This is a genomic window from Sporosarcina sp. E16_3 (assembly GCF_017347125.1).
Taxonomy (GTDB): Bacteria; Bacillota; Bacilli; order Bacillales_A; family Planococcaceae; genus Sporosarcina.
Genome location: NZ_JADPRX010000002.1, coordinates 173,015 through 230,685, shown reverse-complemented (window position 1 = coordinate 230,685; position 57,671 = coordinate 173,015). Strand labels below are relative to the sequence as shown.

The window sequence follows — 57,671 nt, the reverse complement described above, 5'->3', positions numbered from 1 at the left end:
GTTTGTATTGTTCTTTATCTTATTAGCATTTACTATTCTATCTTGGATTGTAAGAAAGAGGTGGGTTTTCTATGAGGAATAAAGGAAGCAATCTATTTAAGTATATTACGCTTTTGATAATAACATCTTTAATGATTGGTCCTTTATTATGGATGATTTCAACCTCATTAAAGGAACCCTCCAAAACGTTCACACAATTCCTACCAAATCCGATAAGGTGGGCAAATTATGCCGAAGTATTAGGTAATTCAACTTTTTTGAAACAATATTGGAATAGTATTTATATCTCTATATTAGTAACGCTATTGGTTTTGTTGTTCTCTTCAATGGCTGGGTATGCTTTTGCTAGAATAAAATTTATGGGCAGGGATGTTATTTTTCTATTGTTATTAAGTGTGTTGATGATCCCTGCAGAAGTAACTATTATTCCATTATTTCTATTCATGCGAGAACTTGGACTTATTAACACTCATCTTCCATTAATATTACTGCCTACATTTGGAGCTTCAGGTGCATTTGGTATCTTTTTAATGCGACAGTTTTTTATTATGATACCAAAAGAATTAGAAGAGGCAGCGATAATGGATGGTTGTTCAAAGTTTAAGGTTTATTGGCGAATAATGTTGCCACTATCTGTTCCAGCTCTATCAACATTGATTATATTTACATTTTTGGCAAATTGGGATGAGTTTTTATATCCGCTGATATTCATTAATTCACGGGAACTCATGACTCTACCAATTGGGTTATCACTATTTACTGATGAGACAGGTACAGCATGGCATCACTTAATGAGTGCAACAACACTAGCTACAATTCCATTATTGATAATATTTTTCTTTGCCCAAAAGAAATTTATAGAAGGAATGACAGCGGGAAGTATTAAGTGATTCAATATGTTAATGAGGACACTAGTTTTCATCAATTATGATAGCAAGCCGTAGTGTCCTTTTGTAGTTTAATGGAAAAAGAATAATCCATCTATATATGTTGAACAAATGAATACCTTTATCAATTGAGCGAGAGGCATCCCCTAGCGCCGAAGCGTATTCAATGGGATTCTTTATTTTCGCATATATATTTAGGAAAGGTGCTGTTCATCATAGACAAAATTATTTACTGGAATAATCACGAAACGACTTTGTTCGCCGTAGAAGAATTAAGAAGGTTAATGAGAGAAGCAGGATATGAAACCATAATCGGTACCCAAGCAGCATTCACTGTGCTTAATGATAATACGAATAGGGTTATCCTACTAACAACTAACGAATATCATTCTATTTGGGATATGAAAAAAACAATCACAATAAGTAATGATGGTTTTGCATTGGTGAGATCAGGAAATGATATGTGGATTATCGGGAATGAGCCCCGTTCGATTCTCTATGGCGTTTATATGTATTGTAAAAAGCAGTTTGGCTACCAGTGGATTGATTTGGAAAAAGAAACAATCGTTAACGATCATTTAGTAACGAATGAAGAACTATACATCCATGTGCCAATGTTTGTTAGACGCGGAAATATTATTGAAACCATTAACGATCCTAGCTATATTAACACTCTTATAGATTGGGGAGTTAAAAATGGCCAAAATGAATATTTTTTCACATTTTTCTTATGGGATGAAATTAAATTGTACGTAACTCCTGCATTGCGAAAAAGAGATGTTCAAGTAACGTTAGGCGGTCATAGTTTAAGTTATTTGCTTAGAGAAATACAAAAGGATACGAATGAGAATATGCTTAAGCAAGACGAGAAACTAAAGTTCTTTGCAGAAAATACATATCTTCAGGATAAAGTCATTCAAAAAATAGTCTCTATCTGTTTGGAAAACAAAGTGATTACTAGAATCTCATTGTGGCCTGAAGATATAGGGATTGATGAGAAAAATGCGAGTGGATTTTTACCGACATATATTCGATTTACTGAAAAATTGAAAGAAGTGCTTGATAAGGAAGAGGTATACGTAGAAGTAGAATATATTGTGTACAATGCTGGGTTGTCTTGGAACATGTTGGAAAGGAAAAAACAAACCGAGGCGTCTACGCAAGTCGATGCTTTATATGCCTATTGGGGAAGGGATTATTCATCAGCCATTGATTCAAGTGAACCTAGGCAAGTTAGGGCGTATCAAACATTACGGGACTGGAACGAGCAAACGAAAAAAGGTGGAAAACTTTTAACAGTTCTTGAATACTACAGCGATCATTTTATGTTAACAGAGTTATTCCCTCCTCTTCTTACGAGAATACAGCAGGATTTACATGATTATAAACAATTGAATATAAACGGTGTTTTAAATTTAATTGTACCGACACATCAAAAACAGCATTATCCAGAGTTAGAGGTCAACTATCCTTGGAAATGGATCCACCATATTAATAATTACGTATACTCAAGGATCGCATGGGGTGAAAAATATGAAGTGATAGTTGAAGAATATTTCACTGTTTTTAATGAGGATAAAGCAGCGTTTCATGAAATGTTGATTGAATTAGAAACACTTGTTTCACAGCATACGAAATGGAATGTGCCTCTATTTCCTGCTCGAGTAGTTGATCCGGAAAAAGTGCATGTGTCGATGAAACAGTTGAAAATTCCATCATATTTACGTGAAGTTTATGATCAGTTATCAGCGTGGGATTTTACGGAGATAGAACCTTTATTAGTGATCCAATCAGAGGATAACTTTAAATCATTTACAACAAAAGAAATGATGTTGATCTATTTTTATTATCTAAAAATAGGAACCGAAATTTATTCAGATGCCTGGGCATTAAAAGATGAACAATAACCCTAACAGGATATACGGAGGTTTTATTAATGGATTTTAGCAATTTGCATTATTATGTTCCAACAAAAAAAGTCGACCAATCAACGTTAATTGAAAAAAATCTACTTATATACGGAGGGACACCAGCCGGTATAACAGCGGCTATTCAAGCGACAAGAATGGGTCTCACTGTTGCAATCATCGAATTTAGCAAAAATGTTGGTGGGATGACTGCGAGCGGACTAGGAGCAACAGATCTTGGCGCAGAAGCTGCGGTTGGTGGTCTTTCAAGAGAGTTTTACCAAGAAATTGCGAAGTACTATGGAAGAGAGAAACAATGGAAATTCGAACCGAAAGCGGCACGCTATGTGTTTGATAAATGGATGAAAGACTATGATATTCCGGTTTATTTGAACCAACACCTAGCGGAAGTTAGTAAAGAGAATGGAGCAATCATTGAAATTGTAATGGAAGATGGAACTCGTTATAAAGGGAACGTCTTTATGGATTGTAGTTATGAAGGTGATTTATTAGCTAAATCAGGTGTTAGTTATTTTGTTGGACGAGAATCGAATGCAACATATCAAGAAATTTATAATGGGATCCAGTTTGGTGCACCGCATCATAAATTTGAAAAGTGGATTGACCCTTATATTGTAGAGGGGGAGCCAGCGAGTGGTTTGTTGCCGGGGATTACAGAAGATGACTTAAAGCAATTAGGTTATCAAGGGCAAGGAGATCATCGGATTCAAGCGTATAATTTCCGGGTTTGCTTGACGAAGGAACAAGAGAATCGTGTTCCATTTCCAAAGCCACCACGTTATGAAGCGGATCGATACCGACTTCTACTTCGTTATATTCAATCGGGCGTTTGGGATGCGATGAACCTTCATACGATGTTGCCGAACGGGAAATCGGATTTGAATAATTACGGGGCAATATCAACGGACAATCTTGGAATGAATTACGACTGGCCAGAAGGTAGTTATCAAAGACGTGAGGAGATTTTTCAAGATCATTTGAATTATGATTTGGGAATGTTGTATTTTTTAGCGAATGATGTACGTGTTCCAGTAGCAATACGTGAAGAAGTAGCTGCCTGGGGGTTACCGAAAGATGAATTTGAACAAACGGGGAACTGGCCACATCAGTTGTATATCCGTGAAGGGAGAAGAATGATTTCTGATTATGTCATGACTGATCATAATTGTCTAAAGCAGACATTTGTTGATGATCCAATCGGTTTGGCATCATTCCATATGGATTCTCATAATTGTCGACGTGTCGTAATTGATGGCAGATGTGTGAATGAGGGAGATGTACAGGTACCAATTGCTCCTTATGAGATTTCGTATCGTTCCATTCGGCCAAAGCCTGACGAATGTACAAATTTACTTGTTCCCGTTTGTTTATCAAGTTCACATATTGCATATGGTTCAATTCGAATGGAGCCGATATTTATGATTCTAGGGCAGACAGCAGGAACGGCGGCAGCACTTGCCTTTAAACATGAAATAGCTGTCCAAGATGTAGATTATAAAGAATTAAAACAGGAACTTCTAAAGGCGGATCAAGTTGTCGAATGGGGTGACGATATGGTGGATGATCCGATTAAACGAATGGAAGAAACGTTCGGAAAGTAATAACCATTATAGTAGTGGAGGGGTTTAGATGAAAATCATTGCTTGGAAGCGCGATAGATTAAAGGAACTAGTAGAGTTATGGAATAAAGAATTAGCCGTTGATTTTCCGATGCGTGAAGACTTGTTTGTACAGAATAGTTTCGATGACGTGAACATAAGCTATGGCAGTTCTTATATTGCAGTAGATGATCAGGACCATGTGATTGGATTTGTAGTCGCTAAACGATGGCAAGAAGAAATAGATGTGAAAATGGATCCTAAAAGGGGCTGGATCCAAGTGTTATTAGTAGACAGTGCCCACCGTGGAAAAGGTATTGGTACAACGCTACTAGAACGTGCAGAAGCAGATTTAAAGGGAAATGGTGTTGAGGAGATGCAATTGGGTGGCGACCCTTATCACTATTTCTCAGGTATACCAGATCATTATACGGATGCACAAAAGTGGGCAGAAAAACATGGCTACATTAAAAGAGTAGACACATATGACTTGATTAACCGTCTGGATAAAAAATATGACTTACCTGCTGATAATTCAGTTGCCTTTTCAATTCTTAAAAAGGAGGAAGAGGCAGACCTAATTTCATTTCTAGAAAGATGTTTTCCAGGAAGATGGGTCTATGAAACGATGAAATACTTTGAAATGAATGGGAATGGGCGAGAATTTGTTATCGTCAAAAAGAAGGGCCAAATCATAGGGTTTTGCAGAATAAATGATAGCCACTCGCCATTCATTGCACAAAATGTTTATTGGAGCCCCCTTTTTGAACAAGAAGTCGGTGGTATTGGTCCACTAGGAATTGATGCAAATGAACAAAAGCAAGGGTACGGATTAGCGATTGTACAAGCAGCAATGGTTTATTTACAACAACGAAGTATTGAAACAATCATTATTGATTGGACAATTTTAGTGGACTTTTATAAAAAACTAGACTTTAATCCATGGAAAACATATGGTGTTTATTTAAAGGATTTAAAGTGAGGATTTCGAAGCTGGTACAGGGAGTAATGAAGGACCGCCAATCATACTGAGAGCGATCAAAGCCTTATCGGTGCACCTTTTACAGTGACGAAGGTAAAAACATCCCACTCAATAAAGTGAGGTGTTGTTAAATTTTCCCTTTTCTAGTTGCGATGACATTGTTGCAGTCTCTATATGAATAATAAAAGCGTTATACAAATGATTTATATAGTTTGAGTTTAAAATGAATGGTGAGATAAGTATTGTTTATAGTTAGATATATAATAGAAGACGTTATAATGGCAGCAACTGCAACTGAAAAAAGCCCAGTTGTCAAAAAAACGGATTTATATCATCTATCGTAACCGGTTTTTTTAGAAGTTTTTCTCTTTATGTTGATCGGCATTGCGGATACATTCATGTTGAGTACATAGTCAGATGATGCGGTGTCAGGTGTAGAGGCGGCAAATCAGTATGTTCATATCACCATTCTCCTCCTTGCGTGCAACGGGAGATGCAACATATCCGGTCATCATTGGTTCTTTTTCAATGGTAGCCTTGAGTTTGCCATTAGGCTATTTTTTAGTATTCGAATTAAATCTCGGTCTCGTCGGCGTATGGCTAGCGATAACTGTAGATGAATGGACACGTGCTATTATTATGTATTTCCGATGGAAGAGTAGGAAATGGGAAAGATACGCTCTGGTAACGCCGAAAAAGAGTCCTCAGTGATATTTACATTATCAAATAACCCACTTGAAAAAATTGAATAGCATATAAAACATGCCACTAATATTGATTAAGTGGCATTTTTTGTATTGGAAAAGGATAGTAATTTAGATGTCTATTTTTATGTGGCAAAAGATCTTCATATTTATAAAATGATTCCACTTACCGAAGTTCCAGATGATGTGTTTGTATAAGAGAATATAGGACCTGGATTCGGAATCATTGCAACAGGAGACACCGTTTATTCATTGTTCTAGGGTGAAATTGTGTACTATCATTGAATAAAAATCGTATATACCTCTTAACAGTTGATGTCACAATTGTTTTCAATCAGGATGCATACCAGTTGGTTCGATAAGAAAGACATTGAACGGTTTACTTGTAAAACTCAGAACTTATTTTGCTTACACTACTAAAATAACTCCACAAAAGCCAGCGACCCGGGCGGGTTTAACTCACTGAAAGTGGAAAGTGTTGGAATAACTAGCGTGAAGCCAAAATGTATTTTGATGTTCGATCTTTGATTCATATATCTACAAATCTTGAATTAACGGGCAGTATGACCCCCACTTCAAGTCTTTAGGGACACAAGAAGAATAAGCGTGGGATGAAGAACCCCCTCTGATTGAAGATTAAAGTTATCTTAATAATCTAAAATGAGGCCAATCAAGCCATATATGCAAATGCACTTCCGGTATATAGCGGAATAATACATGAGATATTGCGGTGGCCATGTAAACTAATCCCGATGAAGCACCTATAGTGATGACCTCAATACAAGATGAAATAGCAATTGAAAAGGTTTGTTTGATGTATATCCGAGATAAATAGTACTTTATTTCATATCGTATAAATAGACAGAAGTAGTGGATATTTCTTCCGGAAATAACTATTTTGGTGAAAACTATTTACAATTATCAGAATCTATTATATAGTCTAATTGTTAAAGCATTTACATATTAGGCTTAATTGGGGAGGGATAGAAATGGTATTAGATAAATATAAGGGGATCATTCCTGCATTCTATGCTTGCTATGATGAATCAGGAGAAATTTCGAAGGAGGGAATTAAGGAATTATCGAACCATCTTTATGCAAAAGGGGTAAAGGGTGTCTATGTAGGCGGGAGTTCTGGTGAGTGCATTTATCAAAACCTTGAGGAAAGAAAGGCAACATTGAAACATGTTGCCGAAAACTTAAAAGGGAAGCTTACTTTAATTGCTCATGTTGGTGCACCATCAACAAAAGAAAGCATTGCATTAGCGAAATACGCAGAGGAATTAGGCTATGACGCGTTATCTGCAATACCGCCAATTTACTTTCAACTTCCAGAAAGCGCAATTGAAAAGTATTGGTCAGAAATCATGGACTCGACAGAGCTACCATTTATTATTTACAATATACCTCAAACAACTGGATATAATCTTTCAACTAACTTACTTAAGAAATTATTGGAAAACGACAAGTTAATTGGAGTTAAAAATTCTTCCATGCCAGTATTGGACATTGAGAGGTTTAAAGCGACAGCTAATAAAGATTTTATCGTATTTAATGGACCAGATGAGCAATATGTATCGGGTAGATTAATTGGTGCTGATAGTGGGATAGGCGGAACATACGGAGTAATGCCAGAGCTATTCTTAAAAGCAGAAGAATTTGTTTCATCAGGTGATTTTTCAGAAGCAAGAAGAATTCAAAGAGACATAAATGACATTATTATTTCGTTATGTTCACTTAATGGTTCGATGTACGATGTGATTAAAGAAATATTTAAACTACGAGGAGTAAATATTGGAAATGTAAGGGGTCCATTAGAGCCAGTTACAGGAAATGATTTGGAGAAAGTAGAGGATATTAAAAATGTAATTGATGAAACGATTGCAAAATTTAGCTAATTTGAAATTAGTCAAACGGAATGGGCTATATGGACAAAACATGGCACTGGGGTAGCTTAAGGGAATAGGGGAAAAGAAAATACTACTATTAGTAGCTCTATAATGGCAGGGAACTTAATCTTTTCTGGGGGAGGGCATATCGTGGAAGTTTTAGAAAAAAATAACGTTAATCTAAAGCGAAAAAAAAGTAATAGATGGCTAGAAGTCAAAAAAATGAAAGCGTTCTATCTTATGTTATTGGCCCCTATGGCTATGTTGTTTTTATTTAGCTATGTACCAATGTACGGAATATTAATTGCATTCAAAGACTTTTCACCAGGTTTGGGTATATGGCACAGTCCATGGAATAACTTTGAGCATTTTAAAAGATTATTTGATGATTATTTGTTTATAAGAGCACTAAAAAATACGGTTATTATTAGTGTACTAAAGATAATCATTTCATTTCCTGCCCCAATTATTTTTGCTTTGTTGTTAAATGAGGTTACTCACAATAAGTTTAAAAAAATAACACAGTCAATCTCCTATTTACCGCACTTTATGTCGTGGGTAATTCTTTCAACAATGATTGTTGAGGTACTTTCCCCTGAAAGAGGAATTATTAACTTTTTTATTGGCTTATTTGGTGGAGACAGCGTTCATTTCCTAGCTAGTAAAACCGCTTTTATTCCTATGTTAATCATTTCGGATATATGGAAGGAAATAGGGTATGCATCTATTATTTACTTAGCGTCAATGGCATCAATTGATCCTGCTTTATATGAGGCAGCGGAAATAGATGGAGCAAATCGATTTCATAAAATGATTTATGTCACTATCCCGTCAATTATGCCGATGATTATTATTTTATTTATCTTAAGACTAGGTAGCATCTTGAATGCTGGTTTTGATCAAATCTTAAACTTATACAACCCATTAGTTTATGAGGTAGCAGACATTATAGATACCTACGTTTATCGAGCTGGATTAGAGCAATTCCAATTTGATTATGCAACTGCGGTAGGATTGTTTAAAAATGTAGTTGGAATCGCGCTTATATTAAGTGCAAATGCAATTATTAGAAGAAGAAGTGAACATGGAATTTGGTAGAAAGGGGATCTGAATCATGAAACTAAGAGATCGGAAAAAAATATCGTGGTTTAACGTAGTGAATATGACATTTATTGTTTTATTCTCTATAGCTGTCCTTTATCCTTTCTGGCAAACGATAGTGTTATCTTTTACTGATGCTAATCAAGCATCAAGTCTTGGGTTAAACATTTGGCCAGAAAGATGGATCACTGATGCTTATGTGTATATATTTTCATATGAGCAAATAGGTGTAGCTTATCTTAATACGATTTTCCGAACTGTGACAGGTACTATATTAATTGTTATATTTACTGTTTTGGCTGCATATCCACTGTCAAAAAGGAACCTCCCTTATCGAAATACAATTACGATCCTATTTTTGATAGCAATGTTTTTTTCGGGAGGAATGATTCCAGACTATTTACTAATCAAAAACCTTGGTTTACTTGATAATCGTTTGGCATTGATTTTGCCATCAGCTCTTAACGTGTTTTATGTAATAATTATGCGTAATTATTTCATGACAATTGACAAAGGTATTGAGGAATCTGCAGTAATGGACGGGGCTAATCATCTTACGATATTAATGAAAATTATTATGCCTTTATCCAAGCCAGTTATTGTCACAATCGCACTTTGGGCAGCGATAGGGCATTGGAATGAGTGGTTTCATGCTTTGATCTATATTCAAGATGATACAAAGACGGTACTGCAAATGGTAGTAAGGGATATGCTGGTCAATATGAATCTATCACAAGAAACACAGGTATCTGGTGCAGGAGCAACAAATTCAAATCTACTTTTAAGTAATGTTCGAGCGGCAACTGTAATGGTATCAATTGGACCGATAATTCTAGTATATCCGTTCGCACAAAAGTACTTTATCCGTGGAATTATGATTGGATCTCTAAAAGGCTGAAATATTAATAGATATAAGAGGAGGATGTTGCTAAATGAATAGATACATGAAATTGTTAAGTATACAACTAGTAATGGGCTTGTTTATTATTATGGGTATTGCTGGTTGCAACACTAATACTGATAAAGATGATGTTGTAATGGAAGATTTACCTGAGTTAGGTGATTTTTCGAAAGAACTTACATTAAAACTTTCAGGTTCCTTTACTCAAGGGAAAATTGAGGAAGATAATTGGGTCCAAAAAAAGCTTGAGAAAATGTTTAACGTAAAAATTGTAAACACTAAAAACAATACATGGAGTAAAGATGAAGTTTCATTAATGGTTGCATCAGGTGATGTTCCAGATACATTCTCCTTTACGGCCGGCACTCAAACTTCGAGGCAGTTATATGAAGGCGGTGTAACAAGAACAATACCGAGAGCAATGATTGAAAAATATGCACCACTGTACTCGAAAATGATAGATGAAAATGCTCCGGGTTGGGAAATGAATTTAGCACCTGAGAAAGAGAATGAGTATCTCAACTTAACGGGATATCAAGGTCATGCAGCCGGTATATTATGGGCACCTACATTCCGACTAGATTGGTTGGAGAATCTTGGGATTGCACCTCCAGGAGAAATTAATCCTGTTGGAACAGAGGGAGGATTAGAGCGAATCTTCTTTACCGATAAAGCCTACACATTAGAAGAGGTCGAAAAAATACTTCATGCATTTACTTACGATGATCCAGATGGAAATGGGATAAATGATACTTATGGTATGTTACCCTACAATAATCAGCTTCACTGGATGAATACGTTGATGGGGGCACACGGTGTTGCGTCTGGTTACAACTTGATGGAAGATGGCGAATTAATAAGTGCAGAGATATCCAACAAATATAAAGAAGGATTAAAATTGTTGGCGAAGTGGCAAGAAATGGGTGTTATTGATCCGGAATGGACTACAATTGATGTAGAAACGAGCTGGGAAAAGTATAAACAAGGGAGGACTGGTTATTTTACTGCTCAACGTTCATATGTAGCTATGGAAGAGTGGACAAAAACTAGGGCCCCTCAGAATCTTGTTGCAGCAGATCCAAATGTGAAAGTACTTGTTACGGCGCCAGAGATAGGCCCAGATGGTCAACAAGGTCAGGGTGCTTGGATGCCAGTTACTCTTCTGGGAGATGCATTTCAAATCTCTAAGGATGTTACAGATGAAGAGTTGGCTAGAATATTGCAGATATTCGATTACATCAATCACGATGATGATTCAAGATGGACTATATACGGTGAAGTTGGCGAACATTCAGAGTGGGGAGGAACTCCTGAAGAGTCATCATTACTAGTAAAGGAGGAATACCCGTCTACAGAAGGTAATATGGGCTTTAACGCCTATAACTTTAGAACCTATTCAGGGAAAAGGTTGCAATGGTTAACTTCAGAGAAAACATTGAAGTTAATGGAGCAATTCTTCGCAAAACCTGAGGTAGTGGAAAAAATGGCCATACGCCCATATAGATATGACTTGTTTAATGAAACGAAAGGGCAAGAGCTTACAAAAAGATATAGTGGACAATTAAATACGATTGTCGAAGAATTTAGAATGAAGGCTATTGTTGGCGAACTAGACGTGGATAAAGAGTGGGATTCATATGTTGAAAATTGGTTGAAAAATGGAGGAAAACAAGTACTAGAAGAATTAGAGAAAGCGCCAAAAGTATCAGACCTATTAGAAAAGTAGGATGTAATTGAGTAATGTGACAGTGTGTAGCTACTAGCTAAAGCTAGAGTGTTTGATAAAAAACATGCTGTTCACTTTTTTAGAATTAAAAATTAGGAGGAGTTTTTTGTGGGTATAGCAAATATTAGTAATAACATTACAAAGCCTTTGCCATTATTTTATACGGGATTGGGGGGATCTGAAGCCTATCGTATACCTTCTATGATTACGACTTTAAAGGGAACAATTATTGCTGGTATTGACGCAAGAATTGTAAACTCACGAGACAATCCTAATAAAATTGATACTACTATTCGGAGAAGTACAGATAATGGTGAAACGTGGGGACCGGTTCAAAAGTTAGTGGCCTATCCAGGCGAAGGCTTGGACGGGTCTGCGGCCATCGACACTTCACTACTTCAGGATGAAATCACTGGTACCATCTGGATGTTGTTTTCACATACTCCAGGAGGTATCGGACTTTGGTCAAGTGAGGAAGGAACTGGTTTTGATCATCGCGGCAGAAGATTTCTATATGATAATTATGATGGTCAGTTTACTTTACAAGAAAACGGAGAGGTTTATGATCAATTCGAAAATAAAACTTTATTTACGGTAGATGAAGAAGGTAATGTATGGATAGGTGGAGTCCGAAGTGGAAACATTTTCAAGAAAAAGGGTGTAGATTCAAATGAGAAGTTATTAGAGGCCAGAACATCGTTTCTTCAAATAATCAAGAGTGAAGATGACGGCCTTACATGGTCAAAACCAATAGAATTAAACCATGAAGTAAAAGATTCTTGGATGTGCTTTATCGGCACTGGACCTGGAAGAGGATTACAATTAAAACAAGATGAAAATAAAGGAAGGCTTATTTTCCCAATATATTTTTCAAATAAACACGGAAAAATGTCATCCGCTGTTATATATAGTGATGACCAGGGGAGTACATGGCATAGATCTAGTTCGCCGAACGATGGCAGGGTATTTAATGACAAGGTATTAAGTGCGGAAACTCTATCTGAAGAAAGTTCAGATTTAACGGAGTCTCAAGTAATTGAACTGCCAAATGGATACCTTCACCTATATATGAGAAATCACTCTGGGAAGCAGAGAACGGCTATTGCTGTTAGTAAGGATGGAGGAATAAACTGGAATGATTTGAAGTATGACCAGGATCTCCTAGACCCAACATGCCAATCATCAATTATTAAATATCCTGATTTAGGAGATGGAAAAACAAGATTGTTGTTTACTAATCCAGCTGATAGTAAGCATCGCCAAAATGGTACGGTTAGATTGAGTGAAGACGGGGGTGAATCATGGGCTTATTCCAAGCAAATTGAATCTGGTTCATTTATATATTCTTGTCTTACTGTGTTGCATAACGGGGAAATTGCTCTTCTATATGAGACTGAGCCAACCAACGAAGAAATTACTGTTAACTTTGTCAAATTCACGCTAGATTGGCTTAAGTCATAATTGGTGGTTTAAATCTGGTAGTAATTATATGTTCTACTATTCCTTCTATCATTCCAGCTACCGTAATTATAAATGATATAGTGACTATACTTTCTACGTAGCTGGATTGATAGGATTTTTCAGGAAAAATCACATCATATCAAAACTTAAATAGAGTGCCCATCTTGTATATAGAAATTTATTAATTTATCAAAGATGACACAGTTTATGAAGCCTTTCCTACATTTTATTTAACAAAGAAAAATCATACGGATCAAAGCTGTACAATGATTTTTATAAGATGGTAGAAGATGAAAAGAAACATGGATTGAGAGGATTGAACCTGCTGAAGAAGCTAAAGGGTTAGACTAATTTTTTATTGTGGACAGTGGGTACTCATGTAGATTTTCAATTTAATGATGCTATGTTTTGTGCTGCAAAATATATTACAGAAGACATACAAAAATGGCGAATTCGCAGATAGAGTCTTACGAAGGATGCTTTAATCTTAAGTTGAAAAGGCAGTTAGTGTATAAAATTTAAATGGGGTGTAGAAATTGTTTAAACCTAGTAGTAAGTTAATGAGGTTCGCAGAATGGCTCACTAAACTTTTGCATATTCAATTAATTTGGATTTTGTTTTGTTTAATTGGGCTAGTTATTGGCGGTATTTTCCCGGCAACCTTTTCGATGTTTGCAATCATTAGAAAATGGATTATTAAACAAGATGATTTCCCCGTTCTTAAAACCTTTATGAGAACATATAAAAAAGTATTTATCAAATCAAATATATTAGGATATGGAATGATTCTATTAGGTTTTAGTATTTATTATTACATACAACTTTTCAGCTCTATTTCTATTGTTTTAGTAGCAGTTACATCCATGTTTGGTCTTGTTTATTTAATGACAAGCTTATTTATTATTCCAGTTTATGTTCACTTTAATATCAGTCTTCCTGAAGTGATAAAACATGCTGGGATTATTGCAGTATCACACCCACTACACATATTACTAATGGTACTGTCTCTTATAGCGTTTTGGTATATAATGTTACTACTACCTGCGATGCTACCATTTATTGGTTTTAGTTTTCTTTCCTACGTCCTAATGTTTATAGCGAATACAGCTTTCACAAGTATTGAACGGAAAGTGGCTCAGTAAATGTATAGTTTTTCTAACATTTAAGATCAGGGCTAGTTTAGGAGGAAAAGTAAAGAGTTGAAGTAAGAAATTAGTATAATAGGAAGTATTCAATTTCCGTTTGCTCAATCTAACTATATCGAGTCTGCAAGTCCCGTGGTAGATTGTTGCAGTTTTCCCGGGCTTACTTCTAGTCTTTTTGTGGTTAGTGGTCTTGTTGCTTATGCATTTTCGAAGCTCAAGTTTAAAGGTAGAAACATAATTTCTTATCTTTACTTCTAGCCTTATTGTCCTAAATCATTCAAATTCTTGGTATAGTAGAAATAATTTATAGTAATATTTGACATATCGTAGTTATTCTTCTAGAAAGTACTTTAATGAAAGGTGTTTTTTGGTGGTAATTTGTTGTTGATCAAGATAATAATAGTCAAGCACTGATGGTAAGAATTGCAACATTAATGCATGAATTTAGTCTGAGTTTTGCTTAAAAGATGGTAGGAGGAGCTACGGTAGCCTCTATAAAAAATAATATAAAATACGGAGTTGTATTCATATGAAAAATACAGAGGAAGTTTTTCAATCAATTAAGGGGGAACTTATTGTTTCTTGTCAGGCACTCCCTGAAGAACCAATGCATAGTCCGTTTATTATGAGCAGAATGGCATATTCAGCGATGAAAGGTGGAGCTAAAGGAATCAGAGCTAATAGCATTGAAGATATTAGAGAGATAAAAAAAACTGTAGAATTGCCAATAATCGGTATTATTAAAAGTGTCTATGAGGGATCTGAAGTATTCATCACACCGACATTAAAAGAAATAGATCAATTATATCATGAAGGCGTCGATATTATTGCAATAGATGCAACCAATAGGGTTAGACCTGATGGTAAAATCATAAGCGAAGTATTCCCGACTATTCGTGAGAAATATAGTGATCAGTTATTCATGGCCGATTGCTCAACTTATGAAGAAGCGAAAGAAGCATATGAATTAGGATTTGATTGCTTAGGTACGACACTAAGTGGTTATACCGACTATACTCAAGGTACAAGCTTACCAGATATTACGTTGATTGAAAGGCTTGTGAAGGATTTTCCTATCCCAATTATCGCTGAAGGTGGGATTTGGACACCAGAAGAACTTAAGCATGTGTTCAAACTAGGAGTCTGCTCTGCAGTTGTTGGGACTGCAATAACAAGACCCATGGATATTACAAAAAGGTTTGTTGAAGCCATAAAACAAGTTGTATAAGGATGGAGCCAATGATCGTTAACAGTAGATAGATAATAGTGAAACATCTCATAATCTTTGCATCTCTGATTAAAAACTTGAGATGGTGCTCAATGACCGAGTACTTGAAGTAGATTATGACCTAGTTTCACTAACTTATAACTTTAATCATCTTGCCATTATTTTAGGTGCTGGCGTGGTGGATCAAGAAAGATTAGTGTCATTGGTAAAAAGTAAAGTAAAAGAAAAAATAGTGAGGAGTTTTTCGAAAATAGCAACATGAGGGCCTCACTTTTAAACTACGCAGGATTACAAGATGCATTACCTTTGCATTTTTTTAGGAAAGACTGGAGGTAGTATACAATGCCAAAAATAGATATCCTTGCATTAATTCATTCAAGATACCACAGCTTTACTAATACAGAGAAAAAAGTAGCTGACTATATCCTTGAAAACACAAAAAGCGTAATTTACATGTCTATTACTGACTTGGCTGATATTTGTGATGTAGGTGAATCTAGTATATTTAGATTTTGCAAAACACTGAAACTTAGAGGGTATCAGGAATTTAAAATTGCTTTAGCTAATAATAATACCTTAGAATATGAAATGCCTCAACTCTCTAGTAAAATTACAATGCAAGATACGATTGATGAACTATCTTCCAAGATTTTAGCGACGACGGTAAATGCACTCACCGAAACACATAACCTAATTAATATAAATGATGTATCCGAAGCAGTTGATATGATCATTAAAGGAGATAGAATTCACTTTTTTGGTGTAGGTGCTTCGTTGATGACTGCGTTGGATGCGAAAAATAAGTTTATGAGGATAACTAATAAAACGGAATGCTCGATAGACTCTCATCTACAAATAATGTCTGCCTCTTTAATGACAAAGAATGAAGTCGCTGTCCTCATTTCTTATTCAGGTTCGACTAAAGATACAATTGAAGTCGCAAAGGTTGCTAAGGAAAGAGGAGCAAATATTATTTCGATAACAAGATTTGCAAAATCACCTCTAACGAGTTACTCAGATATTACCTTACTTTGTGGAGCGAATGAAGGACCATTGCAAGGGGGCAGTTTATCAGCGAAAATATCACAATTGTACTTATTGGACCTTCTTTATACTGAGTACTTTAAAAGAACTAATAAAGAATCAAGTAATAATAAAGCGAGTACGGCAAATGCTGTTATAGAAAAGATGTTGTAAAAAAGTCCCTCTCCAGTATATTATTTCATGATTCGATTCTTCACTCTTATTTTCAAAACTTCAAAAGTTAGTTTTTCTATAAATATCACCTAAACCCTTAGGAACTCTATTTAGCTTTCTGATTTTTATAAGTACTAATTTAACTAGTGGGCTGTTACATTAGTGGAAGTAATGTCTGACCATGATTTTGGAACAATTATGAAAGGAGACACAGTTTAATCCCTGTATGACAGTAAGGTTGTTAGCAACTATTAAGTGAAAATCGTATCAAACTGGATTTTTTTGCATAAATAAACACAAATAACCTAAAGGAATCCAACAACTCAAGCGGATTTATTCGACCGAGTTGTTGGTTTTTTATATTAAACTAATCACAAAATCTTTTCTAAAAAGTCCTGTGCACGTTTACTTTTTGGTGAAGAAAAGAACTCGGCAGGGGGCGCGTCTTCAACTAATTGCCCATCGTCCAAAAACAACACGCGATCTGCGACTTCTCTGGCAAATCCCATTTCATGGGTTACGATCGCCATCGTCATACCTGTAAGCGCTAACGATTTAATAACTTCTAGTACTTCCTTAACCATTTCAGGGTCAAGGGCAGAAGTTGGTTCATCGAAAAGCATCATTTCAGGCGACATTGCCAACGCTCTTGCAATGGCTACACGCTGTTTTTGTCCGCCCGATAAACGAACTGGATGCTCACCTTCTTTTTCGGAAAGTCCCACTTTTTTTAGCAACTCACGTCCATGTAATTCAGCGTCTTTCTTGGAAGTCCCTTTTACCATTATCGGCGCATAGGTAATATTCTCAAGAACCGTCATATGAGGAAAGAGATTAAATTGTTGAAATACCATCCCAACTTGCTCTCTCACCTTCATAATATTGACTTTTGGGTTTGTTACTTCAGCTTCATTGACCCATATATGTCCACTTGTTGGTGTTTCAAGTAGATTGATGCAACGCAGAAATGTTGATTTCCCAGAACCAGAAGGTCCGATAATCGCAATGATTTCACCTTTTTGAATAGTGGTTGAAATCCCTTTTAACACTTCAACTTTGCCGTAACTTTTACGAAGATCTTGGATTTTAATCACTTCGCCTCATCCTCCTTTCAACCGCTTTACCAATCAGTGTTAATACAATGACCATCAGATAATAGATAACACCCGCGAAGATTAGGGATTCAAAATAGCGATATGTATTACCGCCCACGATATATGCTCTCCTCATAATATCCGTTACGCCAATGACAGTTACAATCGCCGATTCCTTTGTTAAGGTAATAAATTCATTCATTAACGCAGGCAAAATATTTTTCAAAGCCTGGGGCAAAACTATGTCCTTCATCATTTTCTTATAGGGGATACCAAGAGCCATTGAAGCTTCTAGCTGCCCTTTATCTACAGCTAGAATACCAGCTCTAATAATTTCTGAGATATATGCACCCGAATTAAAACCAAATGCTAAGACAGCTGCAGTATACGCTGTGACTTTAATATCGAATAATTGAGGGGTACCGTAGTAAATTAACAGCAATTGGAGAATTAATGGAGTTCCACGGAAAATGGACGTATAGATATCGGCAAACCATTTCAATCCTTTAAATCGTCCGATTTTACATAGTGCTAACAAAATTCCGATAGTAAAACCAATAAGTGCTGCAACGCCAACAATTTTAAGTGTGACCCCGATTCCTTGTAAAATATAAGGAATCGAGGTGACAATTTGGGTAAAGTCTAAATTCATGGTTCTACATCCTCTCTCTCGAATGAATTAGTTGCTGAACCATTTCAAAACTAATTTCTCTACTTCACCATTATCTTGTAATTCTTTGAGAACACGGTCAAATTCAGCTGTCAATGCACTGCCTTTTTGAAAAGCCATTGATAAACCTAATTTATGCTCTTCAGGAAGTTCAAAACTTGCTAAATCTTTATTCGACTCGATATAGCCATTTGCCACTACATCTGCAATGACGATTGCATCAAGATGCCCCGATTTAATTTCTTGGAAAAGATCCGGAACGCGGTCTCGGCTTTCAACAGAGTAACCATATTGTTCTTCAAGTGATTTCGCACCTTTTTCTTGAACAGATGCTGTTTGAGCACCAACTTTTTTGCCTTTAAGATCTTCTGCGCTATTAATATTACTATCTTTCATTGTAATAACTAGATTTGTAGCTGTAAAATAAGCAGCCGAAAAATCAATTACTTTTTTACGTTCTTCATTGTTGCCATCCATTCCTGCAACGACCAAATCAATGCTTTTTGCCTGTAGTGCGGGAATTAAACCGTTGAAATCCATGTCTTCAATTTCTAAAGTGTAACCTAGTTCTTTGGCAACCATTTTTGCCAAATCAATATCAAAACCGATGATTTCATCACTTACTGCTGTATCAACATATTCGAATGGGGGGTAATCCGCAGACGTTCCCATTTTAAGTATCTTCGTATCCGCTGTATCTGCTGTACCTGTTTTCTCACCAGTTGCTTCGTCCTTCGTTCCACATGCAACTAGTACACTCATCACTAGAACGAGTAGAAGTGCAATCCCTGACCACTTTTTCATAATAAATCACTCCATTTCTAATTTGTTTTATTTTCAAATTCTGTTAAAGCTTCATCCAATACAGTCAAACCATCATCAATCTGCTCTTTTGTAATCGTTAACGGAGGAATCATCCGGATAACTTCTCCAGAGTTGCCGCATAAGTAGAACAGCACACCTTTGTGAAGGCAACTATCAAGGATGGCCATTACTGCTTCGCCATCAGGTTCACCCGTTTCGGGATTGCCAAGCTCGATACCAATCATCAAACCAACACCTCTAACGTCTTTAATGACTGGATGGTGTAGTTTCATTTCAAGTAAGCGCTCCATTGCATAGGCGCCCATTTCAGTTGCGTTTTCCAATAGCTTTTCTTCTTTCATCACTTCGAGGGAAGCGAGGGCAGCAGAGCAAGCAATAGGGTTACCACCAAATGTGGTGCCGTGTGTACCTAGAGGCCATTGGTCCATTAGTTCTTTCGAAGCGACTGTAGCGCTAAGCGGAAGACCTGCAGCAATCCCTTTTGCGACCGCCATGATATCCGGTTTGACATCGAATGTCTGTGCAGCGAACCAATTGCCCGTGCGACCGAATCCTGTTTGGACTTCATCGAAAATAAGTAGAATGCCATGGCGGTCGCAAATTTCACGCACCTTTTTCAGCCAAGCTTTTGGTGGGATGATGTATCCACCTTCACCTAGAACTGGTTCGATAATCATACAAGCTACTTCTTCCGGATCTACTTGGTGGTTGAATAGTTTTTTTACGTCTTGCTCAAGTTTTTCAGGGAAGAAGACGTCTGGATCTGCTCCTTCAGGAAGGTACTCAGGCAGTGCGTATGGCAACTGATAGGAAAGCCAAGTGGGCTGCAAATGTTTCCGATATTTACTCTTCGATGTTGTCACACTTAGTGCGCCCATTGAACGACCGTGGAAACAGCCAGTGAAAGAAACGATATAAGGTCTTCGTGACGTATATTTAGCAAGTTTTAATGCACCTTCAATTGCTTCAGTGCCGCTATTCGCAAAAAAGAAGTTATCCAGTTTTGGCGGTAAAATCGTTTGTAATTCAGCAGCCAATCTTAAAATAGATTCGTAGATGATAACGCCTGATGGGCCATGAATCAGGTGGTCTGCACTGTCTTTGATTGCCTGGACGACTTTAGGGTGCCGATGTCCTACGTTCTCGACAGCAATGCCAGAAGTGAAATCCAGGTACCTCTTGCCATCAGCGCCGTAATAATAACATCCTTCTGCTTTTACCACTGGTAAGTTCGGATGATCTTTTGCCATACTCGGTGCGAGAAAATTTCCAATGTTGTCGACCATATGAAGCCAGTCTTGTTGTTCTTCTACTTTTTGCTGCACAATAAATCCTCCTACTCGATATCAGTATATTTTTTTAACTTGCGAACCACTGATGGTTGACTTATTCCAAGGAACTTAGCAATTTCAGTTGTTGTACGATAACGCTCCTGCGCATCCCTTAACACTTTCATTTCCACATCATCCAAAATGCTTGGTAGTGTTCGGCCTTCAAGATGGATGATAGATAGGTCATCATCTGTATTTTTACGGTATTCTGGTGGTAAGTCTTTTGCTGTAATAACAGGGGAAGTACTTTGTACAACCAACCGTTCCATAACATTTTTGAGTTCGCTATGGTTCCCGTTCCACTCAAGGAGCAACAGCTGATTAAACACATCATCTGAAAGCTTCTTAGTAGTCGTATGGGTAGTTGAAAACTGATTTAAATAAATTGAAATCAAAGCAATCAAATCTTCTTTTCGATCACGAAGTGGTTTTAAATGAATTGGAACGATATGGAGCATATAATACAAATCTTGATGGAATGTTTTATCAGCAACTGCTTCCGTCAATGCATTCTCGGAGGAGCTAATCAGCCTCACATCAAGTGGTAATACTGTAGTTGCGTGAATAGGTGTATATCTACGTTCTTTCAATACATTTGCAATTTTTCCTTGAAGATGAACCGATAGGTTATCAATCCCCTTTAAATAGAGGGTACCTTCATGGGCTAACGTTAATAGGCCCGTTTCCTTTTGCTCGAACGCTCCACCGAATAATTCCCGTTCAAACATCGCTTCCGGCATTGTTTCGCAGTCAACTTCAATGAAAGGTCCATTGTTTCGCTTACTTTCGTTATGAATGAACTTTGCCATTGTCGTTTTCCCGGTTCCTTGTTCTCCGTAAAGGATGACAGAAACGTCGAGTGCCGCCGCATTCCTAGCGGTTTCATAAGCAATTCGTGTCGTCCTGTTTTCAATCGCCAATCCATCGATTGTAAGATTTTCTTTTCGCAGTAGCGTAAGCTCCTCTTTTGCGAGGGACATCTCGTTTTCAAGTTCTTTCATATATTCCTGGATGACGAGAAGTTCGGCTACTTCATAGGAATAGCTAAGGACAAATTCAACTTCACCTGACTCATTAAAGAATGGCATACCTGTAATGAGTGCTTTTCGTCCGGAAGGGGTCGCTTGTATAACTACAACCTTCTTTTTTTGTAGAAGGACGAGCGGAGTAATAGCAGGAGAGAAAATACCCCTTTTTTCTAGATCATATACAGATTTTCCAAGGAGGTCCTCGGCACGTATCCCGTAGTAGCGTCCACTAATTTGTGAAGCTTTTACGATAATACCTGCGTGATTGGTGACGATGATATCTTCATCATACGAATCAATAATTTCTTCTTTTGAATTTGGATGTAAGAAAAAACCTGTCATACGACCACCTTTCCTAAAAGTAACGGTATTCATTAGTGAATAATTATTTGTTTGTAAATAAAATATACTTTACTATCGGAAAATTAGCAATAGAAACTTAATTTACTAACAATTATAGCGTTGCTTGTATTCGCGATGTCGAAAATTATAACATGCATTCAAATGCGATTACAAGTATAATTATACAAAAGGAGGTATAGATACTTCCAATTTCCTTTTTCCACTGCTATATGATTAAATACAGGTCAAGTAACTCGTTTATTATTCAGAAATGAATCGAAGGAAAGGGGATTAGTCGATGTTGAAAGAAATGCTATTCAATAAAATAGAGGAATTTATGGAAGAAATGATTTACGTGCGTCGTCATTTGCATATGCATCCTGAATTGTCACACAAGGAAATTGCAACACCAGCCTTTATCGCCAACTACTTGGTTGACTTAGGAATCGAAGTGCGGAGCGGAGTTGGTGGGAGGGGTGTGGTAGGAATAATACGCGGAGGAAAGCCGGGGAAAACAATCGCTTTTCGAGCCGATTTCGATGCATTACCTATTCATGATGCAAAGAATGCTTCATACCAGTCAACTGTTCCAGGAGTTATGCATGCCTGTGGACACGATGGCCATACTGCTGCATTACTAGGTTTTGCAAAAGCGATAAATGCCGTGAAAGATCAAGTTCAAGGAAACATCGTCCTCATCCATCAGTTCGGAGAAGAATTGCCGCCGGGTGGGTCGAGAGCGATGATTGCTGATGGTTGTTTAGATGGTGTCGATGCGATTTACGGTGCACATCTTCAATCCACTATGGATTCAGGCCATGTTTATGTGCGTGACGGTTATTTACAAGCTGGCGAAGATACAATCAACATTACTGTAAATGGCTCAGGGGCACATGGAGCGGAGCCTCACAAGGGAGCAGATCCGATTTTAGCAGCAAGCCACATCATGGTTGCACTTCAATCCATTGTGAGTCGCAATACAGATCCATTGAAAGAGCTCGTCATTTCTATTGGGAAGTTTCATGCTGGGGATGCGGATAATGTCATTCCAGAAAAAGCGGTAATGGAAGGAACGATTCGTGTCTTTGATGAAGAGTTACGTACTCTCGCGAGTGTTCGTCTGGCGGACCTTGCCCGTTCTATAGGTCGCGGACTCGGTTGTGAGGTGGATGTACAGATTGAAAGAGGATACGATGCACTTTGGAATCATGGCGCGCAAATGGACGTCGTCCGAAAAGCAGCGGCGGATGTATTTGGTAGTGACGCTGTTGTGGAAACGCAACCAATAATGCCAGTCGAGGATTTTTCTTATTACCTGCAACATGTTCCTGGTGCTTACTTCTTCGTGGGTGCAAAAATGGAGGATCCTAAAAAAGTGTTCCCGCATCACCATGAAAAATTTGATTTTCATGAACCGGCAATGGAAATGATTGCGAAAACATTTGCAGGGATTGTGCTAGATTATCAAAAATAGTGAATTTTGACCATGTCAATTACAAATAAGAGCCTTCCGGAAAATATCCTAGAAGGCTCTATTATTAATTCAAATAGTTTAGATGAGATTAATTCCACAATCCTGCTTTTTGAAGTTTCTTTTTACCTTTAAACGCCAAGATGATAAAGAGAATATTGATAACAAGCATTGCGAGAATTGTATAAAGGACTAATGTATAAGATCCCGTTAAATCAAATACAAATCCATATCCATATCCAGGTAATGCTACAATACCCGCAACAGCTAGTCCTATTGCAGCTGTTGAATAAATTTGACTAAATTCTTTATTGCCGAAAAGGGCAGTTGTAAGAATTGGTCCAAGTGTACCTACCGATGCAGACACAATTCCGAAAAACCCGATTGCAATCATGAAAATTGTCGAGTTATCTGCGACTGTAAGCAGAAGCCCGATTGAAATCAAACCCGTAATCATTGAGAAAATAGCCGTATTTCTCGCGCCAATCTTGTCGCTTAAGAAACCGAAAAGGATAGCTCCAACTAGCAAACCAAACATCCAAATCCCCAAAGCATTACCCGCGAATTGAACCGTGTAGCCAAGGCCCATTGCAAATGGTGGAATATGTTGGCCAAAGCTGGCAATCGAGGTGATGAAGAAGAAAAAGATGACTAATGCATAAAATGTAGAAGACTTTCTTGCTACAGCAGCTAACACACCTTTATTTGGCTCAACCGGTGCTTCGTTTGCACCTTCTTTAACTTCATCCATACCAATTGGAAGCAGCCCTTTTTGTTGAGGAGCCATTCTAATTAATAAGATTATAATTGGAATAACGATGGCGATTACGACAAGCCCAAGCGTAATGTAAGACGATCTCCAACCATTATTGGCAATCAGGTTACCAACGATTGGTGAGATAACAGCACCGCCTATTCCGACAAATGCCATCATGACACCCATTGCTAATCCGTTATGTTTTTTAAACCAGTTATTGATCAATACAGGGCCAGCCATTGTAGCAACGAAAACTGAACCCATTGCCATTGGAATAGCGAATAAATACCATCCCCACACTGAAGTCATGAGGCCAAACATGGCGAAAGAGCCAGCTTGTAAAATTACACCGGCTATCAGTAGTAACCTAATATCATATTTCGCCATCATCTTACCGGCAATCGGTAAAAATAGCATTGTTACAATTGAAGAAACACTAAAGTATAATGTCAAACTACCCATACCAATATCTAAGTCCTCAGAAACTGGAGTTAAAAATAATGCACCTGAACTATTAATACCACCTCGTGTAAATGCCAGCATGAGCGAAATGCCGATGAGTACCCACCAGCCGAAGTGAATTTTCTTCTTGTTAGTCATTTAAATAAACCATCCTTTTAATTTCTACTTTAATCGTTTCGTATATTGAAATGTCATTACCTTTTTCCACGATAATTCTTACAACTATATTAATTTAACATCAAACTATATTATGTGTCAATAAGGTGAATTTTATTATCGCGTTTATTTCCAAACGCTAATAATTCTAACTGTTTACGGGGGGGGGACAGTCGCCACTATAAATTTGCCACAATTCAGGGCAAAGTTCAAAAAGAAATAGCCCGCTCTATGTCAGTTTGACACGGAGAGGGCTATTTTGGGAAACTAAATGGATTCGTGGGCTGTTTCTTTTAGTGTTGATTTCCGGGAGATGCATATCCTTATTTAACCGCGGTTATCTTCTTCAAAATCCCGTAGCCATTTTTCACTTTCAAATGAGCAACTAATTGTCCTTTCGCAGATAAATCTTCAAGTTCTTTTCCAGTGTTTTCCGGTACAAAGTAGCGTTCCAAGCCGAAATCCACGGAATAGACGTAAACACCATCAACATCTTGAAAATCATAACTGCTTAGTTTTCCGGTTAAATAGACACTACCTCTAGGTTTTTTATCAGATAAACTGTCTAACACATAGATATCGCCTTGCTGAACAAGTTTTCCATAAACAGTTAGCCAATTGGAATTCGCCAACTTGTCGATTTTTTTCAAAATAGCGGAAGAAACTTCATTTTTCGGTACCTCCTCAATCTCATAGCGGAGCGTGACATAATCCCCATACAGTAAGTCTCTTGGATCCACTGGCACTGTCAGCAATACTACATCATCTCCGTAGGTCAATGTCCAAATTGGTTTGATAGTCAGGCCGATTAATAGGAGAAGGGGGAGCGTTAATGCAATGATGAATCCGATACGCTTATTTTTCATCATGTTCATCTGAAATCACCGTTCCTCTCCGAGTTTTCTCGAACCAAAAACCAAAGCCGATTAGAATCAAACCACCAATGATAAAGAATAACGATTTTGGCATGAAATTATATGAAAAATCGGCGTAGAAACGGAAAATCAACGTGCACACAATGAGAACCGCTGGCAAACTGCCAATCTTCAAGAAGAACAACAGTTTAACTGCGAAAATGAGTGTGAAAATAATCGCTGCTATTCCTGTATTATCTTCCGAAACGAAATCTATCCATGTACTTGGAAAAGTCAGGTATAGACCCGTGATTCCATAAACTGCAGAGCCAAGCCATTCAGATGGCAACTGGTATCGACCAAATGAAAAGAAGGCAAGGAACAAGCCAAGTGCAAAGAAAGTGCATAAAATTAGTACTTCATGGACGTCAAAATAAATAAATAAATTAAATAAAAATAGCAAGGTTAAAACGGAATTGGCGATAAATAAACCCCTGGAATGACCCATCCGTTTTTCATTCATCCAAAACAGTAGCGGTATAATTAGCAACAGCAGATAGGGTACTTCAACAGTTCCATTCAACACGTTGAAACCGTAAATGATGAAAAATAAGCTGGCAGACGCAAAAATGAGTTTGTCTTTCAAGTAATAGGCAAGTGGTAAAATGCCGAGACCCCACATGAAGAAATCTGCATAAACCACTTCACCCAAATTAAACATTTGACCAATCAGGAAAATCCCAGCGCCAAATGCAAATACACCAATATAATAAAGACTTCGCGAAGTCTTTGGGTAATGATCCTCCAACTTAAAACCACCTGCATAAAAACCAGCTGTTCCGAAGAATAATAGTAAGAACTTCGCAAGTTTCGGGATTTGGTGCCAATTTCCTGCGATGAAGCTCAAAATGCCAACCCCAATCAAAACCGCCCCTATAATTAGCAAGACCCGTACAAAACTAAGTCGCTCAGAAGGCACGTACTCCGCCAGCAGTTTGCGCGCCTGATTGGTTTCCAATTGTCCTGATTGTTCCAAAAAGAGCAATTCCTTCTCAAGGACACGGTATTCTGGGTTACTGATTTTCCTTTTCATCTCATTGACCTCCGTTTCATTTAGACTCCTTTAGGCTAAGTATACCCGCAATTATTGAGATGGAACATCGTAAATTGTAGTTATAGAATTAGACGGGTGAACTAGTCTATTCCTTTCTATTTCAACAAATCTGATCGAATTTCACAAAAAAAAAACACTCATATTGAGCGTTTTTCATGTTATGTTACAAATTCAATTCAATTTCATCTTAATTTTTGTTTTCTCATCCATTGCGTTGCGACCCACTTTTCTCCGGCTATAACGGGTGCTCCACCATGTAAAGTTAACTGATTTAAATCTTCGTCATTATAGAAATATTCGAAGTAAACTGCCATACCTTTTTGTGGCGTTACTGAAAGATTTAGCTTAGGGAAAAAAGTTTCCCCACCCTGTTCTACATCATTTAAGTACATAATTAGCGTACTAATTCTATTATTGTTTGCTACTTTACTAGTTGATGAAAAAAAATCATAATGAGCTTTATACTCTTGACCTGGGGTATATTTAAGGATTTGAAGGCCTTCTCCGTGTTCAATGGGGATATTCATAATAGAAGAGACTCTTTTTTCAACACTAGCAACAATATCGTTTTCATTTTCTTGAAAAAACATACTACTACTTGTTCTTAGTTCATCTACCTCGCGTGTCGTCCCAATTTTTGAACGTTGCATTTTGTCCTTTGACAATCTGATTAGTTCATCGCATTCTTCGTTACTTAAAACATTATCTAAAATTACTATCAATGGTTCTTCATATTTACTGATTATATTAATCTCTCTATCGGTTTTGATTTTATTGCCAACGTGACCAAATATAGTTTGTTCTTTATTCTCCGTTATCATCTTTAAACGACCCCTTAAACTATATGATTTTCAGAACGAGTACGTTTTTTGTAATGAATATATTTGTTAACGGTCTTCTCTGATTAGTTCAATTCTATTTTACCATATAATTTTAATATATCGCAAATTTGTAAAGCATTTTAATATAAGCCATTTTCAAAATGTTGTTGCTATATAGTCGGGATTTTACAAATAGCGTGTATTTCCAACACCGCTTAGTCGCTTGGTGATGGCCTTACGCAATAAGCCCGTCAGAAGATCACGAGGGAGGGATTGAACTGCATCCCTCCTAGGTCTTATTGCTTCGGCGCCCGCAGGATGCGGGTGTGCAGCCTTTGCCGCAGGACGCGGCGATATTAGGCTGCCTTTCATTAGTGTCGCTCCTTCGCTAAATTTGTTCGTTATACAGGTGAGGTATACCACCTAGTTAATTCTAAATAAGTAGTGCCGAATATATAGTTAATCCTAATTAAGTGGTTCAGAATATATATAGTGATTGAGTTAATGATTACACTCCATACCGCCTCGGCAATTTTGGGAACAAAAAAGGTTCCAGTCACCACTATAAATTGGGAAGAATTCAGATGGAAATAGCCCACTCTATGTCAACTTGACACGGAGTGGGCTATATTGATGGATCTTATCTGCTACTATAAGGTAGTTATTTTATACGCCCCGTTTATTCCCCCATATAAGTGTATGCAACTGCGGCAACACTTTAACATCATTCATGATAGGGGAGTTGACAGTCAAATCGATTAGCCATTCATATCGTTTTAGTAATGTTGAAACGAGTTGTGCATCATCAGTTGTCGTCGTATCAGCATTTCCTGTTTGTAGGAAGAAAGGAAACGCCGGGTAACGAAGATGAACCTCTTCTGCAAACTTGAAATCTTCTTCATCGAAAATGACGATTTTCAAACTAGCAGTCGTATCAATCAGTTTCTCCATGAACGTATCCAGTTTGTTGAAATCAGTTGTCATTCCAGAACTCGGTGGTTTTGGAGAAAGGGTAATGTCATCGATTCTCAACAACCAATCCTGCCAAAAGGAAGCTTGCGTTTCAACGGCGACCTTCCATCCTTGTTCATGGCATAGGTCAACAAGTTCCCCGATTCCTTTGTGAAGGGCAGGGTTCCCTCCTGAAATTGTGACATGTGAAAATGATTGTCCACCTATTGCTTTAAGTTCATCTATGATTTCTAGCGGCTGTTTCGGAGTGCTTTTTCCAGAACCATCCCACGTAAAACTGGAATCGCACCAAGAACAAGAATAATCACATCCAGCTGTTCGGACAAACATCGTTTTAAGTCCCATAATGGCGCCTTCCCCTTGAATAGTTGGGCCGAATACTTCCATAATCGGTATTTTTATTTTACTCAAATAATCATGCCTCTCTGCACAGCCAATGTCGTCCGTATTTTATTTCTTTGATTGTGTCATAGGATACTTTGTATCTTTCAGATAAGTTTTTCATTTTCTCCCCTGCAGCGATTTCATTTAAAATGGAATCCCTATCCTCTATAGTTAAGTGTGTTAATCTAGTGTGTATATTTGGTCTTCCTTTAAGGGTTTTACTTATCTTTTTTCGAGTAAGGTCACTTACCTTGGCCCCTTTACGCATAAGCCCGCCTTTTCGAGATTGCTCTATCCGTCCTGGATTTTCTTTGAAATATCTTTTTTGACTTTCAGATTGTTTCTTCTTCGTTTCATCTGAATATTTCTTGCCAAGATTTATTTCTCTTAATTTTTTCTTAGTTTTAGAAGAAACTTTAAGACCAGTACGTCCTTTAGATATATTTTCGGCGTGTTCTTTAGTTTTGGGCTTCCCCTTCAAAGCTTTAGATATTTTTTCTCTGGCTTCATCAGCAAGACCTTCACCACCAAAAGATAGGTTATAGCCATTAGGAGTCGCGGTACAAAGATTTTCAATGTAGTAGGTCTCTCTTTCTCGGAGTTCCTTTAGCGATGAACATTCTTCTAATTCCTCAATCGTGAATTTTTCCCTACCGTATTTCTGGATGGCTTTATTAATAACCATTCCCGAGTACCTGCAATGTTGATTAAACCTATCCTGTAATTTTTGAACTGTAATTCCTACATATTGTTTACCGTTCACTTCATTAGTTAGTACATAGACCTTCATGAAGCAACCCCCCATTAATCTATCCTTTACCTTTATTATAAAGTGATTTCTAGGATAAGAGAATAACTAAGGGCGATATATCACGTATGAGGTCGGCGTTTCTCGGACAATAACTTGGAGACATACTGGCTTATTGCTTCTCGTCAGAAGAACTTCCTGGATTGATTTGCAAATCTGTTCCGCCAATTTCTCCGTCGTCGGGAAATTGCTGTTAAATTCAGGATGATCATTTAGCAGAGAGTGATCGTATTTATCATGAATGAGGTTTTTGAGCTCTTTGAAATCAATCAGAAAACCGATTGGATCAAGTTCATTTCCTCCAATTGTTATATTTAAGTAATAGGTATGTCCATGCATCACTTGGCATTTTCCAGCATCTTCGCTTGGAATGAAATGTGCCGCAGAAAAATGCATGTCTTTGTTTAATTCAAAACGATAAGAATGCTGAACTTGCGGATAAAACTGCTGCATCATTTAGAAACACCAACAGACTTTTTGGATAAATAAGTAGCGAGTCCATCATTCCGTAGCACACAGGCAGGGCATTCCCCACAACCCGTACTCGGGATTCCGTTGTAGCAAGTAAGTGTCTTGTCCTGCACAAATTCAAACGCACCAAGTTCGTCAGACAATGCCCACACATCGGCTTTATCGAGCCACATCAATGGCGTATGGATGACAAACCGTCCGTCCATCGCTAAATTCAAAGTTACATTCAACGACTTTATAAAATTGTCACGACAATCAGGATAACCACTGAAATCCGTTTCACTCACACCTGTGATTAAGTGACGAGAACCAATCGCATCTGCATAAACTGCAGCAAATGAAAGAAACAAATGATTCCTACCAGGAACGAAAGTCGACGGCAATTCGCCTACTACTTCCTTCACTTCAATATCAGCCCGTGTCAAAGCATTCGCTGACAGCTGGTTGATCAAATTCATATCCAGTACTTTGAACGATACGCCTAGCTCGTCTGCAATTTGCCGAGCACACTCGATTTCCTCTGAATGTCGTTGGCCATAGTCAAACGTCACCGTTGCCACTTCACCAAAATTTTTCAATGCCCAAAATAGGCATGTCGTACTGTCTTGGCCACCGCTAAAGACGACAACCGCTTTTTCATTTTTCAATATAAACATCTCCTTAGTTTTTTAGAGAGGGAGTTTTCGAACCTCTTTTTTGAACCCTGTTAATGATAGCATAACTGGGGAATGGATGGGACGGTAAGAGGGGAATTGCAAGTTAACCTCTTAGATGAATAGGGATATGGACACTCACACAATCCGTTTTAAGATTGGAAATAGTTAGTTCTATTAAATCGAGGAGAAGACCGGTAAAATGAGTTACATCTGTATTTAAATTATGTGGTAGAGCCTGAAAAAAGAAAATCACAACTATAAAACCATAAGGAGTCGAATCATGAATATTTTACGAGGTCAAAAAGTTGATATTACAAAAAATACGGCAATTACGGATATTGTTACTGTCTTAGAATGGACGACGATAAACAAAGAAATGGAGATTGACGGAGCGGCATTTTTATTGGATGAAGGTGGACTCTGTAAAAACGATGAGAGCTTTATTTTTTATGGACAACCATATAGTATAGATAAATCTGTAAAGCATTTTAGCTCTACAAACGGGCAAAATGAAATCCACTTATCCTTGGATAAGGTTCCGAATACTATCCAAAAAATCGCACTTACCTTGACTATTCATGAGGGAGAGAGCAAAGGACAAAGTTTCAGTACAGTTTCTTCCGCCCGCTTAATTGTGAAGGATCGATTGAGTGGGCGAATCTTGTTTTCATTTACTTTCGGGGAAGAACTACAGCAAGAGACTGCCATCGTTGTTGGTGAAATCTATAGGCATAACGGTGAGTGGAAGCTGAATCCAGTGGGGAGTGGGTTCAATGGCGGACTTCCCTCTTTATGTGAAAACTTTGGATTGGATGTAATTAACGAACCGATAGCCCCCGTGCCCGCGCCTGTTGAGAAAAAAGAAGTAGTGAAACCTTTAATCGTTACCCTGAGGAAAAAAGAAACGATATCAATCAAGAAAACGACTAAAGTAGTCGCGACGCTGGAATGGAAAAGCAATAAGGATTTGGATTTATATTGTTTTTACGTTACGAAAGACGGAACTGAAGGCAAAGTCTATTATAAAAATCTTGGAAGCTCTACTAGCCTACCGTTCATCACGTTGGATGGAGACGCGAAAAACTCTGGGAAAGAGACGATTACTGTTCATAATCCATCACAGCTTAATTATGTTTTATTTGCAGCGTACAGCGCGGTCTCCAACGGGGTTGGCAGTTTCAAAGCGATGAAAGCGAAAGCAGTTGTCGATAATCAAATGGGACAAAAAATCACATCCCCTTTGTTCGAGGAGAATAAGTATGCTTATTGGGTAGCAATCGCCAAAATTGATTTCACAGATACGCATGAAATGAAAGTAAGTCATGTAGAAACTTACTCGGAATCCGGTACTGAAAGATCTCCCCTTATGTATAAAAATGGGGCTTTTGAAATGAATGTCGGACCTGAGGAATTTAAGTAAGACATGTGCGTGCACGAAGATACAAATTAATTATGTGATGTCTTATAGAAAGTGACACTTCTTTACTATTAATAAAAGAAAAAAACATAGAAAAAGTAAAAGCCTCCAAAATTGCATCTTTGGAGGCTTTTATCCAGTTGAGAAGCATCCCTACACGCAGCGTCTAGGGTTTGATCAAGTTTACTTGGTTATTTTTAGTTAAACAACAGACGTGTTATTAATTATACATATACTAGTGAATGGTATCTTGCACTAAGGTGACAAGGCACCTTAAATTAGTTTTTAGAACTGCCACAGCCCTTAAAGTTGTGGTGTTTTTATTTGTATACAGGTATTCGTTTGCCAGTCGAGTAGCCCCTCTTAAATTACCAAAAAAGAATCCCTTCATCAATTAACTAGATGAAGGGATTCTGCTTACAATCGTTTAAAACTATGTAATTTTGATTTCCAATAGCTGTTGTTTAGACTTGTTACTTGTGATTGCTTGCCTCCAGCATGGACGAACTTATTATTGCCAATGTAAATGCCAACGTGCGAAATGCCTTTACGATATGTATTTTGGAAAAAGACCAAATCACCTGGCTTAGGGGAGGTTACTTTCTTCGATTGTGCAAATTGACCAAGCGTGGTGCGTGAGACGTCTTTTCCTGATTGTTTAAAAGCGTATTGAACAAAACCGCTACAGTCAAAGCCGTTTTTTGTCGTTCCACCAAATATGTAGGGTATAAACCTTAGCTTCATTGCCTGATCAACAACGTTTTTAGAAGCAGTAGATGGCTTAGAAGTTGAGTTGTTTGTACTTGTCAAAAGAGAACTTAGTATCCAACCCGATGTTTTGTTGACTTTTACATGAAACCAGACATCGTTCCCCAGCTTTTTTTGCTGTGAAACTGTTAACGTAGCCCCTTTTTTTACCTTAGCAACGATCTTATTAGTTGTACCAGCAGCGGAACGCACATTGACATTGGTTTTCGCCTTAAAAGTACCGATCTTTTTTGTAGCGTTGCTAGACGCTAAATTGCTATTCTTAGCTGACGTTTGTAAGACTTGATTTGGATAGAGTAAGTCTGATTTTAAGTTATTCCATTTTTTAAGATTGGTAATGGACACCTGGTTTAATTTTGAAATGTCCCATAGCGATTCTCCAGTTTGGACTTTATGTGTGCTTGCTTCTACATCACTAATTGCCATACCAAATGCTAAAGAACCTGCTAAAAGTAGTGAACACGCAATTTTTCTCATTATATATTTCAGCCACCTTTTCTATGAATCATTGAAGTGTCAATGACTATATATATAATAGTAGAGAACTAAGTATGTAAGTACAACAGCAGTTTGATTACAAATTCATTACGTGTTCGTAAATATAACGGGATATCTTGGAGTCATATACAGTTTCCAGGGGGAGGTGGGCGATTAGTATTTATAACTTACTAAAGAACAGCATAAAGTTTCTTTATATTTCAACGAGAATGAAAGTATCAAAATTCGCTGCGCTACACCATGGAGATGTATAGAAGGACGACTCTAGTTATAGGAGCACTTATTCTCGTTTTTGAGTGTGTTTATTTTCACAGTGGGATTAAGTATGGAGAAACTATATTTCAAATTTCGTATTTTTTTAACAAGTGAAATGGACCTTTATTTCATATATGTATTCCTTTCATATACCAATGTAGTTGACTCTATTGGGAATGAGCAATTCTTATAGGTTAAGTTGACCAGGTCATAATAATAAAATGAAGAAAGTAGGTATGATAGAATGGAACTATAAAAGGGTTTGGGTTGGTAATTCGAATAGGTATTGTCAAAAATGAATGTGAAAACTCCACTTTTCGAAACAGAGTGAACGTTCACTGAACCTCGCTTCACTTGATTCTGATAATTATCCTATTCAGTAATCAAAGTTTCGATTGGATAAACAACTACGAACGAATCGTAGTCTAGGAACCACGTTAAAGTACCAAAATTTTCTACATTGATCTGCATGGTTATAAAATAACTGTACAAAGCAGGACGGGGAAATGGAACAATTTTGACGGTTACCAATTCACTCTATCTTTGTTCGGTAAATAATGTAATAAAGTGAGGGAAACAACAGATGCCATTCACAACTACGTTACTAATATTGCTCGCCTTAGTGATCTATTTACTGTTATGTTTTTATATCGGATACAATGGTTGGGTATGGCTAAAAACGACGCAATTTGCTGCCTACAAGAAAACCTATATCATACTAATGGTCCTACTTAGTTTATCCTTTTTCATCGGACGGTTTTGGTCATGGTTACCTATCCAATTCATCGGCGGATTTTGGCTCGTGCTATTTGGATATAGTTTATTAGTATTGCCCTTGATTAATCTCGCTGTCTATCTATTGAAAAAGAAATGGATTTTTCAAATCGGATTAGGGACAATCTTATTCTTTGTTATTCTCCTTATCTATGGTTCGTACAATGCTTGGAGTCCCGTTGTCACAACGTATGAGGTGACTATTGATAAACCAGCAACAGAAAAAGAGTTGAAAGTTGTCGTTTTTTCCGATCTTCATCTCGGGGGAATTGTGGGTGAAAAGCATCTTGAACGTTTAGTTGCAGAGGTAGAGGCATTACGCCCCGATCTAATCTTAATTCCTGGTGATATTATCGATGACTACATCGCTCCATACCTGGATAAAGGGATGGGGAAAACATTGGGGGAACTTCATGCACCACTTGGCGTTTACGCGGTACCGGGGAATCATGATTATTATGGCAACGATGTTGATCAATTAGTCGTTGAAATGGATAAAATCGGCATCCAAGTACTAGCAGACGAAGCAGCACTCGTAGCCAATGATTTTTACATAGTTGGTCGAAAAGACCTGGCGGCAAAGAGTAGGAGGACAACAACCGCGTTAGTTGCCGGTTTAGACCAGAACAAACCACTGATTATGATGGACCATCAGCCCGTTGAATTTGACGAGGCAAGTGACAGTGGCATTGATTTGCTGTTATCGGGGCATACGCATAGAGGGCAACTATTCCCTGCTAATCTAATTACTCGATTGATCTTTGAAAATCATTATGGCTATTTAAAAAAAGAGCAGCTTCATTCAATCGTAACTTCCGGTTTTGGTACATGGGGACCCCCACTTAGAATCGGTAGCCGTGCTGAAATCGTAGAAATCAATCTTAAATTCCATAAATGAAACGCAGAATAACAGGAAACCTTGAGACGAAGGGGAACTAAAAGTCGGGGTTCTTATCCAGAAGGAAATAAAGCAAATGATTGACCCAAATAGATGTGGTAGTTAGAAGAATTTAAATTATTTGTCTATGAAGAAAACCTCGTTAAAACTAACCGAATGTCGCACAAGTGCCAGATTATAAAAGCAAAAAACAGCTGAAAGAAAAGGGATTCCTTTTCTTCCAGCTGTTTTCTTATGGTTATTTATTTTCGAAATCACAGACTTACATACGAATTAATCTGAAATAAACATTCAAGTGTGAATTACTCACTTGTTTGCTAGATTGGAACGAAATTCCCAGAAAATAAAAATGAATAATCTGTCCTAATTCTTGTTTCTGATTAATATATATATACAGAGGCTTGTACTTCAGTTAGGGAAAAGGGGGGACAACATGAAGTTTAAAAAATCTTTAGCTTTATTGTTAGCAGGAGGTTTGGTGGCAGGCATGTTAGCGGGCTGCGGTGGTAAGGCCAAAACGGGTGGAGAAAAAGGTTTACCGATTATTAAAATCGCTACTCAGACGCCATTATCAGGAGGTAGTGCTGCAATTGGAGAAGTAATTAAGCTAGGTGCACAGCTTGCATTAGACGACCAAAAGGACAAGTTTAAAGAATTAGGATTTGAGTTACAGCTTGTACCTTATGATGACCAAGCCGATCCCAAAAAAGGAGTGGCCAATGCTCAATTAATAGGTGCAGATAAATCTATATTCGCAGTTGTCGGTCACTTCAACTCAGGCGTAGCTATCCCGTCTTCAGAAGTATATGAAAAATACAGTATTGCAATGGTTTCACCAGCCAACTCAGCAACAGAAGTTACGGATAGAGGATTAAAAACAGTAAATCGTATCGTTGCTCGAGATGATTCTCAAGGTCCAGCAGGAGCTAATTATGCGGTTAACACATTAAAAGCAAAGAAAATCTTTATCGTTCAAGATAAAACAGCATACGGTACTGGGCTTGCGAAAGCCTTTGAAAAAGGTGCTGAAGAAGCAGGAGCTGAAATTCTTGGGTTTGAAGGGATCACGCTTGGAGAGAAAGATTTTAATGGAGTTCTAAACCAAATCCTTTCCAAGAAACCAGATCTAGTATACTTCGGGGGAATCTACGCAGAAGGCGGGCTTTTAATAAAACAAGCACGCGAAAAAGGTATTAATATCCCGATAATGGGTGGAGATGGATTAGATTCTTCTACACTCGTTGAAATTGCTGGAGATGCAATTAAAAATACGTACATTACTACTCTAGCAGGAGATCCCGCTGAATCAGAAGCTGGAAAAGAGTTTATGGAAAGGTATAAATCAATAAACAATCGAGATGCAGAAGCATACTCAGTTTACGGCTATGACACAATGGGTGTGGTATTGAAAGGTATCGAGAACGCAATTACAGCAAATAATAATAAATTGCCGACACGCGAACAAGTAAGAGATGCTGTTCGTGGAATAAAAGATTATCAAGGTGTATTGACAACAGTAAGCTTTGATGACATTGGCGACAATGAGTATGCAAAAGTGTTTATTTTCAACTACAAAGAAGCTAGTTATCCACCGCAATTAGAAGGTGAAGTTGAAAAATAAGTAGGCTGATGGGTATGATTCATTTTGACTGTCTAGCTCCAGGCGCCAGCCGCTCGGGTCATAAGCAATCCAGCTATGTGGCAAAGAGCGCCACGTCGCCGGATCGACTTATGCCTGTCGCGTCTAGCGGGCGCCTTGCGCTTTTCTTAGTGAGAGTACCCTTTTCTTCTATACACCTTAGACAAGGAGGTAACTTATGCTGAACGAAGTAATACAAACAATACCGCAAGTCTTGATTGATGGTCTTGCCTTAGGAACTGTGTATGCTGTAATTGCTTTAGGGTACACAATGGTTTATGGAATACTGGAATTAATTAACTTTGCACACGGTGAGATCTTTATGACAGGTGCTTTTATTGGGACAGCTTTACTAATCTTTATGACAGGAACTGGATGGGGTTCTGCGCTTCCTGCCATTGTTATGCTAATTATTGTACTCATAGTAACTGCTTTCCTAACAGGTTTTTTGGGGATGGGTATTGAAAGATTGGCATATAGACCATTACGTAATGCACCTAGATTGATCCCGCTTATTACAGCTATCGGCATTTCATTTTTATTGCAAGATATTGTTAGATTTATCGCAGAATTAACGAAAGGAAACTACATTGTAACGGGACCTAGTCTTTTTACAGAACAAGTTTTGATTAAAACATCATCCATAAGTTCCATTTTTAACGATGCATCAATAAAAACATCATTTATTATTGTGCTGGTTACGGCGGTTGTTATGATGGTTGCTCTAGATATATTTGTGAATAGGACAAGATGGGGAATGGCGATGCGGGCTGTAGCACAAGATCGAGAAACCGCTTCTTTAATGACTGTAAATGTGAATAAAGTTATTTCAATTACCTTTTTTGTAGGATCTGCACTTGGTGGCGCTACGGGGGTATTGTTTGCTGTACAATACGGAACCATTGACCCTTATATTGGGTTTATTCTCGGGTTGAAGGCATTTACCGCGGCAGTATTAGGCGGCATAGGAAATATCCGTGGCGCAATGATTGGCGGTTTACTACTTGGGGTGCTAGAAATGTTTGCCTCCGCAAATTTAACACTTTTAACTGGTGGCGTATTTGGTGCCGAATACAAAGATGTGTTTGCATTTGCGATATTGATCATCGTGTTACTTTTTAAACCGGAGGGCTTATTAGGCAAACCGGTCACTGAGAAAGTGTAGGTGAGAAGATTGAAAACTCTATGGAAAAAATATGAACAAAACAAACTTGCGCATGGAATCTTTCTTCTAATTTACATCGGGGTTACTTCACTAAGTTTATATACGGCACAGAAGTCAGTTACCGCGTTTCTACTTCTATTGACTTCATTATTACTACTATATTTTACAAAGTTTACTAATCTGACAAAGTGGTTGATAGCGGGATTTGTGCTAGTGTTTTTACTTCCGTTCACTGCTAGTAATGGAGATGCTTATCAATCTTATATGGAAGTCTCCACACTTGTGGGCATCTATATTGCTATGGCTTTAGGGTTGAATATTGTAGTTGGAATGGCTGGCCTTCTCGATTTGGGCTTTGTCGCATTTTTCGCAGTTGGAGCATACACATATGGTATTTTTGCTACAGCGCAAGCATCTAATTTTATGCCATTTGGAACTTTCCCTTTATCAGGAGAAAGCTTTTGGCTATTTATAATCATTGGAGGCTTGGTAGCTGCATTGTTTGGAATACTACTTGGAATACCTGTTCTTCGGGTTAAGGGAGATTATCTAGCTATTGTAACGTTAGGTTTTGGAGAGATTATTAGAATAATATTTAATAATCTAGATCGCCCCATAAATATTACAAACGGTGCAATGGGAATTTCTTCTGTCACGCCACCTAGATTGTTTGGAATCGATTTCCTTTATCCTAGCCAATTTTATTACATTGTACTTGTGCTTTTATTTTTCACGATTTTTACAGTTCGCCGTTTTGAACACTCCAAAATAGGCCGTTCGTGGAAAGCTGTTAGGGAAAATGAAATAGCTGCTCAAGCTATGGGTGTCCCTTTAGTTCGCACAAAACTAATGGCGTTTGCAATTGGTGCTACCTTCTCGGGGATGATGGGGGTCGTCTTTGCTGCTAAACAAGCTTTTGTAGATCCTACAAGCTTTACACTACTTGAGTCAATTACGATATTAGTAATGGTAGTTCTCGGGGGGATGGGAAGTGTCCCTGGCGTTATTCTTGGGGCGGCTGTTATGACGATTCTGAATCTCCAGGTATTGACGGAAATGACAAATTGGTTGAACCAACTAAGCTTGTCAGGAATAATCTCAATTCCATACGCATTATCACCAGCTAAAATGCAACGGTTTATATTTGGGGCGCTATTGATCCTGTTTGCTTTATATAGACCAAAAGGACTATTGCCGGCAAAAAACCGTATATTTGTTGAAAAGGACTTACAAGGAGCAAACAGGAAAGCTAAGTTAGTAACCCCGCAGGAACAATCGGAAAATGAGTAGCTGTAGCAGAAGGAGGTACAGTAATTGTCTATTTTAGAAGTTCGAAATTTAACTAAAAAGTTTGGTGGTTTAACAGCAAACCAAGATGTATCAATGACAGTGGAGAAAAATTCAATTACAGCAGTTATTGGACCGAATGGTGCTGGTAAAACAACATTTTTTAATATGATTACGGGTGTGTATCAGCCAACGTCAGGCATAATACTTCTTGAAAATGAAAAGATAAACGGATTACAGCCGCATGACGTATCGAAAAAAGGCATTTCTCGAACATTTCAAAATATCCGCTTGTTTAGTGAAATGTCAGTACTTGAAAATGTTCTTGTTGGAATGCATAACAATTTAAAGGCAGGTCTACTGGGAATCTTGTTAAATCTTCCTGCCATTCGTAAGGAAGAGAAGGCTTCAGAGATGAATGCATACAACTTATTGGAATATGTAGGACTAGCTGATTCTTTAAATGAAAAAGCATGCAATCTAAGCTATGGAGCACAAAGAAGACTGGAAATCGCAAGGGCTCTTGCTGCAAATCCTAAGGTTTTATTATTAGACGAACCTGCGGCAGGCATGAATCCAAAAGAAACAAAAAACCTAACACAGCTCATACAGAGCATGAAACATGAATTCAATCTAACTGTTATCTTAATTGAGCACGATATGAAGCTCGTCATGGAAATCTCTGAACATATCGTTGTATTGGATCACGGCGAAAAAATTGCGGAAGGTAAGCCTGAAAACATCAGAAATAATCCAAAGGTTATAGAAGCATACCTAGGATCGGGAGCTATTCAAACGGGATAGGGGGACAATATATGCTTCAATTAGTAAATGTTGAATCCTATTATGGTGGAATACACGCCTTAAAGGGTATAGACGTATCAGTGGAAAAGGGAGAAATTGTAACACTTATAGGTAGCAATGGTGCTGGGAAATCAACGACACTAAAGTCCATAAGCGGATTGGTGAAAGTAAAGACTGGCAACATTTTATATAATGGGACTGAAATTTCAAACAAGCCTGCCCATGAAACGACTTTACTAGGAATTGCTCATGTTCCCGAAGGTCGAAGGATCTTTTCGAAATTGTCGGTAAAAGAAAATTTACTAATGGGCGCATTCTCAGTAAAGAATAAAAATGTGATTGATGAAAGAATGGAAAAAGTCTTTCACTTTTTTCCTAAATTGAAAGACCGTATCGAGCAAAAGGGTGGGACGATGAGCGGTGGAGAACAACAGATGCTTGCCATCGGGCGAGCACTCATGATGAAACCGGATTTATTAATGCTAGATGAACCTTCAATGGGACTGGCTCCAATCATTGTGGAACAAATTTTTGAAATCATAAAAGAATTAAATCAAGAAGGCATAACCATTTTACTTGTGGAACAAAATGCTTATCAAGCTCTACAAATTGCGCATAGAGGTTATGTTATTCAAACTGGGAAAATAAAACTTCAAGGAAACGGCCATGACTTAATTACGAATGAAGAAGTCCGGGAAGCGTATTTAGCATAGTAGTAACTGTGTCAAATATTAAATATAGGAGTTTTTGGCCAATCTATATATGTTGTAATAAAAAAACATTGAATTAGCTACGGCTCTTCGTGGACGCCTACCGCGAAAATCCCGGCAGAAAATCACTACCAGTCTTATCGCGCCGCTATTGGTGTTCAGTTACTGACACTAAATAGCGCCTTCGCTTTATTTATATATGTGTTCATTTGTTCAACTTATATATTCAACAACGCTTAGGTAGTAACTATCCAAGCGTTTTTTTGTGAGTTGAAACAAACGACTTGTAGCAAGATTAGAAAATGATCAAGTTTAGGGAAGACAGCTTTTTTGATTGAAGCACTAAGATGCTTTGAATTATGAAATTGATGTTTTTTGTCTAATGAAGGAACTATGACCGTAAATAGAGAACAAGTAATTATAAGATGAGAATATTATCAAGAATACATTGGGGGTTATCACATGAAATTATTAGTTATTGGCGGAACATCGTTTGTCGGTCGTCATATCGTAGAACAGTCACTACTAAACGGACATGAGGTAGTACTATTCAATCGTGGAAAAACAAATCCGGATTTATTTCCTGAGTGTCGTCATATTATTGGGGATCGTCGGGCACATATGGATCAGGCGGCTCTAGAACATTGGGACGCTGTCATTGATACGAGCGGCTATACGCCGAATGATGTAAAACCGGTTATTGAAGCACTGAAAGAAAAGATCGACCATTATACATTTATTTCAACGATTTCAGTGTATGATGATCACTCAAAAGGCGATGTAAATGAGAATAGCTCGACATTTACACATACTATCACTACAGATGAAGTGACAGGCGAAACGTACGGTCCTTTAAAGGTAATGTGTGAAAAAGAAGTGAATGACGGATTTGGCAGTAAAGCTCTCATTGTTAGACCTTGCATTATCGTAGGTCCGGATGATCCAACAGATAGATTCACATATTGGGCAATGCGTACTGTTGAGGAAGGACCTATTGCCATACCGGGAGGCGACCGGAAAGTACAGTGGATTGATGTTCGTGATTTAGCTAAATGGATTGTAGAAATGATTGAGGAGAAGAAATCAGGGACGTTTAATGCGGCTTCTCAACCAGTTTCATTCGAAACGTTCATCGATGAATTAACTTCTGAACAAGGAACTGAGATAATCGCCATTCCCGACGCTATCGTGGCAAAAGTAGTGATGGATCCAAAGTATCGTTTTCCATTCTGGATTCCGATTTCTGAACAATATCCACAAGGATTTTTCATTGTAGATACATCTAATGCTACAAAGGCCGGGCTTTCAATTCGTCCCCTGCGAGTTACTGCAGATGACACAAGAGAATGGGCAAAGCATCTTGATGCTGAAAAATGCAAAGTTGGTCCAACGAACGAAATTGAGAAATTATTGATTAACAAGGTGATGGAGTAATTAAAAAGCATCAGGTTCCGATTGAATTCCGAATCGATTAGAACCTTATGCCTTTTTTACTCTACTCCCATATTAATTATTTTCCGTAACTACTTAGGTATCTATGTTGACGTGAAAAATTCTATCAACAACACTTGTCGCTTGGAGATGCCTTCGCTGGAGAGTAGATAGAATCACTTGTTAAACCTACATAGATCCTATTGCAATGAGAATTCTCCACGGACAACAGAGACGAGCGAGGAAAGAATATCACGATTTTGTTTACGAAGCGTGGGAATAGATCTGCGGATTTGGTCAAATTGTTTAGCCCCTTCATTTTTACGGAAGTGGCCTGATACTATGTGTTTCACTTTTATCATTTGGATGTCCCGATCTGCCTAACTGCTATCGAAAGGGGCGCTTGTGTCCCAAATAAACCGCAATAGAGCGGTTTTATGGAGCTGTAAGCGTGCAGCTAGATTAGGGGCTTTTTTTTATTTTTCCTCGTTTTCGGGGCATCGGGTGCAGGATCCGTCGCCCATTCTTTTCACCGCTCTCAAGAATTCGGTCGTAGCGCTCTTCCCATTCAAGGGCAACCGCTTCCTTTATCGGTATATCCTCTAGTCTCCGCTTTTATTTGTGGCGACAGTCTTCCTGTAAAAGTCCTTTCATATATCTTCCTTATGTATTAACTTGCCTTTTTTACTTAAAGGTAAAATTTCACAGCGGACATAAAAACTTCTGCGTCATTTTTAGATCAAATAATATTAAGGTATTTATAAATGATACACCCTCAAAAGCTTTACTACTCCACACCTATTTATTGACTAATACAAATTTAATACGTATAATACCAAGTAAACAGGTAAGGATAGTCTGTGTCGAGAGTATCCTTGAAAGGATGTTTACTATGACAAGTAAAGCGATTTCAATTTATGCAAATCAATTATACCTTTCGGGATCTCTTCATCTCCCAGAAGGAGCGCATCATAGAAAGGTTCCGCTTATTGTTTTATTGCATGGATTTGTTGGTAGTAAAGTGGGTGAACATCGGTTATTTGTGAAAGCAGCACGGTATTTCACGAAGAAGGGATATGCAGTTTTTCGTTTTGATTTTAGTGGTTGCGGGGAAAGTGACGGGGATTATGCAGATGTTACGGTAACAAAGCAGCTGAGTGAGGTTCAGGAGGTGCTAAATTATGTATCGGTGTTACCTGAAGTAGATGCAAATAATATTATTTTAATTGGACATAGTCTTGGTGGTGCTGTCGCTTCATTAACAGCTGCAAAAGATCGCCGAATACGTAAACTTATTTTATGGTCGCCAGTGGGTAAGCCATATGAAGATATTGCTGAAATTCTAGGCACTAGTGCTATGATAACTGCAGAAACAAATGGGGTAGTTGATTATTGTGGTTTTTATGTCAGTCAAATATTTTTAACAGATTTGAAAAATCACCATCCCCTTGGAGCGATTCGTTCGTATCAAGAGGCGGCGTTGATCATTCATGCAGAACAGGATGAAGATATACCAAAAGAACATGCCGCCCGTTATTTCGCATCATTGCAACAAAGGCCAATTCTTGAACGAGTCAATACGCATTATATTGAGGGGGCAGACCATACGTTTTCAAGCTACGCATTTGAGCATGAATTATTTACGAAATCTGCTGAATGGCTTGGAAAGTGTTATGTGTTTCCCAGGAAAATAGCATTGTAGGGCAAAAATGATTCAAAGAGGTTTATGGGCTAATAATAGAGCCTATAAACTTTTTTTACTTTCTTTTCAAAAATAGTGTCCCTTATGTATATACTGCCCCATTTAAGGCTTACGTACGAGAACCAGCTACCTGGAAAAGGTGACGGGATATAGATGGAATCCAGCGTGGAAAACATGGGAAGGCCCAGGAATTGGTAGTTCATTCCTGGGCCTCACTAAGTTCAAATCGGTTGTTCTTCAGGCAGTTTTCTTACGTTCTGTACGATCAACAACGGCGGCACCGACAATATCTCCTACGACATTGGTCGCAGTTCCACCCATACCGATAATGGCGTCCACCCCAGCAATTAATGCAACAATTTCAAGAGGTAATCCAAACATTGTCAGGACGGCTGATAAAGTGATTAAACCTGCCCCGGGAACACCTGCTGTACCAATAGACAGGAGTGTACCTATCACGATGATCATGAAAAGATCTGAAACGGAAAGATTCAGGTTTGTAATGTTTGCAGCAAAGACAATTGACACACCCATCCGGAGCGCTCCACCGTCAGAGTTGAACACGGCGCCTAAAGGAAGTGCGAAATTTGCTGTCTTGTCTGAAATGCCGGCTTTCTTTGCCGCATTGATTGCGATTGGAAGAGAGGCAATACTACTGGATGTGAAAAAGGCGGTCGTGTATGCATCCTTTGTCTGTTTGAAAAAATTGACGATGGGTGTACCGGATAACTTCAAAAAGGCCGTATAGACGAATACCCACAGAATAAGTAGTCCTAAATAGAAAATCGCTGTAAATGTTAGCAGTGCTTTAAAGGTCTCTAAGCCTTGACTGCCGAATGCAGTAGCACTGATGGCGAAAATACCGATGGGTGCATATAACAAGACGCCACTCAAAATTTTGTAAAACATGATGTTAAGTGCAGTAAACATCTTGTCTAGCATCGCTCCATATTCCATCATTGGTTTATCCGGAGAGAATTTCATCATTGAAATTGCCATCCCGATAATGACCGCTACAAATAAGATGGCCATCAAATCGCCAGTAGTGAAGGCGGCAAAAATATTCTTGGGCACGATTTGTAGTAAAACATCGGAAAAGTGGGGCATTACCGGTTTGTCGACAGTGACATTAGGCAAAATCATGTTTTTACCAGGAGCAAACCATAACGCAAGTGATAGTCCAATCAAAACAGCAGCCGCTGTAGTTGCTGTATAATAAATGATCAGTTTTCCGCCAATCCGACCCAGCTGTGTAACATTCATTTGGTTCACAGCTAAGACAACTGTCAGGAAAATGACTGGAAGGGCTACCAAGCTTAAGAGATTTAAGAGCAAGGTGCCAAGTGGACTAAGAAAACCAACGTTTGTTCCGAAAACGATGCCTACAATCGCACCGAGGATAAAACCGGTAGTTATTTTCACGACAAACGGAACTTTTATATATATTTCCCATAATGATTTCATTGTTTCATCACCTTATCTTAAAAGTTTTTTAGCGTACTCTATATGTTAACATACAAAAAGGTACCCGGTACTAACACGATTTGAAATCGTATCAGAACAAGGCACCAAAAGTTAAAAGAGAACTACCATTTCTCCTCGGAATGCAACCCAGTGTTGTCAATCCCACTTCAGTTGGAGGGCTGAGGAAGTGATTATGACGGCCCCTTGAATGCTGTACTTGTGAACTTTTTTCCTTACCTCTAAAACCCAAAATAATTACGAAGTAAATAAGCCACCCATTTACAATGAGGGTGAGTTCGAATGTTTTCAAGTAACCCTTTTACAAGAACAGGACTTAAAGTCGGTTCAAGTAGCTGTTGCTTCAGCAGGATTAACGATTCCTTTTCAATAGACTCCGCAATTTCTTCAATACACTGTTCAATGATGACTAGGATTTGCTCCTTCGTTACTTCCTTCTGCGTCGGTTGTTTAAACAGTTGAACCAACTCAGTTGAGATAAAAGGGATTGTAATATGTTTGGCAAGTAAATTCGTTTTCTCCACTAGTGACTCGGCGAGTAAATTTAAATCTAATGGCAGGTTGTGGAATAAAAATAACTCTGAATAGGTTTTCATAAAACCTTTAATGCAGTAAATTAAATCGTACTTTATCTGTTCAATCTCTTCACCGTATAATCGTTCTACCATTGATAAGATTACTTTTTCCATCAATTGATCATAGGCGAGAATTTTTAAGATGAATTCCTCGTTAAAGGATTGCATTTGTTCTTTAATAAGGATTTTGCCGAAGTCAGAGTGCTTATGAAAAGAATCGAAAATGGTGTAATAAAATTTGTATAACAAATCTCCATCATTTTTTGTGTTTTTGACCTCATAGTCAATGTTGGTTATAAATTGGGTCATGAAATGATCAATCAATGCTAAAATCAATTCGTCCTTTGACTTGAATGATAGGTAGAAGGCGCCTTTAGAAATACCACAATGTGCTGTTATCTGTTGTACAGAGGTAGCTTCGAAGCCCTGTTCCGCAAAAAGTTCTAAGGCCTTATCCATGATTAGTTGTTTTTTTATCATTATGATTTAATCGCTCCTAAGGTTTTTCGTTGACAACTGACTCGTTAGTCATTAGTATAAATATTTGAGTTGGTAAAGTCAATTAGGGGATGGTGTAAGAATGAAAGGTTTAGTCAATTTTGTCTTGAAGAATAAATTAGCAGTATGGTTGCTAACAATTATCATTGTTGTTTCTGGTATATATTCAAGTACACAAATGAAAACGGAGACGCTGCCAGATATTTCAATTCCTTACTTAATGGTAATGGGCGTCTATCCGGGAGCTACTCCAGAGCAAGTGATGAAAGATGTTTCCATTCCATTAGAGAAAGCGGTAGACAATCTTGAACATGTGAAAGCCGTTTTTTCAAATTCCTATTCTAATATGTCAAGTATTCAAGTGGAATACGAATATGGCATAGACATGGATGAGGCGAAGCGTGCATTAACATCCGCACTAGATACAGTGGCTTTACCAGAAGGAGCACAAGCCCCAACGATTACAGCAATTAGCATGAACATGATGCCGGTTGTCGCACTAAGTGTAAGTAGTCAGACAGAGGATATTGTTGAATTAACGTCAACGGTAGAGGAAATACTACTACCTAAAATCGAGAAAATCAATGGCATTGCATCTGCAGCGATTACAGGTCAGCATATTGAAGAAGTACAACTGACGTATAACGATAAAAAAATGGCTGAACTGGGCATTACGCCAGATACAGTTAAGCAAATGATCCAAGCAAGTGATCTAGCTGTGTCACTGGGTCTTTACGAGTTTGAAGAAGGCGAGCAAGCTGTTTCAGTAGATGGCAAGTTCATGACAGCTGATGAATTAAAGGGAATGCTTATTCCTGTAACGCCATCTGCAACAAACTCAACACCATTTGTGAAGCTTAGCGATATTGCTACAATTGAGTTCGTAGGTAGAGTACAGTCGGTTTCACGTACAAACGGTGAAAATGCCATTGCCATTCAAATTATCAAAGGGCAACAAGCAAACACGGTTGATGTTGTTAACGCTGTGAAGAAGTTAATTAAAGAAGAACAAAAAACAATTGACGGTTTAGTCATCGATGTATCACTTGACCAAGGTGCGCCAATTGAAGCATCGGTTTCAACGATGATTGAAAAGGCGTTATTTGGTGGTATGATCGCCATTTTAATCATTCTTCTTTTCCTGCGTGATTTTAAATCAACAATTATTTCAATCATTTCTATTCCAGTTTCGATTTTCATGGCTTTACTGTTATTGAACTGGATGGAGATTACGTTAAATATCATGACGCTTGGTGCGATTACGGTTGCCATCGGACGTGTAATCGATGACTCGATTGTCGTAGTTGAAAATATTTATCGTCGTCTACATTTAAAAACTGAAAAATTATCAGGTCGGGCGCTTGTACGTGAAGCGACAATTGAAATGTTCAAACCAATCATGTCTTCAACATTAGTGACAGTTGCAGTATTTGCGCCACTTATTTTCGTGGGTGGTATGGTCGGTGAGCTATTCATGCCATTTGCATTAACAATGACGTTTGCGCTTGTTGCTTCGTTACTAGTAGCGATTACAATTGTGCCTGCATTATCTCACTTCTTATTTAAGAAGAAGTTATACAGTGAGAAGACAGAAAGCCGCCATAAAGAGGTTGGTAAATTAGCTTTATGGTACAAAGGTGTTCTGGGCTGGACATTAAACCATAAAGTCATTACTTCACTTATCGCTGTTTTACTATTAGCGGGTAGTGTGGCATTAACGCCATTAATTGGATTTAGCTTTATGGGTAGTGAAGAAGAAAAAGTGATGTACTTAACGTATACGCCGGAAACAGGCGAGCTAATGGAAGATACGTTAGAAAATATTGAAGTTGTAGAACAAGAGCTATTAAAACATGATGATATTGATATTGTTCAATTATCTGTTACTGAGACCGGGGATGCAATGTCTGCGATGATGGGCGGAGGATCAGGTGGCGCTTTGATGTACCTAATCTTTGACCCGAATATGAAGAACTTTGCGGAAGCTCGCACGGAAATTGAAGATTATGTGTTCAACATTGGTCAAACAGGCGAATGGAAGAGCCAAAACTTCACTTCAATGTCAATGTCTACGGATGGAGTTAGCTACACATTCTACAGTGAAAATTTAGATAAACTAAATGAAGCTGTAAAAATGGTAGAAGGCGTTATGAATGAAAACAAGCGCTTAGAAGATGTTTCTTCAAGTGCAAAAGATGCTTACGTTGAATACAAATTCAAAGTAGAGCAAGATGAATTACTGCAGTATGGATTAACAACGGGGCAAATCGTCATGATGCTGAACCCGATGCGAACAAACGATGTATTAACAACGGTTGAAAAAGATAAAAATACATTAGAAGTGATTGTACAGCAAGAAGAAGCTGTACAACCAAAATCAATCGATGATCTTTTAGCGACAGAAGTGCCGACAGCACTCGGTACGACAATGAAACTTTCTGAGCTTGTAACAGTTGAGAAAGGGACAACGCTAAATGCACTTGCTCGAAGCCAAGGCGAATATTTCGCAACGGTGTCAGGCACAATCATTGATACGGATATTTCAAAAGCAACATCAGAAGTAGATAAAGCAATTGATAAATTAGATTTACCTAAAGGTGTTACGGTGGGCACTGCGGGGGTAGCTGCAGATATGACGGAAACATTTACACAACTAATTGTGGCAATGCTTGCGGCAATCGCAATCGTCTACTTCATCCTGGTTGTAACGTTCCGTGAGGGTGTCGCACCATTTGCGATTCTCGTCTCGTTACCATTTGCAGTCATTGGTTCATTTGTTGGTTTATTAATCGCGGGTGAAACAATCTCTGTGTCTGTCATGATGGGTCTATTAATGTTAATCGGTATCGTTGTCACGAACGCGATTGTACTTGTAGACCGTATTATTCGTATGGAACGCGCGGGTTTGAACATGCGTGAAGCGGTACTTGAAGCGGGTGTAACGCGTTTACGTCCAATCCTCATGACTGCGATTGCTACAATCGGTGCATTAATTCCATTAGCAATTGGATCAGGTGGCGGTGGCGGTTTGATCTCCAAAGGTCTTGGTATTACCGTAATCGGTGGATTAATCAGTTCAACGTTGTTGACATTGATTGTCGTACCAATCGCTTATGAACTATTATCCAAGCTCTTCAAGAAAAATCGTAAAGAAATAGAAGAAGACTAATTATCTATCTAACAAAAACGACCTCATCTATTTATAGATGAGGTCGTTTTTGTTAATGGATGCCACTCATATTATGCAAAAACAAAATAAGTACAATGAAAGTAAGCTAAGTTTATGAAGTGATCACTGAAAAGTCTATGCGTAATCAAAATGGCATAGGAGTTTCCGTTTACAATCATTTTTCACTCACTTCATGATATAGGTGGCGATGATCCCAAAGATAATGCCGGTTATTATAGTTGCACCAAATACTAGTACTCGCTTCAATTCTCCATCCCTTCAATTAGTTAGTACTTAAAGTTTATTGATGAGGTATGAAACATATTCAGTGAAAAAATAGACAAGCAACAATTTTTTAGATGAAGCGGAAATTTGCGCATGCGGTTTTACAGTTTTCCTTGATACTTCCTTTTATAATGGGCTAGCGCAAGCAGAGGAAATATATATTTATAGCTATGGTAATGAATGTAGAAACCGCCACCCATTGCTTGCCCAACCGGATATGAAAGTGTCCAATCGTCTTTATTATGAGCCTCTAGTAAATAAGAAATTCCTGCATTAATTTCTGGTGTTGCTTTATCTGAAACCGCAATAAGTGCATCAAGTGCCCATGCTGTTTGAGCTAAATTGCTGGAGCCTAGAGGGATATATTTAGAAGCGCGATCACTCTTACAAGATTCTCCCCATCCACCGTCAGGATTTTGAATGGCAAGCAACCATTTCACGGATTTTTGGATAAATGGGCTTTCCGGGCTTACACTTGACGCCATGAAACCGGTAATTGCCGCCCAAGTACCGTAAATATAACAAATTCCCCATCGACCATACCAAGAACCATCCTTTTCTTGATGATGAACAAGCCAATTTAAGCCACGTTTAAGAACATCATGATTTTTCGGTAAGTTGGTGTATCCCCCCAGAAATTCAAGTGTTCTTCCCGTTAAATCGGCAGTACTTGGATCCAACAATAAAAACTTCCCGCCTTCAATTGGGAGTAAATTTATTAATTCATTATCTACATTTTTTTCAAATGCGGGCCATCCGCCATCCCTATTTTGCATCGAAAGCACCCAAGTAATGCCTTTTTCCCAAACATTATGAGTGCGGGTATCATTCTCGACAAGTTGTGAAATGCCTCTTAGCGAAGCCGTAGAGTCATCTATATCAGGATTCTTCGTATTTATAGCCGAAAAACCCCATCCCCCTGGTAAGACACCAGGATTATGAATCGCCCAATCACCATATTTAGTCTGTTGTTGTCCTAATAAGTATTCGTTTGCCTTCTTTATTAATGGATCAGTGGAAGGTACCCCCGCTTTTTGAAGCGAAAAGCTAATTAAGGACGTATTCCAGACCGTTGCAGTTGTAAATTGCATATGGGGATGACCATGAATCGTGCATTTCATCGCTTTCAATCCTTTAACAGCCTGTAATATGAGTGGATCGTTGTTGGCATGACCAAGAGAAAGCAGGGCGAATATCATCAGAAACGTAGAACTGAAATAACTGTACAGAGTTCCATCTGGCTCAATGCGATCGAGCATATATTGTTTTGTTTGATTGACGGCTAAAGGATGGATAGTTTGAGAAAATCTTAACAAACTTTTAAGATCATGTTCAATCAACGAAAAAAAATCTTGAAGTTCTTGGATATCAAGAAAGTCATCTGTTGCCCCTGAAAGGGTAAGATCAGATAGATTAGGGCTTCTAGTTGTCGTTTTGACATATTTCTTATTTGCCAAGATCATAATCGGAGCAAAATTAACTCTTCCATATACGGAAATATCATAGAAATTAATAGGGAAGTGAAGAGGTAAAAGGATAATTTCAATTGGTATTGGGAAAGACGGAGGCCATGGATATTGGCCAGTTATTGCTAAAATGATTTTGGTGAGCATTTGGGATTTCTCAAGACCACCATTTTCCAAAATAAACTTTTTTGCCGCAAGCAATCTGTAGTCATCTTTGCTGACATAGCCTGAATACAAAAGTGAGTAATAGGCCTCAGTGGTAGCAGATACGTTCCCATCACCTTCATCAAAAAAAAGTTTCCATGCGCCATTTGCTTCTTGCTTACTTAAAATTCTTTCGGTTAACCCACGAATTAAGTTTTCATCATTTATTTCCAGAGACCTTAACAAAATTATCATGTACGCATCGGTTGAAACACCCGTTTCAAAGGGGTAATTCCATGAGCCATCGGGTGTTTGATCAATTTTTAGCTGTTGGACTAATTGGCTAATCAATTGTTCTATACGATCTGTCAAAGTCTCACCATCTCCTTATTAAATGTTATTCTTTCATATATATATATATATCCCTATTCATAATCCTATATGAATAATGATTTCTAATAGGGAAGTGACTAGTGCTTAATTTTTTTAGAAAAATTGGGGGAAAACAACAAGTTACAAAAGTTTACTTTTAATTAAAGCAGATTTAAAGAATTATGAAACTGTTTCTATTGTGGAAGAACAACAGTTGTCTTGGGGAGATCAGCAACTTCTTCAAGTGATTCGGCTAAAAACGAAACAGTTGAATGTAAAAAAATATAACGAGAACAAAAGCTTACCTCGACTTTTATATTTTTCGCCCTGAAATACACTGGGCATTCCTTGGTCATATGGTTTCGAGAAATGGTGGATGGAATATGACGAACTTAAAAGGAGAGTTCCTTTCTAGACTAATGGAAGAACAATCAAAACAAGGATATTCCTCTTTTTTGGAACGAGGGAACTGGCTAATCTTCCAGGATGCATATCCTCAGTTTTTACTGTATGAAGAAAGTCTATTTCAAAGTCGAAATTTGTTTTATTTACTACCTTACTTAAACGTCTCTACATTTATGGAGGTGATCTGGAATCACTTTTGGGAGGACAGTGATTCCTACATCCTTACGATTGCGCTTATTATTGATGAACAAAGCTATTTGGAAAGCAGAATCGTGCAAAATTCACTTTATAAGCAGAAAATTTTTCAGACGTTCGAGTTTGTGCTTCAAGATCTTTTTTCATTCAATGAAATACTGTTTCCGTACATTGAGAATGGCGATTCAGCAGAGAAGGCGTCTCTTACGGGGCTAACGCTCCATCAATTTGGATCTGTACACGAGCGAATACTGCTTTGAAAGAATTTATATCGATTACTCTTTCATGAGGAGGACTTATTGAAGAAAGTTTATCGCTGGGCAACTACCCATCCACATACTGGTTCACGAAAGGACTATTGGCCGGATGTTTTTAATGATGTCCACGGTGGGGTACCAGGTTTAGCTTTGATGAGAAGGCTAAAGTCTTGCCAGTTGAGGAAAGGCGCGCTCAGATTGTATAGCCCGAGGCTTGAGTATGTGTGGGGTAATATTAGTCAACCATCTGCGGAACCTGGGGATTGGTTCGAGCATTGGCGGATTATCAATTATCTACAAAAAGAAATAACCCCGATTAATGGAAAGGTGATGGGTGAATACTGTGAAACACTTGGGAAATCGAGCTCGCTACGATTGCCAAAACGGCAATCTTCACGTAATAGAATCTTGTATTTGCCATCTATATTATTTGCTTCATTGTTGGGAACTTATTTAGATTTGTATTTTGTGGCAAAACAATTTTATGAGTTCCCCATCCGCCCTTTTCCAGATGTATTTCTGATTAATATTGTATTTACACTCGTCATACTTCCGATAGGAATGGGGCTATTTCTTTATTTGGTAGATAAAATGCCAAATTGGAGTCGGCTTGTTTTCACATTGTTTCTTAGTGCTCTAGTGCCATTCATCGAGAAAAAGGCAGTGCATTTAGGATACTTCCATCATGAGGAACAATGGAACTTTATCTTTTCTTTTTTTGGCTATTTCTTGTTTCTTTTGTTGATTTGGAAGATATTTAAATGGGGAAAAACCAATATTGAGTAATACGGAGTAGAAAAAATAGCTGGGCAATGAAATAACTACAAGCAGACGGAAACGATTTCATTTTGTTGTAAAAGTATATAGATTCTTGAATAATATACTGTAGATTCTTTTATTGAACGGTGTAGAGATTGTTGAAGAAACATTTACTGGGGGAGACCAAGGCAAGGAGTTAGTTGCGAGAGGAAGTGACATTGAAGCCTTTTGAAACACTTTTCAAGCGATAGGGAACACAGGGCTATTCTTGGATGAAAGAAGTCAATCCAGCATCCAAACGATCATTGGTTGTTGGCTTCAAGCGGGTGGCAACTCGACCATAGGGATTGACATGGAGATTGAAATCCGTGGGTCAGAGAATACATGTTACAGTTACTTTCATTTTCAAAATAACTACCGGGCTATGCAGACACTACAATTGCCTTTTACTAATTAGAATACCAGGCATGTAAGTGAATGTGTGGTACCTTTTCTGTGTTTGCAAGGATGTGTGAATGGCTAGTTATTTCATGTGAACTAAAATTACCCATTCAAAATCAAATAGAACTCGTCTACAAACTGAATTTCTATCATATAATCAAAAAACGTTATGTGTCTGAGGATTCTAAAAAGATGGAGGCGAATTTAGTGGAGGCTTTTGTAAATGGTCTAAATGGTATTTTATGGAGTGCGCCAGTCATCTATATTTTACTTGCAGTTGGTTTGTTTTTTTCTATATTGACACGCTTTTTGCAGGTGAGACACATTAAAGAGATGGTCAGATTGATGTTTAAGGGGAAAAGCTCAAAAGCAGGTATTTCTTCTTTTCAGGCGTTATCTATTGCACTTTCCGGGCGGGTTGGGACTGGGAATATCGCGGGTGTGGCAACGGCAATTTATTACGGAGGACCAGGTGCTGTATTTTGGATGTGGGCAATTGCTTTTATTGGTGCCTCAAGTGCATTTGTTGAATCAACACTAGCACAAATTTATAAAGTGAAACAAGATGGACAATATCGAGGTGGTCCAGCTTATTTTATTGAGAAAGGGATAGGCTGGAAGTGGTTTGGAACTCTATTTGCAATTGCAGCTCTAATTGCGATGGCGGTCCTGATGCCAGGTGTCCAATCCAATTCGATTGCCGTTGGGATGAATAACGCATTTAGTATTCCTCAATGGGGAACAGGGCTGATAATTGTAGCTATATTAGGTTTCATCATTTTAGGCGGAGTCAAGCGTATTGCGAACGTTGCACAAATTATCGTTCCGTTCATGGCGATAGGATACATGTTGGTTGCACTCGTAATCATCGCAATGAATATCACCCTCTTACCTGAAGTCTTTACGTTGATTTTTAAAAGTGCATTTGCAATGGATTCGGCTTTTGGCGGTATTATTGGTATGGCGATTATGTGGGGCGTGAAGAGGGGAATATTTTCGAACGAAGCAGGGCAGGGAACTGGAGCTCATGCGGCCGCGGCGGCAGAAGTATCCCATCCTGTCAAACAAGGTTTAGTTCAGTCATTTTCCGTCTACATTGACACATTGTTCGTCTGTTCAGCGACAGCATTTATGATCTTGTTTACGGGGATGTATAACACTCAAGCGGAGGATGGAACATATATCGTCAATAACATCCCTGGTGTAGAACAGGGTCCAGGATTTACACAGGCAGCAGTTGACAGTGCCCTTCCTGGTTTTGGAGCAGGCTTTGTAGCCATTGCACTCTTTTTCTTCGCATTTACAACAATCATGGCTTACTATTATATTGCAGAAACGAACATAGCATATTTAATCCGAAAAAAGAATACTAAAACGGCAATGTTTATTTTAAAAATCGTTATTTTAATAATGACGTTTTATGGAACAATCAGAACCGCGGACTTGGCCTGGGCACTTGGAGATGCAGGGTTGGGTATTATGGTATGGCTGAACGTAATTGCAATCTTACTATTGACCAAACCGGCGATGCTTGCCTTAAAAGATTATGAAAGTCAGAAGAAATTGGGGCTAGATCCTGTTTTTGATCCCAAGAAGCTTGGCATTAAAAATGCTGATTTTTGGGAGAATGACTTTAAGCAAGATTCAGATGATCGTTTATGATACTAGGCTTAACATCAAAGTCTGTTCTTAGTATATAAAAGTACACAAAAGTGAAAAGTAACTGATTCTAGAAATATAGTGAAATCAGCCATGTATGTAAATGGCTGATTATTTTTTTGTGCATTTATACTTTATGGAAGAATTGTTCCTCTTCAAATCTTGCGGTCAGTCTTATTATTTGTGAATTAATTCGGATGAATCGGTTGTGCTAAAATAGGTCAATAGCTAATTTTGTACGATTGCATGTAATCAAGAGGAAACTGATTATTCGCGATATAAATGGAGGGAAAAGCGTGAGGTTGAATCAATTTATAAGTTCATCGGGACTTTGTTCCAGACGGAAGGTCGATGCGTTGATTAAAGAGGGAAAAGTGACTGTGAATGGAAATACTATTTCACTAGGGCATGTGATTAGTGAAGGAGACAGGGTGGAAGTGGATGGGCTTCTTATAGAAGCGAAAGAAAATGAAATATATCTTATGCTCAATAAACCGCCGGGTATAACGTGTACGGCAGCAAGCCATATTGAAGGGAATATTATCGATTTCGTCAATTATCCGGAGCGGATTTTCCCTGTAGGACGGCTAGATAAGCAATCTGAAGGATTAATTCTGTTGACGAATGATGGTAGCATTGTCAATGAGCTTTTACTGGAAGAAAATAATCATGAAAAAGACTATATTGTTACGGTGGATAAAAAAATTACGGCGGTTTTTATAGAGGAAATGGCTAGTGGGGTGGAAATTTATAACCCTAGAAAAAAGGGGAAAGTATTAACGAAGCCGTGTAAAGTTATTCAAATAGATGACAATTGTTTTAAAATTACCTTGTCACAAGGGTTGAACAGGCAAATTAGAAGAATGTGCAGACGGTTTCAATTTACTGTAACTCGTTTACAACGGGTTAGGATCAAAGAACTACCGCTTGGTGCGTTAGCTCTTGGTCAATGGCGACAATTAACGGAAGAAGAAATAGCTGGGTTGAAATTCTATAAATGAGTCTGGAGCAGATAGCTGAAAAGTTACGGGAGTGTAACAAATCCTTTTGGACATACTACAATTTGAACTAAAAAATTGATGTGATGTCTAAACGGAGGTGAAAGAAATAATGCCGAAAAACAAAGAGGCCAATAGTAATAGTAATAACGATAAAGGGAAGAAAGCGACAAGTGTAACGCCTCAAGGTTATGGAGATACCGAATTTGCTGAAGAGCCAAAGAGCAAACTGGAAGAAGCAGCTAAAAAGAAAAACACGAAATAGACTTTCGGTGCTTAACTCATTGGAATAAATAAAGTGAAATGCCCTGCCTTGAAACAAGAGCCAGGGCATTTTGCATTTTTACTTAAAGGGATTTTTCAACAATTCTGGTCCATCCAGATTCTCCAATGAAATTGAATTCACTCCAGTTCTGAATTTCATATGTAGGAATTGCAGTAGTTGAGTTTTTCTTTTGTTGCGGATTGAACCAGCAAGTATCGATTCCGAAGTTATTTCCGCCTTGAATATCTGAAGAAAGTGAATCTCCTATCATTAGAACACGAGACTTGCTTGTTAGTTGCAATTTATTGAAGGTATACTCGAATATCTCTGTCTGGGGTTTCTGGTAACCTGCCTCTTCAGATGTAATGATAGCTTCGAATGAGTTTTTTA

The 57,671-nt window shown here is 38.1% G+C and carries 47 protein-coding genes, 2 pseudogenes and 1 riboswitch (2 of these 50 running past the window's edge); of the genes and pseudogenes, 30 read left to right on the top strand and 19 right to left on the bottom strand.

Going from position 1 to position 57,671, the window contains the following annotated elements; all coding sequences use genetic code 11:
• From I2483_RS03500 to I2483_RS03435, 14 genes and pseudogenes are all read left to right on the top strand, one after another.
• Nucleotides 1–82, top strand: the end of a protein-coding gene (locus I2483_RS03500) for a carbohydrate ABC transporter permease (RefSeq protein WP_207173962.1). The gene continues 827 nt to the left of window position 1, outside the view; only the last 82 of its 909 coding nucleotides appear in the window; the start codon falls outside the window, past its left edge; the stop codon is at nt 80–82.
• A complete protein-coding gene (locus tag I2483_RS03495) occupies nt 72–890 on the top strand; it encodes a carbohydrate ABC transporter permease (RefSeq protein WP_207173961.1) in 819 nt (272 codons plus the stop codon). The genes I2483_RS03500 and I2483_RS03495 overlap by 11 nt, the downstream gene beginning before the upstream one ends.
• A gap of 200 nt (nt 891–1,090) precedes the next feature.
• A complete protein-coding gene (locus tag I2483_RS03490) occupies nt 1,091–2,794 on the top strand; it encodes an alpha-glucuronidase family glycosyl hydrolase (RefSeq protein WP_346267690.1) in 1,704 nt (567 codons plus the stop codon).
• 29 nt (nt 2,795–2,823) lie between these two features.
• Nucleotides 2,824–4,416: an FAD-dependent oxidoreductase gene (locus tag I2483_RS03485; RefSeq protein WP_207173959.1), complete on the top strand. Its 1,593-nt coding sequence runs from the start codon at nt 2,824–2,826 to the stop codon at nt 4,414–4,416.
• 28 nt (nt 4,417–4,444) lie between these two features.
• Entirely contained in the window at nt 4,445–5,395 is a 951-nt protein-coding gene (locus I2483_RS03480; protein ID WP_207173958.1) for a GNAT family N-acetyltransferase, read from the top strand.
• Between the two features lie 468 nt (nt 5,396–5,863).
• Nucleotides 5,864–6,106, top strand: a pseudogene (locus I2483_RS03475) (MATE family efflux transporter); the annotation flags it as partial.
• A gap of 982 nt (nt 6,107–7,088) precedes the next feature.
• Nucleotides 7,089–7,997: a dihydrodipicolinate synthase family protein gene (locus I2483_RS03470; protein WP_207173957.1), complete on the top strand. Its 909-nt coding sequence runs from the start codon at nt 7,089–7,091 to the stop codon at nt 7,995–7,997.
• Nucleotides 7,998–8,138: 141 nt separating this feature from the next.
• Complete coding sequence (locus I2483_RS03465) at nt 8,139–9,086, top strand: ABC transporter permease (RefSeq protein ID WP_346267689.1); 948 nt, start codon at nt 8,139–8,141, stop codon at nt 9,084–9,086.
• Between the two features lie 16 nt (nt 9,087–9,102).
• The gene (locus I2483_RS03460; RefSeq protein ID WP_207173956.1) at nt 9,103–9,987 is read left to right on the top strand and encodes a carbohydrate ABC transporter permease; all 885 of its coding nucleotides are present in this window, start codon (nt 9,103–9,105) and stop codon (nt 9,985–9,987) included.
• Between the two features lie 34 nt (nt 9,988–10,021).
• Complete coding sequence (locus I2483_RS03455) at nt 10,022–11,716, top strand: ABC transporter substrate-binding protein (RefSeq protein WP_207173955.1); 1,695 nt, start codon at nt 10,022–10,024, stop codon at nt 11,714–11,716.
• A 108-nt stretch (nt 11,717–11,824) separates the two neighbouring features.
• Entirely contained in the window at nt 11,825–13,177 is a 1,353-nt protein-coding gene (locus I2483_RS03450; protein ID WP_207173954.1) for an exo-alpha-sialidase, read from the top strand.
• A gap of 536 nt (nt 13,178–13,713) precedes the next feature.
• Entirely contained in the window at nt 13,714–14,319 is a 606-nt protein-coding gene (locus tag I2483_RS03445; protein ID WP_207173953.1) for a YesL family protein, read from the top strand.
• 532 nt (nt 14,320–14,851) lie between these two features.
• Entirely contained in the window at nt 14,852–15,550 is a 699-nt protein-coding gene (locus tag I2483_RS03440) for an N-acetylmannosamine-6-phosphate 2-epimerase (protein ID WP_207173952.1), read from the top strand.
• A 342-nt stretch (nt 15,551–15,892) separates the two neighbouring features.
• Complete coding sequence (locus tag I2483_RS03435; protein ID WP_207173951.1) at nt 15,893–16,747, top strand: MurR/RpiR family transcriptional regulator; 855 nt, start codon at nt 15,893–15,895, stop codon at nt 16,745–16,747.
• A 371-nt stretch (nt 16,748–17,118) separates the two neighbouring features.
• Here I2483_RS03435 and I2483_RS03430 read toward each other — a convergent pair whose 3' ends face one another.
• Genes I2483_RS03430 through I2483_RS03410 form a run of 5 tightly spaced genes read right to left on the bottom strand, consistent with a single transcriptional unit; the run spans nt 17,119 to nt 22,037 of the window.
• Nucleotides 17,119–17,841, bottom strand: a complete 723-nt coding sequence (locus I2483_RS03430; RefSeq protein ID WP_186670869.1) for an ATP-binding cassette domain-containing protein — start codon at nt 17,839–17,841, stop codon at nt 17,119–17,121.
• Complete coding sequence (locus tag I2483_RS03425) at nt 17,834–18,493, bottom strand: amino acid ABC transporter permease (RefSeq protein ID WP_207173950.1); 660 nt, start codon at nt 18,491–18,493, stop codon at nt 17,834–17,836. Before I2483_RS03425 ends, I2483_RS03430 begins: the two co-directional genes overlap by 8 nt.
• Before the next feature lie 27 nt (nt 18,494–18,520).
• Nucleotides 18,521–19,315, bottom strand: coding sequence for a transporter substrate-binding domain-containing protein (locus tag I2483_RS03420; RefSeq protein ID WP_186670867.1), 795 nt, complete (start codon nt 19,313–19,315; stop codon nt 18,521–18,523).
• Between the two features lie 17 nt (nt 19,316–19,332).
• Nucleotides 19,333–20,661, bottom strand: a complete 1,329-nt coding sequence (locus tag I2483_RS03415; RefSeq protein WP_346267688.1) for an aspartate aminotransferase family protein — start codon at nt 20,659–20,661, stop codon at nt 19,333–19,335.
• 11 nt (nt 20,662–20,672) lie between these two features.
• Nucleotides 20,673–22,037, bottom strand: coding sequence for a sigma 54-interacting transcriptional regulator (locus I2483_RS03410; protein ID WP_207173949.1), 1,365 nt, complete (start codon nt 22,035–22,037; stop codon nt 20,673–20,675).
• Between the two features lie 298 nt (nt 22,038–22,335).
• On the opposite strand from I2483_RS03410, the gene I2483_RS03405 reads away from it, so the two are divergent.
• Nucleotides 22,336–23,511 (top strand): M20 metallopeptidase family protein, encoded by a 1,176-nt coding sequence (locus tag I2483_RS03405; RefSeq protein WP_207173948.1) that lies wholly within the window; start codon nt 22,336–22,338, stop codon nt 23,509–23,511.
• Nucleotides 23,512–23,599: 88 nt separating this feature from the next.
• On the opposite strand, the gene I2483_RS03400 is transcribed toward I2483_RS03405, so the two are convergent.
• The 9 genes from I2483_RS03400 to queC all read right to left on the bottom strand — a co-directional run bounded on the left by I2483_RS03400 (nt 23,600) and on the right by queC (nt 30,954).
• Nucleotides 23,600–24,865, bottom strand: a complete 1,266-nt coding sequence (locus I2483_RS03400; RefSeq protein WP_207173947.1) for an MFS transporter — start codon at nt 24,863–24,865, stop codon at nt 23,600–23,602.
• Between the two features lie 341 nt (nt 24,866–25,206).
• A complete protein-coding gene (locus I2483_RS03395; RefSeq protein WP_207173946.1) occupies nt 25,207–25,758 on the bottom strand; it encodes a GDYXXLXY domain-containing protein in 552 nt (183 codons plus the stop codon).
• The gene (locus tag I2483_RS03390) at nt 25,739–26,830 is read right to left on the bottom strand and encodes a DUF2157 domain-containing protein (RefSeq protein WP_207173945.1); all 1,092 of its coding nucleotides are present in this window, start codon (nt 26,828–26,830) and stop codon (nt 25,739–25,741) included. Before I2483_RS03390 ends, I2483_RS03395 begins: the two co-directional genes overlap by 20 nt.
• Before the next feature lie 203 nt (nt 26,831–27,033).
• On the bottom strand, nt 27,034–27,672 hold the full coding sequence (locus I2483_RS03385) for a 2OG-Fe(II) oxygenase (protein ID WP_207173944.1): 639 nt from the start codon (nt 27,670–27,672) through the stop codon (nt 27,034–27,036).
• Between the two features lie 186 nt (nt 27,673–27,858).
• Entirely contained in the window at nt 27,859–28,044 is a 186-nt protein-coding gene (locus I2483_RS03380) for a hypothetical protein (RefSeq protein ID WP_207173943.1), read from the bottom strand.
• A gap of 294 nt (nt 28,045–28,338) precedes the next feature.
• On the bottom strand, nt 28,339–29,031 hold the full coding sequence (gene queE / locus I2483_RS03375) for a 7-carboxy-7-deazaguanine synthase QueE (protein WP_207173990.1): 693 nt from the start codon (nt 29,029–29,031) through the stop codon (nt 28,339–28,341).
• Between the two features lie 28 nt (nt 29,032–29,059).
• A complete protein-coding gene (locus tag I2483_RS03370) occupies nt 29,060–29,818 on the bottom strand; it encodes a GIY-YIG nuclease family protein (RefSeq protein WP_207173942.1) in 759 nt (252 codons plus the stop codon).
• 66 nt (nt 29,819–29,884) lie between these two features.
• A complete protein-coding gene (gene queD, locus I2483_RS03365) occupies nt 29,885–30,292 on the bottom strand; it encodes a 6-carboxytetrahydropterin synthase QueD (protein WP_207173941.1) in 408 nt (135 codons plus the stop codon).
• A complete protein-coding gene (gene queC / locus I2483_RS03360; protein ID WP_207173940.1) occupies nt 30,289–30,954 on the bottom strand; it encodes a 7-cyano-7-deazaguanine synthase QueC in 666 nt (221 codons plus the stop codon). The genes queD and queC overlap by 4 nt, the downstream gene beginning before the upstream one ends.
• A gap of 7 nt (nt 30,955–30,961) precedes the next feature.
• A riboswitch (PreQ1 riboswitch) is annotated at nt 30,962–31,005 on the bottom strand.
• A 238-nt stretch (nt 31,006–31,243) separates the two neighbouring features.
• Here queC and I2483_RS03355 point away from each other — a divergent pair.
• Entirely contained in the window at nt 31,244–32,383 is a 1,140-nt protein-coding gene (locus tag I2483_RS03355) for a TerD family protein (RefSeq protein WP_207173939.1), read from the top strand.
• Nucleotides 32,384–32,797: 414 nt separating this feature from the next.
• On the opposite strand, the gene I2483_RS03350 is transcribed toward I2483_RS03355, so the two are convergent.
• Nucleotides 32,798–33,625, bottom strand: coding sequence for a C40 family peptidase (locus I2483_RS03350; protein ID WP_218624845.1), 828 nt, complete (start codon nt 33,623–33,625; stop codon nt 32,798–32,800).
• 859 nt (nt 33,626–34,484) lie between these two features.
• Here I2483_RS03350 and I2483_RS03345 point away from each other — a divergent pair.
• The 8 genes from I2483_RS03345 (at nt 34,485) to I2483_RS03310 (ending at nt 44,311) form a co-directional block, all read left to right on the top strand.
• Nucleotides 34,485–35,573: a metallophosphoesterase gene (locus I2483_RS03345; RefSeq protein WP_207173938.1), complete on the top strand. Its 1,089-nt coding sequence runs from the start codon at nt 34,485–34,487 to the stop codon at nt 35,571–35,573.
• Nucleotides 35,574–36,006: 433 nt separating this feature from the next.
• Nucleotides 36,007–37,194 carry a branched-chain amino acid ABC transporter substrate-binding protein gene (locus I2483_RS03340; RefSeq protein ID WP_207173937.1) on the top strand — a complete coding sequence of 396 codons (1,188 nt, stop codon included), beginning with the start codon at nt 36,007–36,009 and terminating at the stop codon, nt 37,192–37,194.
• 196 nt (nt 37,195–37,390) lie between these two features.
• The gene (locus I2483_RS03335; RefSeq protein ID WP_186670853.1) at nt 37,391–38,377 is read left to right on the top strand and encodes a branched-chain amino acid ABC transporter permease; all 987 of its coding nucleotides are present in this window, start codon (nt 37,391–37,393) and stop codon (nt 38,375–38,377) included.
• Between the two features lie 9 nt (nt 38,378–38,386).
• On the top strand, nt 38,387–39,667 hold the full coding sequence (locus I2483_RS03330; protein WP_207173936.1) for a branched-chain amino acid ABC transporter permease: 1,281 nt from the start codon (nt 38,387–38,389) through the stop codon (nt 39,665–39,667).
• Between the two features lie 24 nt (nt 39,668–39,691).
• Nucleotides 39,692–40,468, top strand: a complete 777-nt coding sequence (locus tag I2483_RS03325; RefSeq protein WP_207173935.1) for an ABC transporter ATP-binding protein — start codon at nt 39,692–39,694, stop codon at nt 40,466–40,468.
• Nucleotides 40,469–40,479: 11 nt separating this feature from the next.
• Nucleotides 40,480–41,181 (top strand): ABC transporter ATP-binding protein, encoded by a 702-nt coding sequence (locus I2483_RS03320; RefSeq protein ID WP_207173934.1) that lies wholly within the window; start codon nt 40,480–40,482, stop codon nt 41,179–41,181.
• A gap of 459 nt (nt 41,182–41,640) precedes the next feature.
• On the top strand, nt 41,641–42,612 hold the full coding sequence (locus I2483_RS03315; RefSeq protein ID WP_207173933.1) for an NAD-dependent epimerase/dehydratase family protein: 972 nt from the start codon (nt 41,641–41,643) through the stop codon (nt 42,610–42,612).
• A gap of 889 nt (nt 42,613–43,501) precedes the next feature.
• Nucleotides 43,502–44,311: an alpha/beta hydrolase family protein gene (locus tag I2483_RS03310; RefSeq protein ID WP_207173932.1), complete on the top strand. Its 810-nt coding sequence runs from the start codon at nt 43,502–43,504 to the stop codon at nt 44,309–44,311.
• Between the two features lie 237 nt (nt 44,312–44,548).
• Here the strand turns inward: I2483_RS03310 and I2483_RS03305 are convergent, their stop codons facing one another.
• Together I2483_RS03305 and I2483_RS03300 are read right to left on the bottom strand one after the other, a co-directional pair.
• Entirely contained in the window at nt 44,549–45,775 is a 1,227-nt protein-coding gene (locus I2483_RS03305; RefSeq protein WP_207173931.1) for a dicarboxylate/amino acid:cation symporter, read from the bottom strand.
• Between the two features lie 239 nt (nt 45,776–46,014).
• Nucleotides 46,015–46,848: a TetR/AcrR family transcriptional regulator gene (locus I2483_RS03300; RefSeq protein ID WP_207173930.1), complete on the bottom strand. Its 834-nt coding sequence runs from the start codon at nt 46,846–46,848 to the stop codon at nt 46,015–46,017.
• 100 nt (nt 46,849–46,948) lie between these two features.
• Between I2483_RS03300 and I2483_RS03295 the strand changes: the two genes are divergently transcribed.
• The gene (locus I2483_RS03295) at nt 46,949–50,035 is read left to right on the top strand and encodes an efflux RND transporter permease subunit (protein WP_207173929.1); all 3,087 of its coding nucleotides are present in this window, start codon (nt 46,949–46,951) and stop codon (nt 50,033–50,035) included.
• Between the two features lie 386 nt (nt 50,036–50,421).
• On the opposite strand, the gene shc is transcribed toward I2483_RS03295, so the two are convergent.
• Nucleotides 50,422–52,302 carry a squalene--hopene cyclase gene (shc, locus tag I2483_RS03290; protein WP_207173928.1) on the bottom strand — a complete coding sequence of 627 codons (1,881 nt, stop codon included), beginning with the start codon at nt 52,300–52,302 and terminating at the stop codon, nt 50,422–50,424.
• Between the two features lie 284 nt (nt 52,303–52,586).
• On the opposite strand from shc, the pseudogene I2483_RS19620 reads away from it, so the two are divergent.
• From I2483_RS19620 to sspL, 5 genes and pseudogenes are all read left to right on the top strand, one after another.
• A pseudogene (locus tag I2483_RS19620) lies at nt 52,587–53,396 on the top strand (DUF2515 family protein); the annotation flags it as partial.
• A gap of 93 nt (nt 53,397–53,489) precedes the next feature.
• Nucleotides 53,490–53,945 carry a CBO0543 family protein gene (locus I2483_RS19615; RefSeq protein WP_346267692.1) on the top strand — a complete coding sequence of 152 codons (456 nt, stop codon included), beginning with the start codon at nt 53,490–53,492 and terminating at the stop codon, nt 53,943–53,945.
• Nucleotides 53,946–54,566: 621 nt separating this feature from the next.
• Nucleotides 54,567–56,021, top strand: coding sequence for an amino acid carrier protein (locus I2483_RS03275; protein WP_207173927.1), 1,455 nt, complete (start codon nt 54,567–54,569; stop codon nt 56,019–56,021).
• A gap of 293 nt (nt 56,022–56,314) precedes the next feature.
• Nucleotides 56,315–57,019: a pseudouridine synthase gene (locus I2483_RS03270; RefSeq protein ID WP_207173926.1), complete on the top strand. Its 705-nt coding sequence runs from the start codon at nt 56,315–56,317 to the stop codon at nt 57,017–57,019.
• Between the two features lie 109 nt (nt 57,020–57,128).
• On the top strand, nt 57,129–57,281 hold the full coding sequence (gene sspL / locus I2483_RS03265) for a small, acid-soluble spore protein L (RefSeq protein ID WP_207173925.1): 153 nt from the start codon (nt 57,129–57,131) through the stop codon (nt 57,279–57,281).
• Nucleotides 57,282–57,363: 82 nt separating this feature from the next.
• Here the strand turns inward: sspL and I2483_RS03260 are convergent, their stop codons facing one another.
• On the bottom strand, nt 57,364–57,671 hold the 3' end of the coding sequence (locus I2483_RS03260; RefSeq protein WP_207173924.1) for a YjjG family noncanonical pyrimidine nucleotidase. The gene runs 409 nt beyond the window's last position; only the last 308 of its 717 coding nucleotides appear in the window; the start codon falls outside the window, past its right edge; it ends in the stop codon at nt 57,364–57,366.

Coding starts and splice junctions, on each gene's coding strand:
- I2483_RS03340 (WP_207173937.1), top strand. CDS start 36,007: ATGAAGTTTAAAAAATCTTTAGCTTTATTGTTAGCAGGAGGTTTGGTG.
- I2483_RS03355 (WP_207173939.1), top strand. CDS start 31,244: ATGAATATTTTACGAGGTCAAAAAGTTGATATTACAAAAAATACGGCA.
- I2483_RS03425 (WP_207173950.1), bottom strand. CDS start 18,493: ATGAATTTAGACTTTACCCAAATTGTCACCTCGATTCCTTATATTTTA.
- I2483_RS03350 (WP_218624845.1), bottom strand. CDS start 33,625: ATGAGAAAAATTGCGTGTTCACTACTTTTAGCAGGTTCTTTAGCATTT.
- sspL (WP_207173925.1), top strand. CDS start 57,129: ATGCCGAAAAACAAAGAGGCCAATAGTAATAGTAATAACGATAAAGGG.
- I2483_RS03310 (WP_207173932.1), top strand. CDS start 43,502: ATGACAAGTAAAGCGATTTCAATTTATGCAAATCAATTATACCTTTCG.
- I2483_RS03480 (WP_207173958.1), top strand. CDS start 4,445: ATGAAAATCATTGCTTGGAAGCGCGATAGATTAAAGGAACTAGTAGAG.
- I2483_RS03455 (WP_207173955.1), top strand. CDS start 10,022: ATGAATAGATACATGAAATTGTTAAGTATACAACTAGTAATGGGCTTG.
- I2483_RS03385 (WP_207173944.1), bottom strand. CDS start 27,672: ATGATAACGGAGAATAAAGAACAAACTATATTTGGTCACGTTGGCAAT.
- I2483_RS03305 (WP_207173931.1), bottom strand. CDS start 45,775: ATGAAATCATTATGGGAAATATATATAAAAGTTCCGTTTGTCGTGAAA.
- queE (WP_207173990.1), bottom strand. CDS start 29,031: ATGGAAGTATTCGGCCCAACTATTCAAGGGGAAGGCGCCATTATGGGA.
- queD (WP_207173941.1), bottom strand. CDS start 30,292: ATGATGCAGCAGTTTTATCCGCAAGTTCAGCATTCTTATCGTTTTGAA.
- I2483_RS03390 (WP_207173945.1), bottom strand. CDS start 26,830: ATGAAAAGGAAAATCAGTAACCCAGAATACCGTGTCCTTGAGAAGGAA.
- I2483_RS03470 (WP_207173957.1), top strand. CDS start 7,089: ATGGTATTAGATAAATATAAGGGGATCATTCCTGCATTCTATGCTTGC.
- I2483_RS03395 (WP_207173946.1), bottom strand. CDS start 25,758: ATGAACATGATGAAAAATAAGCGTATCGGATTCATCATTGCATTAACG.
- I2483_RS03315 (WP_207173933.1), top strand. CDS start 41,641: ATGAAATTATTAGTTATTGGCGGAACATCGTTTGTCGGTCGTCATATC.
- I2483_RS19615 (WP_346267692.1), top strand. CDS start 53,490: ATGGGTGAATACTGTGAAACACTTGGGAAATCGAGCTCGCTACGATTG.
- I2483_RS03320 (WP_207173934.1), top strand. CDS start 40,480: ATGCTTCAATTAGTAAATGTTGAATCCTATTATGGTGGAATACACGCC.
- I2483_RS03495 (WP_207173961.1), top strand. CDS start 72: ATGAGGAATAAAGGAAGCAATCTATTTAAGTATATTACGCTTTTGATA.
- I2483_RS03485 (WP_207173959.1), top strand. CDS start 2,824: ATGGATTTTAGCAATTTGCATTATTATGTTCCAACAAAAAAAGTCGAC.
- I2483_RS03460 (WP_207173956.1), top strand. CDS start 9,103: ATGAAACTAAGAGATCGGAAAAAAATATCGTGGTTTAACGTAGTGAAT.
- I2483_RS03295 (WP_207173929.1), top strand. CDS start 46,949: ATGAAAGGTTTAGTCAATTTTGTCTTGAAGAATAAATTAGCAGTATGG.
- I2483_RS03335 (WP_186670853.1), top strand. CDS start 37,391: ATGCTGAACGAAGTAATACAAACAATACCGCAAGTCTTGATTGATGGT.
- I2483_RS03400 (WP_207173947.1), bottom strand. CDS start 24,865: ATGACTAACAAGAAGAAAATTCACTTCGGCTGGTGGGTACTCATCGGC.
- I2483_RS03420 (WP_186670867.1), bottom strand. CDS start 19,315: ATGAAAAAGTGGTCAGGGATTGCACTTCTACTCGTTCTAGTGATGAGT.
- I2483_RS03380 (WP_207173943.1), bottom strand. CDS start 28,044: ATGAAAGGCAGCCTAATATCGCCGCGTCCTGCGGCAAAGGCTGCACAC.
- I2483_RS03435 (WP_207173951.1), top strand. CDS start 15,893: ATGCCAAAAATAGATATCCTTGCATTAATTCATTCAAGATACCACAGC.
- I2483_RS03300 (WP_207173930.1), bottom strand. CDS start 46,848: ATGATAAAAAAACAACTAATCATGGATAAGGCCTTAGAACTTTTTGCG.
- I2483_RS03410 (WP_207173949.1), bottom strand. CDS start 22,037: ATGACAGGTTTTTTCTTACATCCAAATTCAAAAGAAGAAATTATTGAT.
- I2483_RS03370 (WP_207173942.1), bottom strand. CDS start 29,818: ATGAAGGTCTATGTACTAACTAATGAAGTGAACGGTAAACAATATGTA.
- I2483_RS03405 (WP_207173948.1), top strand. CDS start 22,336: ATGTTGAAAGAAATGCTATTCAATAAAATAGAGGAATTTATGGAAGAA.
- I2483_RS03440 (WP_207173952.1), top strand. CDS start 14,852: ATGAAAAATACAGAGGAAGTTTTTCAATCAATTAAGGGGGAACTTATT.
- I2483_RS03345 (WP_207173938.1), top strand. CDS start 34,485: ATGCCATTCACAACTACGTTACTAATATTGCTCGCCTTAGTGATCTAT.